The 42,480-nt window shown below is 53.2% G+C and carries 35 protein-coding genes and 1 pseudogene; 24 read left to right on the top strand and 12 right to left on the bottom strand.

Features of this window, described 5'->3' with window-relative positions:
• Positions 1-408: 408 nt before the first annotated feature.
• Both HMPREF3201_RS04530 and HMPREF3201_RS04525 read right to left on the bottom strand, forming a co-directional pair.
• Positions 409-678, bottom strand: a complete 270-nt coding sequence (locus tag HMPREF3201_RS04530) for a hypothetical protein (RefSeq protein WP_154254612.1) — start codon at positions 676-678, stop codon at positions 409-411.
• 182 nt (positions 679-860) lie between these two features.
• Positions 861-1,742: a DMT family transporter gene (locus HMPREF3201_RS04525; protein ID WP_062411957.1), complete on the bottom strand. Its 882-nt coding sequence runs from the start codon at positions 1,740-1,742 to the stop codon at positions 861-863.
• 108 nt (positions 1,743-1,850) lie between these two features.
• Between HMPREF3201_RS04525 and HMPREF3201_RS04520 the strand changes: the two genes are divergently transcribed.
• Positions 1,851-2,741, top strand: coding sequence for a LysR family transcriptional regulator (locus tag HMPREF3201_RS04520; RefSeq protein WP_062411956.1), 891 nt, complete (start codon positions 1,851-1,853; stop codon positions 2,739-2,741).
• Here the strand turns inward: HMPREF3201_RS04520 and HMPREF3201_RS04515 are convergent.
• The 6 genes from HMPREF3201_RS04515 to HMPREF3201_RS04490 all read right to left on the bottom strand — a co-directional run bounded on the left by HMPREF3201_RS04515 (position 2,707) and on the right by HMPREF3201_RS04490 (position 9,737).
• Positions 2,707-4,077: a uracil-xanthine permease family protein gene (locus HMPREF3201_RS04515; protein WP_197408258.1), complete on the bottom strand. Its 1,371-nt coding sequence runs from the start codon at positions 4,075-4,077 to the stop codon at positions 2,707-2,709. The two genes, HMPREF3201_RS04520 and HMPREF3201_RS04515, sit on opposite strands and share 35 nt — an antisense overlap.
• Positions 4,078-4,092: 15 nt before the next feature.
• On the bottom strand, positions 4,093-5,043 hold the full coding sequence (gene arcC, locus HMPREF3201_RS04510) for a carbamate kinase (protein ID WP_062411955.1): 951 nt from the start codon (positions 5,041-5,043) through the stop codon (positions 4,093-4,095).
• Positions 5,044-5,108: 65 nt separating this feature from the next.
• Positions 5,109-6,302: a knotted carbamoyltransferase YgeW gene (ygeW, locus tag HMPREF3201_RS04505; RefSeq protein ID WP_062411954.1), complete on the bottom strand. Its 1,194-nt coding sequence runs from the start codon at positions 6,300-6,302 to the stop codon at positions 5,109-5,111.
• A 30-nt stretch (positions 6,303-6,332) separates the two neighbouring features.
• A complete protein-coding gene (locus tag HMPREF3201_RS04500; protein WP_062411953.1) occupies positions 6,333-7,652 on the bottom strand; it encodes a YgeY family selenium metabolism-linked hydrolase in 1,320 nt (439 codons plus the stop codon).
• A gap of 39 nt (positions 7,653-7,691) precedes the next feature.
• Entirely contained in the window at positions 7,692-8,900 is a 1,209-nt protein-coding gene (gene dpaL / locus HMPREF3201_RS04495; RefSeq protein ID WP_062411952.1) for a diaminopropionate ammonia-lyase, read from the bottom strand.
• Between the two features lie 198 nt (positions 8,901-9,098).
• Positions 9,099-9,737, bottom strand: coding sequence for a helix-turn-helix transcriptional regulator (locus tag HMPREF3201_RS04490; RefSeq protein WP_062411951.1), 639 nt, complete (start codon positions 9,735-9,737; stop codon positions 9,099-9,101).
• A 312-nt stretch (positions 9,738-10,049) separates the two neighbouring features.
• Here HMPREF3201_RS04490 and ssnA point away from each other — a divergent pair, with 312 nt between their 5' ends.
• From ssnA to HMPREF3201_RS04460, 6 genes are all read left to right on the top strand, one after another.
• Complete coding sequence (gene ssnA / locus HMPREF3201_RS04485) at positions 10,050-11,387, top strand: putative aminohydrolase SsnA (protein ID WP_062411950.1); 1,338 nt, start codon at positions 10,050-10,052, stop codon at positions 11,385-11,387.
• A 13-nt stretch (positions 11,388-11,400) separates the two neighbouring features.
• Positions 11,401-13,911, top strand: coding sequence for a putative selenate reductase subunit YgfK (gene ygfK, locus HMPREF3201_RS04480; protein WP_062411949.1), 2,511 nt, complete (start codon positions 11,401-11,403; stop codon positions 13,909-13,911).
• A 16-nt stretch (positions 13,912-13,927) separates the two neighbouring features.
• Positions 13,928-15,328 carry a dihydropyrimidinase gene (gene hydA / locus HMPREF3201_RS04475; protein WP_062411948.1) on the top strand — a complete coding sequence of 467 codons (1,401 nt, stop codon included), beginning with the start codon at positions 13,928-13,930 and terminating at the stop codon, positions 15,326-15,328.
• A gap of 120 nt (positions 15,329-15,448) precedes the next feature.
• Positions 15,449-18,136 carry a selenium-dependent xanthine dehydrogenase gene (xdh, locus tag HMPREF3201_RS04470; protein ID WP_062411947.1) on the top strand — a complete coding sequence of 896 codons (2,688 nt, stop codon included), beginning with the start codon at positions 15,449-15,451 and terminating at the stop codon, positions 18,134-18,136.
• A 115-nt stretch (positions 18,137-18,251) separates the two neighbouring features.
• Positions 18,252-19,100, top strand: a complete 849-nt coding sequence (gene yqeB, locus HMPREF3201_RS04465) for a selenium-dependent molybdenum cofactor biosynthesis protein YqeB (protein ID WP_062411946.1) — start codon at positions 18,252-18,254, stop codon at positions 19,098-19,100.
• A 21-nt stretch (positions 19,101-19,121) separates the two neighbouring features.
• Positions 19,122-19,838, top strand: coding sequence for a formate dehydrogenase accessory sulfurtransferase FdhD (locus tag HMPREF3201_RS04460; protein WP_062411945.1), 717 nt, complete (start codon positions 19,122-19,124; stop codon positions 19,836-19,838).
• A 3-nt stretch (positions 19,839-19,841) separates the two neighbouring features.
• On the opposite strand, the gene HMPREF3201_RS04455 is transcribed toward HMPREF3201_RS04460, so the two are convergent.
• From HMPREF3201_RS04455 to HMPREF3201_RS04440, 4 genes and pseudogenes are all read right to left on the bottom strand, one after another.
• Positions 19,842-21,059 carry a molybdopterin molybdotransferase MoeA gene (locus HMPREF3201_RS04455; protein WP_062411944.1) on the bottom strand — a complete coding sequence of 406 codons (1,218 nt, stop codon included), beginning with the start codon at positions 21,057-21,059 and terminating at the stop codon, positions 19,842-19,844.
• 15 nt (positions 21,060-21,074) lie between these two features.
• Positions 21,075-21,599, bottom strand: coding sequence for a 4Fe-4S dicluster domain-containing protein (locus HMPREF3201_RS04450; RefSeq protein ID WP_062411943.1), 525 nt, complete (start codon positions 21,597-21,599; stop codon positions 21,075-21,077).
• Positions 21,592-23,796 (bottom strand): annotated as a pseudogene (fdhF, locus tag HMPREF3201_RS04445) (formate dehydrogenase subunit alpha). The gene HMPREF3201_RS04450 and the pseudogene fdhF overlap by 8 nt, the downstream one beginning before the upstream one ends.
• Before the next feature lie 118 nt (positions 23,797-23,914).
• The gene (locus HMPREF3201_RS04440) at positions 23,915-24,940 is read right to left on the bottom strand and encodes a molybdopterin-guanine dinucleotide biosynthesis protein MobB (protein WP_062411942.1); all 1,026 of its coding nucleotides are present in this window, start codon (positions 24,938-24,940) and stop codon (positions 23,915-23,917) included.
• 217 nt (positions 24,941-25,157) lie between these two features.
• Here HMPREF3201_RS04440 and HMPREF3201_RS04435 point away from each other — a divergent pair, with 217 nt between their 5' ends.
• The 17 genes from HMPREF3201_RS04435 (at position 25,158) to HMPREF3201_RS04355 (ending at position 42,477) form a co-directional block, all read left to right on the top strand.
• Complete coding sequence (locus tag HMPREF3201_RS04435) at positions 25,158-25,535, top strand: winged helix-turn-helix domain-containing protein (protein ID WP_062411941.1); 378 nt, start codon at positions 25,158-25,160, stop codon at positions 25,533-25,535.
• 5 nt (positions 25,536-25,540) lie between these two features.
• Entirely contained in the window at positions 25,541-26,560 is a 1,020-nt protein-coding gene (locus tag HMPREF3201_RS04430; protein ID WP_062411940.1) for a molybdopterin-binding protein, read from the top strand.
• A gap of 8 nt (positions 26,561-26,568) precedes the next feature.
• Complete coding sequence (moaC, locus tag HMPREF3201_RS04425; RefSeq protein WP_062411939.1) at positions 26,569-27,066, top strand: cyclic pyranopterin monophosphate synthase MoaC; 498 nt, start codon at positions 26,569-26,571, stop codon at positions 27,064-27,066.
• Positions 27,056-28,033 carry a GTP 3',8-cyclase MoaA gene (moaA, locus tag HMPREF3201_RS04420; RefSeq protein WP_062411938.1) on the top strand — a complete coding sequence of 326 codons (978 nt, stop codon included), beginning with the start codon at positions 27,056-27,058 and terminating at the stop codon, positions 28,031-28,033. The genes moaC and moaA overlap by 11 nt, the downstream gene beginning before the upstream one ends.
• A gap of 3 nt (positions 28,034-28,036) precedes the next feature.
• Entirely contained in the window at positions 28,037-28,972 is a 936-nt protein-coding gene (locus HMPREF3201_RS04415) for an MOSC domain-containing protein (protein WP_062411937.1), read from the top strand.
• A 39-nt stretch (positions 28,973-29,011) separates the two neighbouring features.
• Positions 29,012-29,857 (top strand): molybdate ABC transporter substrate-binding protein, encoded by an 846-nt coding sequence (gene modA / locus HMPREF3201_RS04410; protein WP_062411936.1) that lies wholly within the window; start codon positions 29,012-29,014, stop codon positions 29,855-29,857.
• A gap of 12 nt (positions 29,858-29,869) precedes the next feature.
• Positions 29,870-30,541, top strand: a complete 672-nt coding sequence (gene modB / locus HMPREF3201_RS04405; protein WP_062411935.1) for a molybdate ABC transporter permease subunit — start codon at positions 29,870-29,872, stop codon at positions 30,539-30,541.
• Complete coding sequence (locus tag HMPREF3201_RS04400; protein WP_062411934.1) at positions 30,538-31,581, top strand: sulfate/molybdate ABC transporter ATP-binding protein; 1,044 nt, start codon at positions 30,538-30,540, stop codon at positions 31,579-31,581. Before modB ends, HMPREF3201_RS04400 begins: the two co-directional genes overlap by 4 nt.
• A 6-nt stretch (positions 31,582-31,587) precedes the next feature.
• Complete coding sequence (locus HMPREF3201_RS04395; protein WP_062411933.1) at positions 31,588-32,640, top strand: XdhC family protein; 1,053 nt, start codon at positions 31,588-31,590, stop codon at positions 32,638-32,640.
• A complete protein-coding gene (yqeC, locus tag HMPREF3201_RS04390; RefSeq protein WP_062411932.1) occupies positions 32,637-33,296 on the top strand; it encodes a selenium cofactor biosynthesis protein YqeC in 660 nt (219 codons plus the stop codon). The genes HMPREF3201_RS04395 and yqeC overlap by 4 nt, the downstream gene beginning before the upstream one ends.
• Positions 33,293-33,898: a nucleotidyltransferase family protein gene (locus tag HMPREF3201_RS04385; protein WP_062411931.1), complete on the top strand. Its 606-nt coding sequence runs from the start codon at positions 33,293-33,295 to the stop codon at positions 33,896-33,898. Before yqeC ends, HMPREF3201_RS04385 begins: the two co-directional genes overlap by 4 nt.
• 113 nt (positions 33,899-34,011) lie before the next feature.
• Complete coding sequence (locus HMPREF3201_RS04380; protein ID WP_062411930.1) at positions 34,012-34,893, top strand: DMT family transporter; 882 nt, start codon at positions 34,012-34,014, stop codon at positions 34,891-34,893.
• 29 nt (positions 34,894-34,922) lie between these two features.
• Positions 34,923-35,606, top strand: a complete 684-nt coding sequence (gene queC / locus HMPREF3201_RS04375; protein ID WP_062411929.1) for a 7-cyano-7-deazaguanine synthase QueC — start codon at positions 34,923-34,925, stop codon at positions 35,604-35,606.
• A 63-nt stretch (positions 35,607-35,669) separates the two neighbouring features.
• A complete protein-coding gene (locus tag HMPREF3201_RS04370) occupies positions 35,670-37,652 on the top strand; it encodes a M13 family metallopeptidase (protein WP_062411928.1) in 1,983 nt (660 codons plus the stop codon).
• Between the two features lie 194 nt (positions 37,653-37,846).
• Positions 37,847-39,595, top strand: coding sequence for a pyruvate kinase (pyk, locus tag HMPREF3201_RS04365; protein ID WP_062411927.1), 1,749 nt, complete (start codon positions 37,847-37,849; stop codon positions 39,593-39,595).
• A 287-nt stretch (positions 39,596-39,882) separates the two neighbouring features.
• Positions 39,883-41,262, top strand: a complete 1,380-nt coding sequence (locus HMPREF3201_RS04360) for a hypothetical protein (RefSeq protein WP_062411926.1) — start codon at positions 39,883-39,885, stop codon at positions 41,260-41,262.
• 411 nt (positions 41,263-41,673) lie between these two features.
• Positions 41,674-42,477 carry a hypothetical protein gene (locus HMPREF3201_RS04355; RefSeq protein WP_062411925.1) on the top strand — a complete coding sequence of 268 codons (804 nt, stop codon included), beginning with the start codon at positions 41,674-41,676 and terminating at the stop codon, positions 42,475-42,477.
• The last annotated feature ends 3 nt before the right edge of the window (positions 42,478-42,480 follow it).

Genomic DNA, 42,480 nt, shown 5'->3' with positions numbered 1-42,480 from the left:
GCACTTCGATAATGAAGTGCTTCTTTTTTTAAGTAGAGAAGCTGTTTTAAAGGAGCGAACGCGACGCATAAAACAGACTGAATCACTTACTCCGAAGCTTGACTTCGGAGTGGGAGGGGGAATCTGGTAGGAAGCCATAGAGCCACTATTCAGAAGCTCTCAGACATATCGAGCATTATCAGACAAATGTCGAAGACGACGCGACTGACGTTCCCAAATTAATGGATGCTTTTCTGATACGATAGCAACATTTCCATTACAGGATAAAAAAGAAGCACCGACTGATGTCGATGCTTCTTTCATATATATGCCCTGTTAGGCGAATGACCGAGCAGAGCGAATAAAAGGAGATAAAATATGGGAGACAAATTTAGATTATCGTTGATAGGTCCATCCAGAGCGTAAAGTCTAGGCATTCAACCCATCGGTCATGATGTGGACTTTTTTATTTTCCTGATAGACGATCATCGACACGCGGTCCTGGTCGTCAAAGGAGACCGTCAGATAGTAATCGGGATAGACGACATCGCTCAATAAATAGGCCGGACCAATGGCTTTTAATTCGTACATTAGCGTAAAGGCTGGTCGCAAGGTCCTGAGGACATCGCTTTTTTTGTCGCCGATTTTTAAGCCGTAAAAGGAATGAGCGACGGCATCGTCGGGACTGATTATGATCATTTCTTGCGTTCGACGCTGTCCGTATAAATCGGAAAAGATGGAAGTTTCCTGCATATTGAATGCTGAGGCTGCTGAAGCAGGGGCAGGTGTCAGCAATGGAAGAATCAGTATCATTAAGAGGAGACAATATTTTTTCATATAGCCGGACTCCTTTTCGATAGGAGAATTTTTTCGCGAGATGATTAATTCTGGTAAGAATGGAGTTTGCAGAGCACCTTGTCCGGTAACTGGACGATGATGATGCCCGTGATGATGAAGATTGCTCCGATTAATTGAGTCGTTGTAAACATTTCATTGAGGAAAAATGCACCGAGGACGGATGCAATCAAAGGGTTCAGGGCTGTAAACAGGCCGGCTTTTTCGGCACTGGTATATTTTTGAGCTACGGGCTGGAAGGTAAATCCAAAGACTGAGCAGATAAGGACTAAGGTGATGATGGCCGACCAGGTCGTCGTATCGGTGGGAATGACGGGCACTTCAAACAGAAGGCTTGCCATGGTACTGTAAATGGCGAGAAATCCCATCTGCAGGATTCCCAATAATAAGGGGTCATGCTCGCGTGCTAACCGGGCGGTCAGGCAAATCCATACGGTATAAAAGAGGGCTCCTGTCAGGCAGATTATTTCACCGGGAGCCAGGCTGAAAGAGGCTCCTTGGAGGGTAAGGCAAGCGATGCCGATAAAGAGCAGCGTCGTTGCCAATAGTACCTGTTTTCCCGGCCATTGGCGGTTGAGCACAGCCATGAGCAGCAGGACCCAAACGACAGACGTGTTTTCTAGGAAAGCGACTGTGGAAGACGCTACCGTTGTCAGGCTGATCAATTCACAGGCCATACAGCCAAAGAGGAGCGTCCCCAAAAGCCCGGCTGATTTGAAGAGGGCCGGTGTAATCTGAGGCAGGCGTTTATGGAACAGGATAAGTAAAATAACGGTGGTCAGGAAAAAGCGAATGGACAAGAGTTCTAACGGAGGCATTCCGTTCAGGCCGATTTTGGATAAGACATAGGAAATACTTCGGGATACGATGACGGTAAGCAGCAATAATTCAGCAGTTCCCTGTTTCATACAAATACCTCCTTACTTTTTTCTTACTTTTATGATACGCTATAAACAGCATAGAGAGAATAGCAAAAAAATATATGATGGATTGATAAAAAAGCAAAGGTGATTTTTATGAATACGGAGAAATGCAGACTTCTCTTGCAGGTCGTCAGGGCCGGCAGTTTTTCGGCTGCAGCGGAGCGACTCGGCTATACACCGTCGGGCGTCATGCGTGCCGTTACGTCTCTTGAAAAGGAAATTGGTTTTCCTCTCTTAGGAAGAACGGCTCAGGGCGTCCATCTGACCCGTGAAGGGACAGCTGTACTGCCTTATTTGCGCCAGCTCATCCGCGATGAAGAAACGATTCTTCAGTACAGCGCCCAGCTTCGCGGGTTGACGGCCGGTGATATCTATATCGGATCTTATTTCAGCGTCGCCGCCAATTGGCTGCCCCAGATTATTCAGGCCTTTCAGCAGACCTATCCTTCTGTTCACGTCCATATTGAAGAATGTGCCAATAAGTCCATGTATGAAGGGCTCGAAGAAGGGCGCTTCGACTGTTGTATCACGACGAAGCGCCCTTTTTCAGGAGATTGGATTCCCTTATGTGAAGATGAGATGGTCATGTGGCTGCCGGAAAATCATCCCTTAGCCAAGGCTAAGGCCTATCCGCTCAAGGAATTGGCCAACGAATCTTTTATTGAATCGCTGCCCCAGCAGGATACGGATTCGGCCCTCTTGCTGAAGGCTGAAAATATTTCCTGCAAGGTTCGCTATACGGCCATCGATAATTATACGACCTACCGGATGGTAGAAGCCGGTTTGGGAGTCAGTATGAACAACCGTCTCATGACGGCACAGTGGCAGGGAAAGGTTGCCATCTTACCAATGGATCCGGTTCATACGATCACCATTGGCATCGCTATTCCCAGTCGGGACATGGCGGCCCCGGCCGTAAAAAAATTCATAAAGTACGTAAAGGACGGTATCAGTCAGATGCAGCTTCCGATGACGACTCACTAGGGGAACCGTGTCTTTTTGGCAGGATGAGGTTGAGGCTGATGGCGATGATGGAAGCTAGGACGACCGGGGCCTTGCCGAAAATGGTCGTGACCCAGGCCGGGAAAAGGTGAAGTGATTCCGGCGCCGCCGACAAGCCCATACCCATGGCAACGGCAAGACCTACGATGGCCATGTTGCGCGGCGTAGCTCCGTCAGAGAGAGCCAGTTTGATGCCGGTCATGGCAATGGATGCGAAGACAGGAATCGTTGCCCCGCCGAGGACGGCATAGGGAATCGTCGTCAACAAGCCGGAAAACTTGGGAACGATACCGGCGATGAGGATGATGATGGCTGCCAGGGCCAAGGTCGCCCGGTTGATGACTTTTGTCGTCGTGACGATGCCGACGTTTTGACTGAAGGATGCTGTCGGCAAAAATCCAAGGACCGAGCCTACGATGCTGGTGGCACCTAAGCCGAGGATGGCTCCGTGGAGTTCATCCGATGTTGGTTGGCGGTTCATGGCTCCCGATGTGGTTGCCGAAAAATCGCCGATGGCCTGGATGGAGTTGATGACGAACAGGATCGAAATGGCAATGCAGGCGGCGGGATCAAATTCTAGTCCGAAGTGGAGTACCCGCGGCATTTCAAAATATCCTGCATTTACGACGTTGTCGAATTGGACCATGCCCATGGCCAGGGCCAGTATGTATCCGGCTACGATGCCGACCAGAATCGATGCCAGGCGCAGGAGTCCACTGGTAAAATGTGTGAAAAATATCACAACGATTAGAGTGAATAAGGCGACAACCCAGTTCTGCCAACTGCCGTACGTCGGGGTTCCCAGTCCGCCGGCCATATAGTTGATGGCAATGGGGTAGAGGGAAAGGCCGATGGTGAAGACGACGGTCCCGGCCACGAGGGGCGGAAAGAATTTCCGGATGCGATGGATGCTGAGCCCGACCAGGATGGCACAGATTCCGCCGAAAATTTCAGCGCCTAAGATGGCGGCGATGCCGTAGTCGCCAGCGAGGGACTGCATGGTCGGCACGTAGGCGAAACTGACGCCGAAGATGACCGGAAGGCCGGCTCCGAAGTGAATGCCCGTGCGCTTTCCCAGGGGATAGAGCTGGAGGATGGTCCCGATAGCAGCTGCGATGAGGGAGGCCTGAATCAAGATGATCCGGTCAGGTTGAGAGAGGCCGGCAGCGCCGGCAACGATGATGGCCGGTGTGACGCAGCCGACAATCATGGCGACGACGTGCTGCAGGGCTAAGGGCAGGGCTTCAAAGAAGTGAGGAATGCCGTCCATGGCAAAGAGGGAGGCGCTGCGTGTGTTTGAAATAGGTAGCTTTTCCACAATGGGGCACCTCCTTTAAGGCTGATGAATGCGGGTACCCGTTTTTCCAAGGATGCCTTCTTTTGCCTTTTGAAGCAGCGTAATTAAAGCGGTGCGGCCCGGTCGCGATTCGGCGAATTTGACGGCCGCCTGTACTTTCGGCAGCATCGAGCCGGGGGCAAAGTGCCCTTGTTCCATATAGGTCCGAGCTTCTTCGGGGGTGATATCGGTGAGGGACTGTTCTTCCGGTGTGGAAAAATTGATGGCGACGTTTTCGACGGCCGTCAAGATGATCAAGTAGTCGGCGTGGAGGTCTTCGGCCAAGAGTTCGCTGACAAAGTCTTTGTCGATGACGGCACTGGCGCCCTTCAGATGATTGCCCTGGTGGGTGACCGGGATGCCGCCGCCGCCACAGGCGATGACCAGTTGGCCTGAGTCGACCAGGGTTTTTATGGCTCCGATTTCAATGATTTCTCGCGGCTGCGGAGAGGCGACGACGCGGCGCCAGCCGCGGCCGGCATCTTCTTTGACGATATAGCCGTATTCTTTGGCTGCGTGTTCGGCCTGCTCTTTGGTCATGAAGTGGCCGATGGGTTTGGTCGGCCTTTTAAAGGCCGGGTCTTCGGGATCGACGCGGACCTGGGTGACCATGGTGGCGACAGGGATGTCAAAAATGTCACGATTGTGCATTTCTTCACGTAAAGCATTCTGCAAATCGTAGCCGATGTAGGCCTGGCTCATAGCGACACAGACCGACAGAGGCGTATTGGGTTGATTGACATCTTCTCGGCTCAAGGCGGCCATGGCGTGATTGATCATGCCGACTTGCGGGCCGTTTCCGTGGGAAACGATGACTTCACAGCCTTCTTGGATGAGGTCGACGATGGCTTTGGCCGTCGTTTTGACGGCCTGCATCTGTTCAGGGAGGGTGTTTCCCAAGGCGTTGCCTCCGAGAGCGATGACGATGCGCTTCTTTTTTTGAGTCATAATGATTCTCCTTCTATGACAAGAGGGGCCGGTCCAGAGGACCGGCCCCTTTCACGGTTGCAGGTTTATTTCAGTTTACGGACAGTGCCTTTTTCTTCCAAGGCTTTTAAGGTAGCTGCCGGATTCTGGCATTTGGCCAACATGATCATGGCTGCGATGACATAGGGTTTATAGCTGGCTTCCTTATAGAGGGAATCGCGGTAACGGTCGAAGACGGAGGCTTCGACTTCGCCGTCTTCACAGCTGACGCCATTGATATCGGCGGGCAGGCAGTGGAGGTACATGGCTTTGCCGTCTTTGGTCGTCTTCATCATGTCTTCTGTACAGCACCAGTCTTTGTGTTGTGCATTTTGCGCCAGCAGTTCTTGTTCTAAGGCATCGATGCCGGCCTGATCTCCGGCGGCATAGAGGTTGGTGCGTTTTTCCATGGCCGCAAAGGGAGCCCAGCTCTTGGGATAGACGACGTCGGCGTCTTTGAAGGCGTCAGCCATATCGTTGGTTATGCGGAAGGAACCGCCGGACTGCTGGGCATTCTTTTTGGCGACGTCGACGACATCAGGCATGACTTCATAGCCTTCGGGATGGGCCAAGACGACATCCATGCCGAGGCGGGTCATGAGGCCGATGACGCCTTGGGGAACGGACAGGGGTTTGCCATAGGACGGGGAGTAGGCCCAGGTCATGGCGATTTTTTTGCCTTTCAGGTTTTTGAGGCCGCCCATTTCGTGAATGATATGCGCTGCGTCAGCCATACACTGGGTCGGATGGTCGATATCGCACTGGAGGTTGACCAAGGTCGGTTTCTGTTCAAGAATTCCGTCTTTATAACCTTGGGTAACGGCATCGACGACTTCTTTCTGGTAGGCATGACCCTTGCCGATATACATGTCGTCGCGGATCCCGATGACGTCGGCCATAAAGGAAATCATGTTGGCCGTTTCGCGAACCGTTTCACCATGGGCAATCTGGCTCTTCTTTTCGTCGAGGTCCTGAACTTGGAGGCCTAAGAGATTGCAGGCCGAAGCGAAGGAGAAGCGGGTACGCGTCGAGTTGTCGCGGAAGATGGAAATGCCGAGACCGCTTTCAAAGAGTTTCGTGGAAATATTGTTTTCCCGCATGAAACGGAGAGCATCGGCTAACACCCAGATGGCTTCCAATTCGTCGTCGGTCTTGTCCCAGGTGAGGAAGAAGTCATTTTCGTACATGTCTTTGAAGTTGAGGGCTTTTAATTTATCGATATAGTCCTGTAAAGTTTTCATCAGAGTAGCTCCTTTTATGGTCAATTGAATTTATTTGCTGGTGTAAACGGATGGCAAGGCGGCGTAAACGGCGGCGCAGGTGACTAAGTCCTGTTTCCATGTCTTTTCGTTTGGTGCATGGGCCTGTGCTTCGGCTCCGGGGCCAAAGCCGATGACCGGGATGCCATTGCGGCCCATGATGGAAACGCCGTTGGTCGAGAAGGTCCATTTATCCGTAAGGGGCAGGGCTTTTCGCATGGCTTCCGTTTCGGCAGAACCGATGCGGCTGGTGCCGAAGAGACCTGTATAGGCTTCTTCTAACGCCGTCGTCACTTTATGGTCCTTGGGAATGACCCAGGTCGGGAAGTAGCATTCGATGGGATAGGTAAGACCGGTATAACTGGGGCGAGCATAGTCATATAAGCTTACTGTGACGTCGTTGCCATACTTTTTAACACTTGGCAGGGCGCGGATTTCGTCGAGGCAGCTTTCCCACGTTTCGCCGGCTGTCATGCGGCGGTCGAGGGAAATGGAGCAGGAGTCAGCCACGGCGCAGCGACTGGGTGAGGTGTAGAAGATCTGGGAGCAGGTAACGGTACCGCGGCCGAGGAAATTGGCTTCTTCCCATTCCGGGTTGTATTTCTTATCGAGCATTTTTACCAAACCCTTGATTTCCGTCGTGTCGGCGGCGTCATTTTCATTGAGGGCCCGGATGTCCTGGATGATGTCGGCCATCTTGTAAATGGCGTTGTCACCGCGTTCCGGTGCCGAACCGTGGCAGGAAACGCCTTGGACGTCGACGCGGATTTCCATGCGGCCGCGCTGACCGCGGTAGATGCCGCCGTCGGTCGGTTCCGTCGAGACGACGAAGTCCGGGCGGACCTTATCTTCGTTGATGATGTACTGCCAGCAGAGGCCGTCACAGTCTTCTTCCTGGATGGTGCCGGTGACGAGGACCGTATAGGCGTCGGACAGTAAGCCTAAATCCTTCATGATGCGGGCACCGTAAACGGCCGATACGATGCCGCCGAGCTGGTCCGATGTGCCGCGGCCGCCGATTTCCGTATCCGATTCGAAGCCTTCGTAGGGATCGAAGGCCCAGTTGCCCTTATTGCCGATGCCGACGGTGTCGATGTGAGCGTCGAAGCCGATGAGGGTCTTTCCCGTTCCCATATAGCCGAGGACGTTTCCCATGGGATCGATTTCTACCTTATCAAATTCGAGTTTTCTCATTTCTTCGGCGATACGGTCGATGTGGGCTTTTTCATCGCAGCTTTCACCGGGGTATTTTACGATGTCTCGCAGGAAACGGGTCATATCCTGTTCGTAGTTTTGGGCTGCTTCTTTAATTTTGGCGTAATTTACAGTCATGGTACTCTCTCCTTTTATATGTTTGCTTTTTGAGCTGTTTTATTTTTCGAATCCCCGCCAGACGATATTTTTGTAGCGGTCTGGATCGGTATCGCCTTCGGTTGAAAATGCGAGGACTTGAGAATTTTCATTGAGGTCTAATTGGTCACGAAGTTCCTTACATTCATCGGACAGCATGATGGTTGCCAGGGTACCGAAGGGGACGGCACCCGATTCGCCCGATACGATGGGGGCATCGCCTTTTAAGGGAGCGGCCAGCATGCGCATGCCGCGGACGGTAATCGGGTCATCGGCGGAAACGAAGGTCGTGACGTGATTCTTAAGGATATCCCAGGAAATCGTATTCGGTTCCCCGCAGGCAAGACCGGCCATGATGGTGTTGAGGTCGCCGCCTACGATGCGGGGCTTGCCGTCACCGGCAGCAGCTCCCTTATACAGGCAGTCAGCCGCCGAGGCTTCGACGACGATGAATTTCGGAGGATTGTCTTGATAGAGGTTGGCAAAATATCCGACGATGGCTCCGGCCAGAGATCCGACCCCGGCTTGAACGAAGATGTGTGTCGGCCGTTCAACACCGGCTTTTTTCAACTGTTCGCCGGCTTCCATGGCCATCGTTCCGTAGCCCTGCATGATCCACGACGGGATTTCTTCGTAGCCGTCCCAAGCCGTATCCTGAACCATGACGCCGTGCGGCGTTTCCGAGGCTTCTTTGGCAGCCTGGCGGACACAGTCATCGTAGTTGAGTTCTAAGATGTCGACATCAGCGCCCAGTTTTTTGATATTTTCCAATCGGGTTTGGGTCGTCCCCTTGGGCATGTGTACGATCGCCTTCTGGCCTAGTTTTTGTGCGGCCCAGGCGACGCCGCGGCCGTGATTGCCGTCGGTGGCCGTAAAGAAAGTGGCTTGGCCAAAATCTTTGCGGAGTTCGTCAGAAGTCAGCACCTGGTAGGGCATGTCAGAAATTTTACGGTTCGTTTCTTTGGCGATGTATTTAGCCATGGCATAGGAGCCGCCGAGGACTTTGAAGGCGTTGAGGCCGAAGCGATACGATTCGTCTTTGATAAAAATCGATTTCAGGCCTAAGTACTGCGCCATCTGATCTAGGCGCGTCAGCGGCGTTTCACTATATTGGGGAAAACTTTGATGAAAGGTCCTGGCCTTTTCAATTTCGCTGAGGCTCATGATGGGGAGATTTTTATCGTCTGATTTGGGCAAGTGATTCATGGCCCATTTCATATCTTTCTTCATAATCCGTACCTCCTAAAATAAACTGAAAAAAATATTTTAGATAATCTAAAAGTTTTTGTATATCTAGAGTATAACATGACTATGCGTATTTGCAATAGGATGAACCTAAAAATCTATTTGGTTGCTACACTTTTTTTGCAAGAGGAGAAAGAGATCTATCGGATTTGGGCATAATAAAAAGAGACCTTGCGGTCTCTTTTACGGTTCGTTGCTGCTGTCTATATAACTATATAAGGTGTATTTCGAAATCCCGAAGTGCTTGGAGATTTTATCGCCGGCCTTGGTAATGAGTAGGGCGCCGCGGTCATTTAAAAACTTGATGGCCTTGATCTTATCTTCGCGGGTCATGAGCGGTACCGGTTTTCCGACTTGCCGCGTCGATTCTTCGATGAGGTCGTTGAGGCAGTCGGTGACGTTTTGTGGAATCGGGCTGGCCTTTTCTTCGGACTCGACCGATACCAGCGGTTTTATGGCATTTTCAATCATGATCAATTCGGTAATATCGTAATTGATGGAAAAGACGCCGATGATTTTCTGTTCGTCATTTCGAATGTAGATGGTCGTCGATTTTAAGATGCGGCCGTCTTTGGTTTTGGTCAGGTAGCTGGCGTGGTCTTCCAATTTTTGGGGATCGCTTTTCAGGGCGTCGAGAACGGCAAGGGAAGGTCCATCGCCGACTTTGCGGTTGGAAACGTGGCCGTTTTCGATGGCTACAATAGAATTTTCTTTATAATTGTCACTCAAATCATGGATGACGATTTCACAGTTGGGTCCGAACTGGTCGGCCAGGCCCTTGGCTAAATGGCGTAAAAAGTTAAGGACGGCATCGTCTAACATAAAAGACACCTCTCTCTATGACAGAAAACAGATTATTAGCTGTTCTGCTAAAAATTTTTTAGGTAATGTTACTATACCACATTTTTAAGAGAATGTAACGGCTCTCATCGAAAAATCTATATGTCAAAAAATCATCCTTATCGTCGAACTATAATAAAATTAACAACAAAATTTTTTAGGCTCAAAAAAGTTTGACAGAAAACTTACAAAACGGTAGTATTAAGATAGATTCATGAATGACAATGACGATATGATAAAAATACAATAGATGGAAACATCGTCAGTATGTTAGATGACGGAGGAGGGAGTTATATGATTATTGTAGGAAATGGACACGTCGTGACACGGGATTCTCGGAATCCATATGTTCCCGATGGTGCCGTTGCCATAGACGGTACGAAAATTTGCGGTATCGGCCGGACTGCCGACTTGCGCAAGCGTTTTCCAGAAGCGTCCTTTATCGACGCGAAAGACGGCGTCATCATGCCGGCCTTTATTAATACGCACGAACATATCTACAGCGCTATGGCCCGGGGACTTCACATCGAAGGCTATGCCCCGAAGGGCTTTTTAGATATTCTCGACGGACTGTGGTGGAATATGGACCGCCATTTGACCAATGACCTGACCTACTTGAGTGCCATGGCGACGTATGTCGAATGCATCAAAAGCGGCGTGACGACGATTTTCGATCATCATGCCAGCTTTGGCGAAATCAAGGACAGCCTGTTTGCCATCGGTCAGGCTGCTCAAGAAATGGGCGTCCGCTCCTGTCTGTGTTACGAAGTGTCTGACCGGGACGGCGCCGATAAAGCGCGGCAGGCGGTCTTAGAAAATGAGGCCTGGATCCGCCATGCGCAGCAGGATACGACGGATATGCTGGCCGGTATGATGGGCATGCACGCTCAGTTTACCCTCAGCGATGAGACGATGAACTTGGCGGCAGAACACAAGCCCGACGGCGTGGGTTATCACATCCACGTGGCCGAAGGGATTGAAGATCTGCACGACTGCTTGAAAAAACACGGCAAACGCATCGTCGACCGCCTGTATGATTGGAAGATTCTCGGGCCAAAGACCCTGCTCGGTCACTGTATCTACGTCAATGCTCATGAGATGGACCTCATCAAGGAAACGGATACGATGGTCGTTCACAACCCTGAGTCGAATATGGGCAATGCCTGCGGCTGTCCGCCGACGATGGAAATGGTTCACCGCGGTATCTTGACCGGTTTGGGCACCGATGGCTACACCCACGATATGATCGAGTCTTATAAGGTAGCCAATATTCTGCACAAACATCATCTTTGCGATGCTACGGCCGCTTGGGCTGAAGTACCGCAGATGTTATTTGAAAATAATGCCGTCATCGCCAACCGGTACTTCAAGGCTCCTTTAGGAGTCTTAAAAGAAGGGGCGGCAGCTGACGTCATCGTCCTTGACTATACGGCACCGACGCCGATGAATGAAGAAAATATCGACGGTCACATCCTGTTTGGCATGACGGGACGCAACGTCGTCACGACCATTGCCAACGGCAAGGTCCTGATGAAAGATCGGGAACTGACTACTGTCGATGAAAATGCTTTGATGGCTAAAATTCGCGAAGGCGCCGCTGTCCTGGCCGGGCGCATTAACGGCTATTTGTAAGGAGGCAGGTATCATGAGTGATCGCATGACATCGATTCCCTTCGGGGATTTAATGAATTGGATATTACGGGAAGCACCGAGTGGTACGATTTTTGGGGTTCACCACCAATATAAAGCCGGTAATCAAACACCATATGACATTTTTGACCGCCCGTTAGAATTGCCCTTCGGGCCGGCGGCCGGCCCCCATACGCAGTTGGCCCAGAACATTGCCGCTGCCTATGCTGCCGGGGCCCGATTCTTTGAATTGAAGACCGTGCAGCAGCTTGACGGTGAAGATTTGCCCGTCCCCAAACCCTGTATCAAGGCCGATGACGAGGGCTATAACGTTGAATGGTCGACGGAGCTTACGGTTCTCAAGGCCTTTGAAGAGTACGTAAAAGCCTGGTTCTTGGTTCATGTCATGGCTGTCGAATACGGCCTGGGGCGGTCCGACGGGATGCAGTTTAATATGTCCGTCGGCTATGATTTGGCCGGTATACAGACACCTAAAATCGACACCTTTATAGAAAATTTGAAGGATGCGTCCCAGACGGATATCTTCAAAGACTGTAAGTCCTGGCTGCTCGCCCACTTGGATCGATTCCAGAAACTTCGCCGGGAAGACGTCGAAGCCATTCCAGCCGACATCTGTAATTCGATTACGGTTTCGACGATGCACGGCTGTCCGCCAGATGAAATCGAACGGATTGCCAGTTATTTATTGAAGGAAAAGAAAGTTCATACCTTTGTAAAATGCAATCCGACCCTCCTCGGCTATGAGTTCGTGCGAAACTGCATGGATACCTTAGGCTATGGCCACATGGTCTTCGATGACAGTCACTTTAAGGCCGATTTACAGTATGACGATGCCATTGCCTTGTTGAAGCGGCTCCAAGACGTCGGTACCGCTGAAGGCCGGATTTTTGGCGTAAAACTGACCAACACCTTCCCCGTCGCCATTACGCGGCATGAACTTCCAGGAACGGAAATGTATATGTCTGGCAAGCCTCTGTTCTTCTTGTCCATGAATGTAGCCAAGAAACTGAGTGAAGCCTTCGACGGGAAGCTGCAAATTTCCTACAGCGGCGGCGCCGATGCTCATAATATCGCCGATATTGTGTCAGCCGGCATTTGGCCGGTTACGGTGGCGACGACCTTATTGAAGCCCGGCGGTTACGAGAGACTGGTGCAGATGGCCAATCTTTTGACAGGCCAGGCGGGCCAAGCATTTACGGGTGTAAACGTCGGTAAACTGAACGCTTTATTGGAATCTGCCTCCGGAGACCGCCACTATGCCCGTCTGGATCCGAAGGCTCAGCATCGAAAGAACAAACGGGAACTGCCCTTGATGGACTGTTTCACGGCGCCCTGTATCGATACCTGTCCCATCCATCAGGATATTACGGCCTACATGGATTTAGTGGCCGATAAAAAGTATGTCGAAGCCCTTCAGATCATCTTGGAAAAGAACCCCCTGCCTTTCATCACCGGGACCGTCTGTTATCATACCTGTATGAATAGCTGTACGAGGAACTTCTATGAAGCTGCCGTAGAAATCCGGCAGAACAAGCTCATGGCGGCTGAAAAGGGTTGGGATGGCGTCATGGCCTCTCTTACCGTTCCGGAGCCGATGGGAAAAACGGCAGCTGTTATCGGCGGCGGCCCGGCAGGTCTTGCGGCGGCGTACTTCTTAGCCCGCGGCGGCGTAACGGTTACCGTATTCGATAAAAATCCGGCGCCGGGCGGTTTGGTCCGTACCTTCCTCTGTGACAAGAAGGGCGAGATTTCGACTGACGCCATCGATAAAGACGTGGCCTTGATTCAAAAACTCGGCGTACGCATCGTTTCCGATAAGGTCATTTCATCCTTCGATGAGTTAGATTCTTTCGACTATGTTCTGGCCGGCTGCGGCGTGAAGGGGAAAATCGGGGCATCGAATGCCGGCGATATCGACGGACTGACGCTCATCGGCGATGGCCGTCAGGGCAAGACGACGTCCGTCGTAGAATGTATTGCCGATGGGAAAAGAGCGGCAGAGGAAATCTTAGGGCAATGTACCAGTGTCGATACGACCCTGATGCCCGATGTAAACGATGTTTACGACCAACGCGGCTTTTTAACAGCGCCGCCGGCTGAGGGCTGTGACGGACGCTGTCTCCACTGCGACAGCATCTGTGAAGTCTGTACGGAAGTCTGTCCCAACCGGGCCAACGTTGCCATCGAAGTGCCGGGCCATCTGCAGCGGCAGATTCTCCACCTCGATGCCCTGTGCAACGAATGCGGCAACTGCCGGACCTTCTGCCCCTGGGGCGGTGCGCCGTACCTGGATAAATTGACTCTGTTTGCGAATGAAGCGGACTTTATGAATAGCGACAATCAAGGCTTTGTCGTGATCGATAAAGAGAGCGGACGCTGTAAGGTGCGGCTCGACGGACAGGTTTGGACGACGACCCTCGAATCGGGCGACGACACCATTTCCGAAGAACTGTGCGGCTTTATGACGGCCGTCATGAAAGACTATGACTATCTGTTCGTGAAATAAGGAAGAAGGAACCATCATGGATTACATCATCAAAGGCGGAACGGTTTGCCTGGAGGGGGAGCATTTCCAGGCAGATATCACCCTTCGTGACGGGAAAATTTGGTCCCTGGGCTGCATCGGCCATAAGGGCAGTGAAGAAGTCATCCATGCCGATGGGATGTATGTCTGCCCCGGTGGTATCGACCCGCACACCCATATGGACTTGCAGCAGTCGCCGAAGTATCGCTCGTGTGACGATTTTTACAGCGGCGGTGTGGCAGCTGCCTGCGGCGGGACGACGACCATCATCGACCACATGGCCTTTGGTCCGGAAGGCTGCTCTCTGCGATATCCCTTTGAGCAATACAAGAAATTGGCTGAAACCTGTCCCGTTGATTATAGTTTCCATGGTGTCTTCCAGCACGTCGATGAGTCTATCTTACAAGAACTGGCGGAGCTGATTGAAGAAGGATTTCCGAGTTTCAAGGCTTATACGACTTATGGCTACCCCATGGGGGAAACTGAGATGATGAAACTCTTTCCCGTCCTGAAAGCTCATGGCGGACTGCTGACGGTCCATGCTGAAAGCGACGGCATTACCAATAGCCTCCGCCAATCTTTGACGAAGGATGAATTGGCTCCCATCGGTCAGGCACGAACGCGGCCGAATGCGGCCGAAGCATCGGCTGTCGGTCAAGTATTAGCCACGGCCCGGGCTTGTGGAGATGCCCCAGTTTACATCGTTCACACGTCGGCGCATGAAAGTGTAGCACAGCTTCGTCTGGCGCGGCAGGAAGGGCAGCGGAACGTATATAGTGAAACGTGCCCCCAATACTTACTGCTGCGCGAAGATAAATTTATCGATGGCGGTCCTTTAGAAGGTATTAAATACATGATGGCCCCGCCGTTACGCCAGAAGGAAGATAATGAGGCCTTGTGGAGCGCTTTGCAGGATGGAACGGTTCAAGTCGTGGCGACCGATCACTGCCCCTTTACCATCGAAGAAAAACAGGCTCACGTCGCAGATTTTCGCGGCTGCCCCGGCGGCGTATCCGGCGTAGAAGAACGAATGCCATTACTCTTTAGTAAAGGCGTCGTCAAAGGGCGGCTTTCGTTGAGTCAATTCGTTCGCCTGACCAGTACCAATGCCGCCAAGATTTTTGGACTCTATCCGAAAAAGGGGACCCTCCTTCCGGGAAGTGATGCCGACATCGTCATCATCGACCCGTCACAGCAGCGGACCATCGGCAAGGACAATTTGCACACGACCTGCGGCTACTCGCCGTATGAGGGCATGACGACGGACTGCACCATTTCTCATGTATTTTTAAGGGGACAGCTCATTGCTAAGAACAACGTCTTCCTTGGGCAAAAAGGCGATGGCCAGTTGCTGCGCCGAAAGCGCACCGTGCCCTATGAGGACATCATTAGATTATAAATTCATAAGTATCATTTCCTGTCTGGTATTTTCCCTCGCTGGAAGCAGCTGGCTCTAGCGAAATGGCAGCCATGACAGACGTATCACTGAAAGTCCGGATGGGCGGAAAGAGGAACTGTTATGGATAGGACATGTAAGTTATGGATCAATGGTCGGGAAGTGGCCGTTGATCCGGACCGTAAATTAATCGATATTTTGCGCCGTGACCTGCGGCTGAAATCCGTAAAGGATGGCTGTAGTGAAGGCGCCTGCGGGACCTGTACGGTCATCATTGACGGCAAGGCGACCAAGGCTTGTGTACAGAAAGCGGGCCGTCTCGAAGGCAAGCACATTGTGACTGTAGAAGGACTGTCACAGCGGGAAAAAGACGTCTTCGTCTATGCTTTTGGTGAAGCTGGCGCCGTTCAATGCGGCTTCTGCATTCCCGGGATGGTCATGTGCGGCAAGGCTCTTATCGATACCAATCCGAAGCCGACCCGACTGGAAATCACAGCGGCTATCCGCAACAATATTTGCCGCTGTACGGGGTATAAGAAGATCATCGATGCCATTGCCCTGGCGGCGGAACTGCTGCAGGATGATGCACCGATTCCTGTCGTCGGGGGCTATCGCGGTGTCGGCGATCCCTGCCAGCGCGTCAACGTCAAGACCAAGGTATTGGGAACGGGAAAATATACCGACGATCTGGATGACGTCGATTTGCCGGACATGTGCTATGGCAGCGCCATTCGCAGTGCGTACCCGAGAGCTGTTGTAAAGGCCATTCACACGGAAAGGGCCAAGGCCCTGCCGGGCGTCGTCTGCGTGTTGACGGCCGATGATATTCCCGGTTCGGTAAAGGTCGGCCATTTAAAGGTCGATTGGGATACCCTCATTCCCGTCGGGACGGCGACCCATTATTTAGGCGATGCCATCGTCATGGTAGCGGCTGAAACGCCGGAGATATTGGCCGAAGCCAAGAAACTCGTTGAGATAGAATACGAAGAACTACCGCCATTGACCTGTGCCGAAGAGGCCCTGGCCGAAGATGCGCCCTTGGTTCACCCGTCGGCAGGGACCAATATTCTGGCTCATGAACATCTCGTACGCGGCGATGCCGATGCCGTCATTGCCGCGTCGAAATACAAGGTGACTCACCATTTTGAAACGCCATGGACGGAACACGCCTTCTTAGAACCGGAATGTGCCGTTGCCATGCCTTTCGATGACGGCGTTTTCGTCTATTCGTCCGATCAGGGCATTTACGATACGCGGCGGGAAACGGCCCTCATGCTGGGTCTTCCGGAAGAAAAGATCATCGTCGAAAACTGCTTCGTCGGCGGCGGATTCGGCGGAAAAGAAGACGTGACGGTCCAGCATCTGGCCGCTCTCGTAGCCTATGTCTGTAAACGGATCTGTAAAGTGAAGCTGACCCGTCAGGAGAGCATCCTGATTCATCCGAAGCGCCATCAGTTCAGCATGGATTTAACGACGGCTTGTGATGAAAATGGCAAGTTGACGGCCATGAAACTGATTGCCGTCACCGACAACGGAGCCTATGCCTCCCTGGGCGGGCCGGTCCTTCAAAGAGCCTGCACCCATGCGGCGGGGCCTTATAATTATCAGACCATCGATATTGAAGGCACAGCCGTTTACACCAATAATCCTCCCGCCGGGGCCTTTCGCGGCTTTGGCGTAACCCAGACGATTTTTGCAACGGAATTAAACTTAAATAAACTGGCTGAATTAGCCGGCATCGATCCTTGGGAAATTCGCTATCGAAACGCTATCCGGCCGGGAGAAGTCCTGCCTAACGGTCAGATTGCCGACCCGTCAACGGGCCTTGTCGAAACGCTGGAAGCCGTAAAAGACGCGTACTATCACAGCGGTCCCTATGTGGGCATTGCCTGTGCCTTGAAGAACTCCGGCGTCGGTGTCGGACTTCCAGACTATGGCCGCTGCCGCCTCGTCGTCCGCGACGGCAGGGTTCATATCTATTCATCGGCCTCCTGCATCGGCCAGGGCGTCGGCACGGTCTTGGTACAGATCGTATCCCAGGCAGCCGGCCTTCCCATTGAAGCCATTAAATGGCATATGCCCAATACGGCTACGTCGCCCGATGCCGGTACGACGTCCGGATCCCGTCAGACGACGCTGACCGGCGAAGCGGCGCGGCGGGCGGCTAAAGACCTGCGGCGGGACCTGTTTCATGCTAAGGGCCTGGTTTACGAAGAAACGAGCCGCCCCAGTGACTACTTAGAAGGTGTCACGGTTGAACAAGAATCGTCGGCGACGGCGAGGGTCCGCTTTACCGGCAGCGATTTAGATACGCTAAGCGGTCGGGAATATATCGGCGAATATCTCGGTAAAACCGATAAGATGGGAGCCGATGTAGAAAACCCTGTGTCGCACGTTGCCTATGGCTATGCGACCCATGTCTGTATCCTCAAGGAAGACGGGACGATTCAAAAGATGGTCGCCGCTCACGACGTCGGCCGCGTCGTCAACCGCAAGAGCCTGGAAGGACAGATTGAAGGCGGGACGATCATGGGCTGCGGCTACGCTCTGAGTGAACAGTATCCCCTCGACCACTGTAAGCCGACGGCAAAATACGGCACTTTAGGCCTGATGCGGGCCGATAAGGCACCGGATGTCGAAGCCATTGCCATTGAAAAGGAAGGCGTCGATGTTGCCTATGGGGCTATCGGCGTCGGTGAAATCACGTCGATTCCGACGGCACCGGCCGTCGCCGGGGCGTACTATAAGTGGAACGGCCAGTTCCAAACGGAAATCCCCTTAGTAGGGACGCCGTACAGTCGAAAAAAATGAGGCCTTTTGAAAGAGGCCTGACGGCTGTTAAAAAATGCAGTATAATAATAAAAAATACCATAAAACCCCTCAACTTGCCCGGCAGGTTGAGGGGGCTTTTATAGAAAGGAAGGCTATGAAGGATCGATTAATTATTGTCCGCGGCGGCGGTGATCTGGCAACGGGTGTCGTCCAATCTTTATTTCAGGTGGGCTTTCGCGTCCTCATCTTGGAAGTGGACCGGCCGTCGGCCATCCGCCGACAGGTGGCTCTCTGTGAAGCCGTCTATGACGGCACGGCTATCGTCGAAAATATGACCTGCCGGCGCTGTGATTCCATCGACGCTTTATCGAGCGTGTGGGCTCGTCAGGAAATTCCCCTTCTCGTCGATCCCGAGGGAAGGGCGATTCAGGCGCTTCAGCCCTGGGCCGTCGTCGATGCCATTTTAGCGAAGAAAAACTTGGGGACCAACCGCAGCATGGCGCGTCATACCGTGGCCTTAGGGCCGGGATTTACGGCCGGGCGTGACGTCGATGCCGTCATTGAAACGAAGAGAGGTCATCGGTTGGGACGCATCATCCGTGACGGTGCGGCTGCGCCCAATACTGGCATACCGGGGATCATTGCCGGTTATGGTAAGGAACGGATTATCCACAGTGAAGCCGCCGGGTTTGTCTATGGCTTGGTCCGCATTGGCGACAGCGTAAAAAAAGGACAGCCTATGGCTGTCCTGACAAAAACGCTCCTTCCGGATGGAATGGCGGCGACGGCTGCCATGGGGTTACCGGTGCCGGCGTCCTTGACGGGGCTGGTAAGAGGCCTGATTCGCGACGGCTATTATGCGCCTAAGGGATTCAAGATTGCCGATATTGATCCGCGGGAGAGTGAATATCACAACTGCTTTACCATTTCCGATAAGGCGCGCAGCCTGGGCGGTGCCGTGTTGACGGCCCTCCTTTGGCTGGGGCGTGATGATTTAGTTTAAATAAGAATCGAGGGGCTTTACATGGAAAAGGAAGAAGACGCACTGCATTTTGCTTCGTGCCGAGAATTATCGTATATTGATTATCATCAAGGTGCCGTTCAGAAACAGCAGTCCATCGCCATTGAGGTCATGACTCCGCTCTATCTCGATGGCGCGCGGGTCAGTACGCTCATATCTTCCCCGGAAGATGTCGATATCCTGGCAGCCGGCTACTGTTTGGCTGAGGGGAAAGTTGCCAGCGGCAGGGGTTTATCGGGAGTCAGTCTGCACGATGATGCCGCCTGGGTGACGACTGAGGAAGGGCAGCGTGCGGTACGGAAAGACGAACCGTTTCACCCCATATCGGCACAGCGGCTCTGCTCGTATGGCGGCCTGTTGGACAGCTTGTCAACGGCCCATCATTCGTCTCACGGAGTCCATGAAGGCGCTTTGGTGTCCGGCGATAACATCCTCGTTTATACGGAAGATATTGGTCGCCACAACGTTCTCGACCGACTGCGTGGGTTTGTTGAACTGGGCCATATCGACGTCAGCCAGGCCGTTTTGGTATTCAGCGGCCGCGTTCCTCAATCGGTTATCGAAAAGGTCCACGGTCTGGGCGTCCGCTTCTTGGCCTCGCGGGCACTGCCGACCAGCTTAGGCGTCGCCCTGGCTGAGAAATACGGTATCACTGTCGTCTGCGGGCTGCGTCCCGATTCATTTAAGGTTTTTGCCCATGGAGAACGAATCTCTTGGTAAGGGTTAGGGTAATACAATAGCTTCGATAGGAGCGCCTTCTGGTAACGGAGGCGTTCCTTTTTTGATGCAGCCCAAAGCATTGACCTGAGCCAGTCCTAAGAGGGCACTCGACGTGAGGGTCGTATTCGGCGTAAAGACGGCCTGACCACCTTCAAAGGTGATGTGCCCCTGTACGAAGCGGTCGACAGGATTTTCTTTTTGAATGGCGTGGCTCAAGCGGCAGGTGACGATGGAAAAGTCCTGCTTTTTTTCACCGTTTACCTGGCGGAGAATGGGGATGGCCAGGAGCTGGAAGGCATTGAAGGCTGCCGAGGGATTGCCGGACAGGCCGAGGACTATCGTACGTGTTACGCCGTCTCTTTGGATGACGCCGCCGTATGACGCCGAGCCGGGACGCATGGTGATGCGGTTGTAGAGTTGGACGGAACCGAGGCGTTCGTAGATTTGAGGCATCGTGTCGTAGAGGCCGACCGATACGCCACCGGTGCTGATGATGAGGTCGGCGTCACGGCTTAACTGCCGGATCTTTTCTGTTTCCGCATCGAGGCGTTCCGGAGCATCGGAAACGTGATAAAAGGTGACTTCTGCGCCCTGGGCTTCCAGTAAAGGGCGGAAGAGATAGGCGTTGGAGTTGTAAATTTGGCCGTCGCGCCGTTTCTGGCCGGGGAGGACTAATTCTCTTCCCGACGTCAGGAACAAGACTTTTGTTTTAGTGAAGACCGGGATGGTGATGTTTCCCATGCCGACGGCAGCTGAGACGGCGCCGGCTGTCAATTTCGTTCCCTCGGTGATGATGACGGAGCCTTCTTGGCATTCTTCGCCGACGGGAATGATATTGCTTCCAGGCTGGATGCTCTCTGTCACTTCTATTCGGTCCCCTTGGCGGAGCGTGTATTCTTGAGGAATGACCGTGTCGCAGTCATCGGGAACGGCACAACCCGTCATCAGACGAACGGCTTGACCGGGCAGTACCGGGTCTTTGTAAACGATGCCGGCGCCGATCGTGGCGATGACGTCATAGCCTTTTTTTTCATGACTGCAAAGGGCATAGCCGTCGAAAGGGGATTTACGGTACGGCGGATAGGGATGGGCGGCCGTAATGTCTCTGGCGGTGATGCGGCCGACGGCGGCTTCCGGTGTGACTTCTTCCGTTTCTTTTTGATAGGAAGACAAGGCGCCGTGGAGACGGCGCCTTGCTTCGGTAATCGTTACGATTTCCATGATTTGATATCCTTTTTAATGGTGTGATGCCATACTTTGTCCGACAGCCTTCTGGGAAGCGGCTTTGACGGGTGTTTTGGGCTTGAAGAGACTCAGGGCCTCTGTCGGACAGGCGGGAATACAGGCAGGCTGGCCCGTTTCCGTATCGCTGCAGAGGTCGCATTTATAAGCGATAATACGGACGGGGCGGCCCTTGGTATCGCCGTGGTAAATGCGGGTCATGGTGATGGCATCAAAGGGGCAGGCGCGGGAGCATTTGCCGCAGCCCCGGCAGGCATCTTCGTCAATGACGACCTTATCGTCACCGAGGGAGATGCAGTGAAAGGGACAGGCGTCGAGGCAGCGCGGTTTTGGACACTGCTGGCACTGGACGGCTTTGGTGATTTTTGACGTGTAAACGACGTGAACGCGCGGCGTAAAGTCGAAGCTGTCTGGTTTCAAGGCGAACAGGGCCTTGCCGGTGTGACTTGCCACGCAGGCGGCCATGCAGGTCTTACAACCGATACAGAGTTCAGGATCTGTCTTAATGTGATTAAACATGGCCAAGGCCTCCTTCGGGTTGGATACCCATGCGGCTGCGAATAGCGGCGTACTGGGCTTTTACGTTCATTTCGGCCTGTTTTTGATCGTCAATTTTTTCGACGCGGCAGGCGCAGTACTTATATTCCGGCGTACTGCTCTTGGGGTCTAAGGCTGAAATGGTCAATTCATTGCAGGCGCCAATCCACCATTGATAGGTCATGTAGGTGGATCCTTGGGAGACCCGGTCGGAAACCTGGCAGCGGGTAACGGTCTGGCCGCGGCGGGAGATGACGCGGACTAAGTCGCCGTCGGCAATGTTGAGATTTTGACAGTCATCGGGATTCATTTGGATGAAGCCCGGTTCATCGGCCAAGTCGACGAGGAGGCGGCAGTTGCCGGTCATGGTCCGAACGGAATAGTGACCGACTTCGCGTACTGTCGATAAGGACAGGGGATAATCGGGGCTTTCGACTTCTTTTACCGGTATCCACGGGAAGTAATAGAAACGGCCTTTGCCGTCGGCTGTGGCAAACTGAGCTCCGTCATGAAGGTACTGCGTGCCCTTGTCGTCGGAATCTTCTGTGTAACAGGGCCATTGGATGCCGTGATTGGCGTCCATTTTTTCATAGGTCGCGCCCGTAAATTTGGGGCAGAGGGAACGCATTTCGTCCCAAATTTCTTAGGTATTGTCGTAGTGCATGGGATAGCCCATGGCATTGGCCAGGAGACAGAGGATTTCCCAGTCCGGCTTGCAGTCCGGCTGCGGTTCAATCAGTTTGCGGACGCGTTGGAAGCGGCGGTCACAAGAGGAGTAGACGGCATCGTGTTCGCCCCAGGCTGTGGCCGGGAAGATGACGTCGGCGTGTTCGCAGGTCTTATTGAAGAAAATGTCCTGTACGGCGACGAAGGCGATGGCGTTGAGGGTCCGTCTGATTTCCGGAAGGTCCGGATCCGATTGGGCCGGGTCTTCGCCGATGATGTAGTAGGCGTGAATCTGTTTTTTCGGGTCTGGTTCACGGAGAACCTTGGCCGGGACGCGGGTGAGGGGCAGGCCGACTTTATCCGGAAGGGCACAGCCCCAGGCTTTTTCGAACTTCCGGCGAACGGTTTCGTCGGTTACGCTTTGATACCCCGGATACTGATTGGGCAGGACGCCCATGTCGCAGGTCCCCTGAACGTTGTTCTGGCCGCGGACCGGGCCGACGCCGGTCGCGTAATGGCCGTAGTTGCCGGTCATGAGGCTGAGATTAGAGCAGGCGATGACGCATTCGACGCCCTGAGAAAACTGGGTGATGCCCATGCCCCACAGGGTTACGGTATGCTTGGAGGAAGCAAAGAGACGAGCGGCTTTTCGGATATCATCGGGATCTAAATGGGTTGCGGCAGCAACTGCTTCCGGCGCGTACTTGTCCTGCGCGATTTCTTCGGCATAGGCTTCAAAGCCGGTCGTATGCTTTTCGATAAAATCGCGGTCGACTAAGTCTTCGGTTACCATGACATGGGCCATGGCATTGAGCAGCAGCATGTTGGTGCCGCCTTTTAACGGGAGATAAATGTCGGCCAGGCGGCCCATTTCTGTCAGGCGGGGGTCGACACAGATGATTTTACAGCCCTTCTTTTTGGCTTTGACGACGCGGCGGGCGACGATGGGGTGTGAGACCGGCGCATTGTAACCGATGTTGAAGATGACTTCGGCATCTTCGATTTCAGGAATGCTGACCGACATGGCCCCTTCACCGACGGATTGGCTCAGGCCGGCGACGGAGGCACCGTGACAGATGCGGGCACAGTGGTCGACGTTATTGGTGCCGATGACGGCACGCATGAATTTCTGTGTGATATAGGCGGTTTCGTTGCCCGGACCGCGGGCCGAACCGGCTCCCATGACGGCATCGGGACCATATTCCTTGATGATGGCCTTGAGGCGGGATGCCGTGTATTCGATGGCTTCCTGCCAGGATACTTCGACCAAGGGGCTGCCTTTGCCGCCTTTTCGCATCATGGGATGGCGGATACGCTTGGTAAGAATTTGGGGATCATTCAGATAATCCCAGCCATAAAGACCTTTTAAACAAAGGCGGCCTTCGTTGTTGACGCCCTCTGGGGAGCCTTTGGCTTCGATGACACGATTGGTTGCTGTATTTACCGTACAAGTAATGACACAGCCTGAACCGCAGTAGGGACAGACTGTGTCAATGTTTTTATAAGTATCCATGGTAACACCTCGCTTTTTGAGTTCAATTGATTTTTTGTCCACCCCGGGCAGGATGTAGAGCTATGCTACCATAGTAGAACTTCTGTCTGCGAGATGCAAGTAAACAATCACTAACGGTTTATATTTCCGACGAACGGTATCCCGTGAGGAATAAGATATGATTGACTATATTCGCGGAATCAGCTTGCTGGATATCGATCTGTGGAAATGGTCCGTGACTGTGACTTTCGACAAGAACTAAATCGGCTAGCTGTTGTTGTGTCAAATTAAAGATGACATCTTCTTTTTGCGCTTCTGGTCCGATCATATCGGGACTGCAGAGACAGGCCGAAACGGCACCGGCGCTTCGGGCCCGGTCCGTGTCTGATCCGGCTTTAGGACGACAGTCGGTGTGGTGCGTGCTCTTAATGTAGGCGACGTGGTATCCGCGGCGGGTCAGTTCGGCAATGGCCGTTTCGGCGGCCGTCGTTTTTCCGTCTCCTGAATGCGGGGCTGTCAAGGTGACGACCGGTACTTTACGCCGGCTGTTGGCGGCACGGCCTTTGGCGGCTTCGTAGTCGGACATAGTATTGACGTTGAGGTACAGGGCCGGGCGACACGACTTCAGGGTCGCTGTAGGAATCTTCTGTAGGAATTCCTGCAGGCAGTAGTTGCCTGTCCGGAGCTGCTGGGCAATGGCCGGCACTAATTCCCGGCTGTAAAGGGCGGCTAAAGGCTGGTCACGACCATCTTTGGTCCGCGGGATGACGGCCATCAGCTCGGGATCGCGGCGAACGGGTCTTAAGATGTCTGAAATCGGCGAGAAATCGTAAAAGGGAAGGTCGACAGACAAGACCAGATAGTAGTCGCATTCGCCGTCTCTCATAGCTGCTTCCAGTCCGCCCAGGGGACCGCAGTGCTGGACGTTGTCGGCGATGGTCCGGACCGAACGGGCGAGTTTGGCCGGCAGGTTCTTGGGTGAGTAATCCCGGTTGATGGAGACGATGCGTTCTGCAAAAGGCGCGCGCTGGCTGCGAAGCAATAAGTCCGTCAGCAAGTCCGTTCCGTTCCAAGGCAGGGTTGCCTTATCGTGGCCCATGCGAGAACTTTCGCCCCCGGCCAGGATGATCAGGCCCAGGGAGAAACGATGTGAATATTTTATCATTCTCTATCACGTCCTTTATTATAATATAATTATATTATACCATGATTTTATGTGATAAGGTGAGGAAGTTGACAGCAAGTTTCCACAAAAAAAGTATGGAAAGCTAACAGATTTTAATGTATAATGAGCTTAGTCGAAACTGGAAGTCCGTCGGTCGACGGATTTACTTTTTTTATCCGTTATTTGCACTTGCGAATAACGGTGCAGGGAGGCGCTCATGGAAGGGCAAAAGCTTCACTATAAGGTCATGATGTGTCTGCTGGGCGACAAGCGGGCTTTTGGCCCCGGCGTGGCGGAACTCTTGGACGGCGTTCGTCGCCACGGATCGCTGCAGGGCGCTGCCCGGGACATGAATATGTCTTATTCAAAGGCCTGGACGATCATGCGCGACGCCGAATCCATTTGGGGATTTCCCCTCATCCGCCGTTACGTCGGCGGTAAAGACGGAGGCCGGTCGGTGCTGACCGGACAGGCCGAAGAAATCCTCAAGCGTTACGAGCAGATGGACGAAGCCATCCGGTCTGTCGCTGCCCAGCAGTTCGGTGCCTTGTTTAATGATGAAGAATTACAAAAATTAAGGGAAATGAGAGGCTAGAAGTTATGAAAATGATGAAAACGGAAGACGCTGTCGGTCATATTCTCTGCCACGATATTACGCAGATTATCCGAGGCGTTACCAAAGACCCGGTTTTTCGTAAGGGCCATATCATAACCAAGGAAGATATTCCCGTCTTGTTGTCGGTCGGTAAAGACCATGTCTACATCTGGGAAAATGATGATACCGTTTTCCATGAAAACGAAGGGGCCGCTATTTTGCGGGACATCTGTATGGGAGCCCATATGCATGGGAGTGAGCCGAAAGAAGGGAAAATCGAACTCATCGCCGATTGTGACGGTGTCTTGACCGTTCGCCGCCAAGCGCTGCAAGCGGTAAACTCCGTGGGTGAAATGATGATTGCGACCCGTCACGGCGGCTTTACCGTTCGCAAGGGCGATAAACTGGCCGGAACCCGGGTCATCCCTTTGATCATAAAGAAAGAGAAAATGGCCCGAGCTAAAGAAGCGGCCGGTCCTTTGCCGCTGCTCGATGTCCATCCCTTTAAAAAGAAGCGGGCCGGCGTCGTCACGACGGGCAATGAAGTCTTTCACGGCCGCATTGAAGATACGTTTACGCCGGTCATTGAATGTAAACTGGCCGAATTTGATGCAGAAATGGCCATGCATAAGGTCTTGGCCGACGATCCGGCAGCGATTACGGCTGCCATTCAGGAGATGCTCGACGCCGGAATGGATATGGTCTTTTGTACGGGCGGCATGAGTGTCGATCCCGATGATCAGACGCCGCTGGCGATTAAAAATACGGGCGCCCGCATCGTATCCTACGGAGCCCCGGTTTTGCCGGGGGCCATGTTTTTACTGGCCTATACGGAAGACAACCGCCCCATCGTCGGCCTTCCGGGCTGCGTCATGTATTCCAAGCGGACGATTTTTGATCTCGTCCTGCCGTCGCTCATGGCCGATGTTCCGGTCACGGCCTCCGATTTGTCCCGTCTCGGCGAAGGCGGACTGTGTCTCAACTGTCCTGTCTGCACCTTCCCGAACTGTGGTTTTGGAAAGTAGGTGTTCTTGTGAACCCATTTACACATATTGACAAGAATGGCGATGCCGTCATGGTCGACGTCAGCGGAAAGACCGTAACGTCGCGGACGGCCGTGGCCTGTGGTCGTATTTCCATGAGCCGCGACTGTTATGACGCTGTAAAAGCCGGGGCTATGAAAAAAGGCGACGTCCTCGGCGTAGCCCGGGTTGCCGGCATTATGGGCGCCAAGCGGACGAGCGACCTCATCCCCCTCTGTCATATTTTGAACCTGACAAAATGTGGTATTGAATTTATCTTTCACGATGACCTTTGTGAAATCGAAGGGCGATGTACCGTCAAGTGCGACGGCAAGACCGGCGTTGAAATGGAGGCCTTGACCGGTGTTTCGACGGCCCTGCTCACGGTATACGATATGTGTAAGGCCGTCGACAAGCGGATGTGCCTGAAAGACATCCATCTCGTCGAAAAAATTGGTGGAAAAAGCGGCCATTTCCAATACGATGGAGGCCTTGACCATGAAGGATAGATGGGGGCGGACTATCGACTATCTCCGCCTGTCGCTGACCGACCGCTGCAATCTTCGCTGCCGGTACTGCATGCCCGATGATGTCGAAAGTGTCGGCCATGATGCCGTTCTTCGCTATGAAGAGATGATGGTTGTTTGTCAGGCCTCCCTTACGCTCGGTATCGACCGCTTTAAGATTACCGGCGGCGAGCCCTTCGTTCGGCGCGGTGCTGTCGATTTTATGAGGGCTTTGAAAGGCCTTGACGGCGTCCGCTCGGTAACGGTGACGACGAATGGCATGCTGCTTGAAAAAGCCTTGCCGGACCTGGTTGATCTTGGCATTGACGGCATCAATATCAGTTTGGATACCCTCGATGCGGAACAGTACCACCGGCTGACCGGCGGCGGAGATCTGTCCGTCGTGGTGTCGGCCCTGCAGGCCGCCGTAAAGGCTGGCGTAAACGTCAAAGTAAACGCCGTGCTGCTGGCGGCAACGAGAAATCAGATCTTGAACTTAGCTAAATTTGCGCAAAACATGGCCGTTGACGTCCGCTTTATCGAACTCATGCCGATTGGCTTTGGTACGACATTGGCAGGACTTACCCGTCAAGAATGTCTGGATATCCTGTACCGTGCCTATCCGGACCTTGCGGCAACGGATGAAGTGCGCGGCAACGGACCGGCAGACTACTATAAAAGCCGGAAGCTTTGTGGCCGTATCGGCTTTATTGCTGCCAATACGCATGCTTTTTGCGCCGCTTGCAATCGCTTGCGCCTGACCAGTACGGGCTTTTTGAAACCCTGTCTCTGCTACGATGAGGGCGTCGATTTACGAGCCATCATCCGCAGCGGACGACCTGCTGATGAGATGCATCAGGCACTGGTAGCTGCCATTCGGCAGGCTGTTTACGAGAAACCGGCTAAACATTGCTTTGGCGATCAGCCGGACATTAGCGAGCATAAGACGATGAATCAGATCGGAGGATAATAAATGGGAAAAATACAGGCTGTTTGTATCAGTGACGTCCGGGGCATTGCCAAAAGAGTCGTGCCCGAAGGGCTGTTTAAGGTCGATTGGGGCATCGAAGGCGACGCTCACGCCGGCCACTGGCACCGCCAAGTCAGTCTGTTAGGCCTTGAAAGCATTGAAGATTTCCGCCGCCGCGGCGGGAATGTGGAATTTGGGGCTTTTGGCGAAAACCTCGTCGTCGACGGTTTTATCTTTTCGACACTCCCCGTAGGGACCCTCCTTCGCTGCGGAGATGTCTTGTTGGAAATCACCCAGATCGGGAAAGCTTGTCACAGTCACTGTGCGGTCTATGAGGCCGTTGGCGACTGTATCATGCCGCGGGAAGGCGTCTTTGCCAAGGTCCTTGAAGGCGGCGTCATCCGCATCGGAGATGAGATGGAAGTCGTAGAACGCGTCGGAAAGCGTCCCTATCAGGCAGCGGTCATTACCTTGTCAGATAAAGGCTCTCAGGGCCTGCGCCAGGATGAAAGCGGTCCGGTCATCGCCGAGCGATTGAAAGCGGAAGGCTATGACGTCGTCGAAGAAATCCTTCTGCCCGATGGTCGTGAAGCATTGGAACAAAATCTGCGGCGCCTGGCCGATCAGCGGCAAGTCGATCTCATTTTGACGACGGGAGGCACCGGCTTTGGACAGCGCGATGTCACGCCGGAAGCGACGATGGCCGTTGCCGACCGGCAAGCACCTGGCATTGCTGAGGCGATTCGCGCGGCGTCGATGAAAGTCACCAAGCGCGCCATGCTGTCCCGTGCTGTCAGTGTGATTCGTAAGAAAACCTTGATTATAAACATGCCCGGCAGTCCCAAGGCCTGCCAGGAATGCATGGATGTCTTTTTAGAAACAGTTCCTCACGGTTTCGATTTACTTCGCGGCGGCGTCTATGACTGCGCCCGTAAGTAAACCCAAATAAATAATATTTAATGAAGGAGATGCATGGTAATGACATGGAAAAAAGTAGCAGCAGCAATTTTAGCAGGGACGATGGCCTTTGCCCTGGCAGGCTGCGGATCCGAACAAAAAACAGATAAGGCAGCTAATAGCGGCGACAAGGTTCATTTGACGGTATTTGCTGCGGCCAGCATGACCGAAACGATGACCAAGATTGCCGAACAGTATCAGAAAGAACATCCGAACGTCGAAATTTCTTTCAATTTTGATTCGTCGGGCACGTTGAAAAAACAGATTCAAAATGGAGCCGACGTTGATTTGTTCATTTCGGCCGCTCAGAAACAGATGAATCAGCTCGATGCTGCCAAAGACGGCAAGGATAATCCCGATAAGTTGGATTTCGTCAAGAGTGACAGCCGCGTCGACCTTTTGGAAAATAAGGTCGTCTTAGTAACGCCGGAAGGGAATCCCAAGGATATTAAGAATTTCAATGATTTGGCTGCCAAATTGAGAGACGGCTCGATCCGCCTGGTCATGGGCAACAGCGACGTTCCCGTCGGCCAGTACACACAGCGGATCTTGAAATTCTACAACCTCGATGAACAGGCGATTGCTCAGGCCGGTCACATTACCTATGGTTCCAACGTTAAGGAAGTCACGACTCAGGTCAGCGAAGGCAGCGCCGACGCCGGGATCATTTATGCAACGGACGCCTTTAGTGCTAAATTGAAACCGGTCGATGAAGCGACGAAAGAGATGTGCGGCCAAGTTATTTATCCGGCAGCGGTCATGAAGAACAGCAAGCACCAGCAGGAAGCTCAGGATTTCTTGAACTATCTTAAAGGCGAAGAAGCCATGAAGATCTTCCAGAGCGTCGGATTCAGCCCGGTCGCTTAAGGACGGCTGGTTATGGATTGGTATCCCCTTTGGAACAGCCTGCGCATTGCGGCCATCGCCTGCGTCCTGGTCTTTTTCAGCGGCATCGCACTGGCTTATTACGTAGCCCGATTGCCGCGAATCTTAAAAGGGATTCTCGACGTCTTCCTGACCCTGCCCCTGGTACTGCCGCCGACGGTCTGCGGCTGGCTGCTGCTCCTGGTCTTTGGCCTCCAGCATCCGGTCGGTATCTTTCTCAATGACGCCGGCATCCGCTTCGTCATGACCTGGTACGGCGGCGTCCTGGCCTCGGCTGTCGTCGCTTTCCCCCTCATGTACCGTACCGCCCGGGGGGCCTTTGAAGGCTTTGATGAAACCCTGGCCTGGAGTGGGAAGACCCTGGGATTGTCGGACACGTTCATCTTCTGGCATATCCGCATGCCTTACTGCAAGCAGGGCATCATCGCCGGCACGGTCCTGGCTTTTGCCCGGGCCCTTGGTGAATACGGGGCGACGAGCATGCTTATCGGCTACATTCCCAAGCATACGGCGACGATTTCTACGACGGTCTACCAATTGTGGCGGACCAATGACGAGTACAGCGCCTTTATTTGGGTCCTGGTCAATATCGCCATCAGCGCCGTCGTCTTGATGACGGTCAACCTCTTTGAAAAGCGGAGCCGTGAAAGGAGGCGCCCGGCATGATTGACATTTCTGCCTATAAAGATTGGGGCTCTTTCACCCTCGATGTGAAGCTTCATCATCGCGGCGGAGTCCTCGGCATCCTCGGGGCTTCCGGCTGTGGGAAGAGTAAGACCCTGCAGTGTGTGGCCGGCATTGAAAAGCCTGATGACGGGCATATCTCCGTCGGGACGAGGACCCTCTTTGATCGAAAACAAGGCATCGACGTTCCCGTCGCTCAGCGGCGCGTGGGATATCTGTTTCAGCATTATGCCTTATTTCCCAATATGACTGTTGAAGAGAATATTCGCTGCGGTGTCCGAAAGGTCTCGACTAAGGATGAAGCCCGGAAGCAAGTCAGATCCATGATGGAGCGCATGCGCCTTACAGGGCTTGAAAAACAGAAACCGGCAGAATTGTCCGGCGGCCAGCAGCAGCGCGTGGCCCTGGCGCGAATCTTGGTGAACGAACCGGATATCCTTCTCTTGGATGAACCCTTTAGCGCCTTAGACAGCTACCTTAAGGAACAAGTCATTACGGAGTTGAAGGCCCTCTTGGCGGAATTTCCTAAGGACGTCATCTTGGTTACTCATAGCCGCGATGAAGCTTATCAGCTCTGCGACTCCGTTGCCGTCCTTGACGCCGGCCGGGTATCGGCTGTCGGTCCGACAAAGGAACTCTTTGCCAACCCACAATCTAAGGCAGCCGCTATTTTGACCGGCTGCAAGAATATCGTAGGGGCCAGAAAAAACGGGCCCGAATCGGTATTCATCCCCGATTGGCAGGTTACCCTGCATACGGAGGGGCGGCTTGTCGGCGATGATCTCTGTGCTATCGGCATAAGGGCTCACGCTTTTCACAGCTGCGAAGGGGCGAATTTCCTGCCCGTCATCATTACGGAAGAAATCGAACAACCTTTTGAATGGATCGTAAAATTCCGTTACAGCAGTCAGGAAGCGGCCTCTCCCGATATTTGGTGGCGCTTTGCCAAGCCTGACCGGCCAGCGGTGCTGCCGGACCGCCTGAGCCTTGGCGGTGACGATATTTTACTGCTTTACAGGTGATGTTATATGGAACGGTTATATACAGCTTTATATGAAACCTTGAAAGCCGGACAACCGGCTGTCCTCTTGACGGTCGTCGCGCGAAAAGGTTCGACGCCGCGCGGAATCGGCAGCCACCAGGTTGTTTTTAGCGACGGAACGACGGTGGGGACCGTCGGCGGCGGCTATCAGGAACACTTGGCCATTGAGTGCGGCAAAAAATGTCTGGCTGAAAGAAAGTCTGAGTTTCGCCGCCTTATCCTCTATCCCAATGACATCGAAGACATCGATGCGGCCTGCGGCGGAGAACTGACGGTTTTTTGCCAGTATCTCGACCCGGCCTTGCCGAACGTCCTTGCCGTGTTGGAGGCGATGATCGCGGCCTTACAGCATAAAAAGGCATCCTGGCTGGTCTTCGGTGTCAGCGATGCCGCTCACTGGGGCATGGCCCTTGTCACCGATTCGGTTATCGGCTGCGGTCATACGGCATCCTTACCAGCTATCGATGCCGACTGGTGTCGCCGCCATCCGGTTGGAATGACGAAAGAAGGGGACGAGATCCTGTATCATGAACGCCTGGCATCGCCAGGACGGGTCTTTATCTTTGGCGGCGGCCATGTGTCTCAGGCCTTGGTGCCCGTCCTGGCGGGGATTGATTTTTCCTGCGTCGTCGTCGACGACCGGCCGGAATTTGCTAGAACCGATCTCTTTCCCCAGGCCGTGGCGGTGCGTGAGGTCAATTATCAAAAATTGCCGGAAGACCTTGGCATCACCGCCGATGATTACGTCTGCGTCATGACTCGCGGCCATCACGGCGATTACGACGTGCAGCGGCAGATATTGCCCATTAAGCCCCACTATCTCGGCGTCATCGGCAGTCGCCGCAAATTAGCCTTTGTCAAAGGAAAGCTGATGGACGATGGTTTTTCCGCAGCCGACATCGATGCCTGCTATGGCCCTATCGGCCTTGCTATTTCGGCGGAGACGCCGGCTGAAATCGCCATTAGCATTGCCGCCGAACTGATTGCTGTCCGGGCCCGGCGGGAAGGGCGGGAAAAGCACCGCCCGGCGGCCAAATGACAGCCCGCGTCGAGACCTATGTCGGCGCCGGCGGCAAGACGACGTCGATTTTTTCCCGGGCCCTGATGGTACGGAAATCGGGAAAAAAGGTGGCCATCGTTACGACGACACATATGATGCGGCCCGCATCGTGGTTTATTTCCAGCGACCTTCCCGACGGCTGGCGGGACGTGTGGCAGCGTGACGGCATCATCGTCGTCGGTACCTTGCTGGATAACGGTAAGATTACCTATCCCGGCGACGCCGTTTATGAGTCCCTTTGCAACTTGGCTGACCTGGTCCTGGTTGAAGGGGACGGCTCGCGGCGCTTGCCCCTGAAGGTCATGGGCGCCCATGAACCGGTCATTCCGAAACATAGTGATGTCGTTTACTGTTTGGCCGGCCTTTCGGCTTTGGGTAAGACTGTAGGGCAAGCCTGTTTTCGCTATGAATTACTGGGGCTTGCCGATGACACGGTCATTACCGAGGCCATCATGGCCCGGATCGTGGAAGAGGGCTGTTTGCGTCGCCTGGGTACTTTTAAACCGTTGACGACGGTCGTCCTCAATCAAGCTGACGATGCGATACTTCATCAGTGTGGAGAGCGCATCCTGCAGAAACTGTCTCGGCCGGGACTCATCACGGCCTATGATCGGGAAGCGAGGAATACGAAGTGAAGATCCGGTTAATCTTTATGGCGTCAGGCTTTGGTCGGCGCTTTGGAGCCAATAAATTGGCGGCACCCGTTGCCGGGCGGCCTTTATATGCTTACGGTCTTAAAAGCCTGTGTCAGGGAGCACAGGCTTTTTTCCCGTTGTCCGGCATTGACTGTGCCGTCACGGTCGTTACGGCTCATGATGAAATCGCTGCCGCTTGTCGCCAAAGGCACATCGATGTCGTTTGGAACGAGCAGGCCCTGGAAGGGATGGCGGCCTCGATTCGAGCCGGTGTCCGTGCTTATCCGGCGTGTGATGCATGGGGCTTTTTTCCGGCGGATCAGCCCTTATTAACGGGGCCGACGATTTCCCGCTTTTTACAACAGTTTATTGCCTCTGGGGGCGACGTCGGCTGTATGCATAACGGCCAGCGACGGTGCAGTCCGGCTTTATTTCGTTCGTCCTGCCGGGACGAACTTTTAGGCCTTTTCGGCGACCAGGGCGGCCGACGACTGATCCAATCACCCCATACCTGGGTTTACTATCCTGTGAACCCTGTCGAACTCTTCGATGTCGATCGGCGAGAAGATGCAGCGGCTGTACTGCCTTTTCTATCCTTATAATGATTTAAATTATCTACATCAATCCACGAATGAGATACTCAGCATATCTTAACCGCGACAAATCGGATACGAACCGTTATAATGGAAGTATATATGCGTAGGGAGGGATTGCGGTGATTAAGCTCTTGTTTGCCATTTATCTGGTTTGGGGCTTCAACTGGGTCGTCATGAAGGAAGCCAACCTATTTTTTCCGCCGGTTACCTTTTCCTGTTACCGCTTCATTATCGGGGCCATGGTCCTGCTGGCCGTCTGTTTCTGGTTGAAACTGCCGATTCCGCCGCGGCGTTATTGGCCGTGGATTGCCATTACGGGATTTTTGCAGATCGCCGTCAATACGGCAGCCATTCAAATCGGTATGGTAACACTGGGGGCCGGGCTGGTTGCCGTCCTCAATTACAGTATGCCCGTATGGATGGCCCTGATGGCCCATTTCTTCTTGGGCGAGCACCTGACGCGGCGAAAAGTCATCGGCATCATCGTCAGTATGGCCGGCATGTGGCTTCTCATGAACGTCGACAGCGGCGGCGACTTATCGATTGTCGTCCTGACACTGGTCGGGGCAGCTGCCTGGGCGGCAGCGGGGATTATCGTCAAAATTCAAGATCGGCGCATGAAGGCTAATGACTGTAATCTCATTCAATACACGACGTGGCAGATGGTCGTCGGCGCCCTGGCCTTGGGCGTTCAGGCGGCGGTTATGGAGAGCGGGACGATTCAGTGGACGCCACTGGCTGTGGGCTGTCTGCTTTATAACGGAATCATGGCTTCGTCCCTGGCCTTTTTCATGTGGAACTATCTCCTGACTCAGATTGAGGCGGCCAAGGCAGCCATTGCCATCCTTGGCGTCCCCGTCGTCGGCGTCATCAGCGGCGTCCTGGTCCTGGATGAACCGATGACGGCCATGACCCTTCTTGGCATGGCCATGATTTTAATCGGCATCGTCTGCATCGTTCGTCCAGGTCAAAGGACGGGCGCGACGGCCGGCAAGGTTTGAACACTTGATTATCCATTAGGAGGCTTTTTATGAAATGTGTGGTACTGCTCAGCGGCGGCGTCGACTCTACGACGTGTCTGGCCATCGCCCTGGCAAAATATAAGAAGGAAGACGTCCTGGCCTTGACGTCCTATTACGGACAGAAACACGCCAAGGAATTAGAGTCGGCCCGCAAGGTTGCCGCTTACTACGGCGTAGCCCATCGGGAAGTCGACTTATCGCAGGCTTTTTCTTTAAGCGACAGTTCACTTTTACAAGGCAGTCATAAGAAAATCGCGGCTGAATCCTATGCCGACCAACTGGCAGAAAAGGGCGGAGAAGGGACGGTTGATACGTACGTCCCCTTTAGAAACGGATTGTTTTTGTCCTTTGCAGCTGCTATTGCTGTCAGCGTTGGGGCTGAAGTCATCTACTACGGGGCTCATGCCGACGATGCAGCCGGCCGGGCCTATCCCGACTGCACGCCGGAATTTGAGACGGCCATGAATACGGCCATCTACGAAGGCTCGGGCAGGACCTGCCATTTAGAAGCGCCGCTCCTGTCTTGGAACAAGGCCGGCGTCGTGAAAGAAGGGCTGCGTCTGGGCGCTCCGTATGAACTGACTTGGAGCTGCTATGAAGGCGGCGATAAACCGTGCGGTGTCTGCGGAACCTGTCGTGATCGGGCTGCGGCCTTTGCGGCTAACGGCGTTGCCGACCCGGCCTTACGATAGGGGGCTGCGTCGGTCATAGCCTCTTTCCATAGAGAGTTTAGTTTTGAGAGGATGGTAGAGTATATGAAGGGTAGTGTGAAAAAACAACTTACGGCTGTTGTATTGATGAGTCTCATCGGCTTCGGTTCGGTCTGTGCCAGTGATGTCTCGGAGAAAGATAATTTCTATCAAGCTGTCAATCAGGGCGTTCTGCAGGAAAAGAAAATCGCGCCGACAGAAGCTTCATGGTCCTGGTTTTCGGAACTTTCTTTAGAAAATAAAAAGGCCTTAGGGAAAGAGTTGGAAGCCATTGCAAAAAAACAGGGATCTTATCCGAAAGGCTCTCCGGAACAGAAAATAGCCGACCTCTATGTCAGCGCCTTAGATAACGAAAAACGAAATGAAACGGCGCCGGGACAATTGAAGGCCTTGACGGAACCGATTGAACAGGCGACGAACTTGACGGAACTGACCAAGGCCCTTCAGACGGTGAGTGAAAAGACGGGAACCGACGTCTTCGTCGGTTATACGGCCGATCGTATGCCGACGGGGCTGCGCTATATTCCGCGAATCCTTGTGACCGCGCCGTCTTTTACGAGAGACGAATTGGAAAAAGAACCACAGCCAGGTGCCTGGAAAGCCTATCGTAACTACGTGGCCCATGTCTTGGAAGAAGCCGGGGAAACGCCGGATAAGGCGTCTGCTCACAGCGAAGCTATTTTTGCCATGGAACAAAAGTTGGGACCCAGCCTCTTGACCAGTGAACAGCGCAACGACGTAACCATTCAGAATCGTCTCGTATCGCAAGGCGAACTCAAGAAACTCATGCCTAATATGGGGGCGCAAACCATATTAGCCGGCCTCGATTTGACGAAGGAAAAGCAGTTTTTCTTGTCTAATCCCGACTATTTACAGCAGTTCGATGCCCTCTATACGGCCGATAACTTAGACCTCTTAAAGAGTTATGCCGTTTTCCAGGTATATAACGGGTTTGCCCCCAGTGCGTATATCAAACTGCGGGACCTCCAGCGCGACTATTTGCGCCAGCGCTTCGGCATCGCCAAAGCCCGGGACGACAAGGAAACGGCCAGCCGCATGGTCCAGTCTATGCTGTCCTATGAGGTCGGGCAGATTTATATGCAGAATCACAGTACAGCAGCCGTCGTCGATGACGTCAAGGACATGATCCGGGAAATCCGGGACGTCTACAAACTGCGTCTCGAAGCCAACGACTGGCTCAGCCCCAAGACGAGGGCCAAGGCCATTGAAAAACTGAACAGCTTGCGCGTCTTCGTCGGCGGGCCGGCTGCCGATGACAAACCGATCATCGAAAGCATGCCCGACGTCATTGCTCCGGAAGATGGCGGTGATTTACTGACCAACATCATGCACAACGGCGTCTTAGAACGGCAGCAGGTCCATGCCCTGCTAGGGACGAATTTTAATCCCAACAAGTGGTACGCCTTTGATCCCCAGGATGTCAATGCGGCCTATATTCCGGAAAATAACAGCATCACCATTCCAGCCGGAATCCTTCAGCCTCCCTTCTATGATGCCAAGGCGTCACGCGGTGCCAATCTCGGCGGTATCGGCGTCGTCATCGGCCATGAAATCTCTCATGCCTTTGACCCCAACGGCAGTAAGTATGATAGTGAAGGGCGGTTGAAGAACTGGTGGACGAAGAAAGATTCCGAGGCTTTTCAGAAGCTGTCTGCCGCCTTCGGCCCTTATTATGACAACTATACCGTCGGCCAAGGCCTCCATGAAAATGGAAAGCTGGTCAGCAATGAAGCCATTGCCGACTGCGGCGGCCTGTCGGTTGTAACCGAGATTGCCAAGGGCGATGAAGCCATGCTGCGCGATATCTATCATTCCTTTGCCGCCATCTTTGCGACCAAGATGACCGATCAGATACTGTTGTACCTGATCCAGAACGATCCCCATCCCCTTGGCGAAGCCCGTGTCAACGGCGCCCTGTCAGCGACGGACGGCTTTTATACCGCCTATGGGATTCAAAGTGGCGATGGGATGTACGTAGCGCCCCAGAAACGCGTTCACCTGTGGTAATTATAACAAAAGTATAAAATCTTTGAGGGGAGTTTATAAAGTCTCCCCTCTTTTTATCTTGCAATATTCGAGGGAATACGGTACAATCGCAAGTGAGCAATAGCCGTATATTGCACTAGTGGGACAAAAATCGTACCACTGGGAACAGAAACGTAAATCGATACGTCTATGTGAGTAGAAAAGGAGAAATCTGTATGCTAAAAAAAACCAAGATCGTCTGCACTTTAGGCCCCAGTTCTAATACTCCGGAAATTATTGAAAAGATGATTAAAGCCGGCATGAACGTTGCCCGTTTTAATTTCTCCCATGGGTCTCATGAAGAACATAAACAGCGCATCGACATGGTTCGCGCTGCTTCGAAAAAATTAGGTATCCCCGTAGCTCTGCTCCTCGACACGAAAGGACCGGAAATTCGGTTGGGCAAATTCAAAAACGGCTCGATCATGATGGAAGCCGGCAATGATTTTACGTTGACCGCTCGTGACGTAGTAGGCGACGAAACCATCGCTTCTATGAACTATAAACAGTTGCCGCAGGACGTTAAAGCCGGTGACCATATCCTCTTGTCCGACGGCTTGGTAAACCTTGAAGTCGTCAGCGTAGAAGGCGAAGATATCCACACGAAAATCATCAACAGCGGCAAGATGAGCGACCGCAAGCGCGTTGCTGTACCGGGCATCGCCATCAACCTGCCGGCTGTCTCTGAAACGGATGCTGCCGATATCGAATTTGGCTGCCGTATGAACATGGACCTCATTGCTGCTTCCTTCATTCAGCGCGGCAAAGACGTTCTGACCATCCGCAAACTGCTTGAAAAACACAACAGCGAAATGAAGATCATCTCTAAGATCGAATGTCAGGCCGCTGTCAACAATATTGACGAAATCATTAAGATGAGCGACGGCATCATGGTAGCCCGTGGTGACCTCGGCGTCGAAGTACCGGCTGAAGAAGTCCCGATGCTTCAGAAAGTCCTCATCCGTAAATGCCACGAAGCCGGCGAACCGGTCATTACGGCAACACAGATGTTGGAATCGATGTGCAACAACCCGCGTCCGACCCGTGCTGAAACGAGTGACGTTGCCAACGCTATCATCGACGGCACCGACGCTATCATGCTTAGCGGTGAAACGGCTGGCGGCCTCTATCCGGTAGAAGCCGTTGAAACCATGGCTCGCGTTGCTACCTTCACGGAAAGTAACTTTACATCGAGACCTTTTGAAGATGACGATTCCGAATCGGCAACGACGACCGAATCCATCGGTAAAGCCGTCGTTAAGATTGCCAAAGACCTCCACGCTTCGGCCATCATCGCTTCGACCGAACGCGGCGGCACAGCCCAGATGATTTCTAAATTCCGTCCGGATTGCCCGATCGTCGCTGTTTCTCCGCACGAAGCCATCGTTCGCCGTTTACAGCTCAACTGGGGCGTTCAGGCCATTAACGGTAAAGAAGCCGTTGATTCTGACGCTGTTGTCGACAATGCTATCTTTGCAGCCCTCGACAATGACCTCATTAAAGCCGGTGACCTTGTCGTCCTGACGGCCGGTGTTCCCGTTGCTAAAGCTGGTTCGACCAACATGATCCGCGTTCAGGTCGTCGGTGACGTCCTCCTCCGCGGTACCGGTATCGGCCGTAAATCGGCTGTCGGCAAAGTTTGCGTTGCCGAATCGCTGGAAGATTTGCAGAAAAACTTTACGGACGGCTGCATCTTGGTCCTCCGCGCAGCTCGTGCTGACTTTGTCGAATACATGAAACGCGCCAGCGCTATCGTTTCCGAAGAAGCCGGCCTTACCAGTGAATCGGCTATCGTGGCCATCACCCTCGGTATCCCGACCGTCGTCGGCTCTGAACATGCTGCCGACGTCTTGAATAACGGCGAAGTCGTTACCGTTGATGCCAGCCGCGGCACGATCTTCCGAGGCGCAGCAAACGCTCGATAAGATAAGAAAATAATTAAGGCATAACGAATTACTCCCCTATGAGTTAGACTGTCAAAGGTCTGCTTATGGGGGAGTTTTACGTTAGGGGCAACTTTTCTTGTTTCATTCATCAATATCATGTCACGTTTGGACGAAATTATCTGCCGGATATTACCCTTCCGGCAGATAAAAAATTGCCATATCTTCGGCCAGTCTGAGGCCATATTGTGACTGTATCGTGCAGCCGCTATTACGCCCGTGTTATCGAGGTGGTGTATAATCGGGAAAAACAAGAAAGGATGAGGGATATGAAAATGACGATGAATATGACAAAACTAGCAGCTGCTGTCTGCCTTTCTATGTCGATGGGACTGGGTATCGTATCGGCTCAGGATATGTCGATGCCGGCCGGGCCGATGATGTCTCAGGGGATGCCGCCCCAAGGCATGCCGCCTCAAGGGATGCCTCCGCAGGGACAGCAGGGCAAATCCATCTCTGAATTTACAGCCGCTCAGCGGATTACGGGCAAACAGGCACTCCTGGTTAATCAGGATATTACGGCTACCGAAGCCGATGAAAATGCTGTCCTGGCAGAACAAGGGGCTAACGTAACCTTGCAGAAGGTCCGCCTTTCAAAGACGGGCGATACGACCAGTGATGACGGCAGTAATTTCAACGGTCAGAATGCCGTCCTCCTCGTTTCCAATAGTACGGCTGCTGTTACCGATGCGTCCATAAGTTCTGCTGCCGAAGGGGCCAATGCCGTTTTTGCAACGGGTGAAAAAGCCGACGTCACCGTCAAAAATCTCACGATTAACACCAAGGGGAACTCCTCTCGCGGCCTCGACGCGACGTACGGCGGGACGATTCACGGTGAAAATGTGAACATTACGACGGCGGGAGCTCATTCCGCGTCCCTGGCGACCGACCGGGGCGAAGGGAATGTCTACGCTACGGGCAGTACCCTTTCGACGAGCGGTGAAGGCAGTCCGGTCATCTATTCTACGGGCAATATCGTCGTCACCAAGAGCAGCGGCATCGCCAAGGGCAGTGAAATCGCCTGCGTCGAAGGAAAAAATTCGATTTTTGTAGAAGACTCGACGCTGGCCGGGTTCAAACGGCACGGCGTCATGCTCTACCAGAGCTTCTCCGGCGATGCCGGGACGGGGACGGCTTCCTTTACGGCTAAAAATTCGACGCTCCACAACTATTCCGACGGAGCCATGTTCTACGTTACCAATACGAAGGCCGTTGCCAGCCTGACCAATACCGTCATTGAATCGCCGAATAATAAGAACCTTATTGAAGTTACCAGCGACCGCTGGGGGACGGAAGGCTCAAACGGCGGTGACTTTGAATTCACGGCAGCCAAACAATCGCTGAAAGGCGACGTCGTTGCCAATAACATCAGTACCGTTTCCGTCAGCCTGACGAACGGTTCGAATTGGAGCGGTGCCATGAATCCCAAACACACGGCCAAGGTTGCCGCACTGTCCCTCGATGCTTCGTCGGTCTGGAATGTGACCGGGGACTCCTATGTCTCGGCTTTGACCGATGAAGATTCGACGCTCGGCAATATTCGCAGCAATGGACATACGATTTATTACGATAAGAGCAACAAGGCCAACGCTTGGCTTAAGGGGCAGACGGTAAAACTGACTGACGGCGGCAAGGTAAAGCCCTTATAAACCCATAAAAGTCAACCTCTGCAGCATGCCTGTCACGAAGGCATCGAGAGAGCGGTACTCTTTAAGGTCTGTTCGCGGTAGCTACGGTAGACGTAAAAAAATAGTTGAAAAATTTCATAGATTTTGAAATATAGTGTCGATAAGAACGGTATAAAGGGAACTCTTTATACCGTTTTTCTTTGGCCGGAAACGAATCAAGGCATGAAGTTATTAGACGGTTACAAGGATTACTTTTCTTTGGTTATAGGCAGAGACAGGCCGTCATGGGCCCTTCTCTTGGAGCCATTATATAACTTTTCATGTGAAAATAATAACAAAATTGCGTAAATGGTATTGATATACAATATCGATTGTTATATATTAAGCAAGGAATTTTAAAAATACACTATCATTTATGGGAGATGTGGCAGTATGAAGACAGTAAAAGCAGTGAGTGCCGCTATGGTTATTGCAGCTATGGCAGGGAGTATGGTTTTGGCAGCTGATTATGTGGGAGACGGTTCTTTCCTTAACGTCGGTGATTCGACGCAGACTCATGAAGGGGCGACGGCAGATACAGCCCGCGTCGATGCCCGTGCCGGGGCTTCTGTCCTGGTTACGTCGAAGACGGCAGCTGAAGACAATCCTTATGGAATCGATGAAACGACCGGCAAGGGAAATCATCCGGAAAACCTGAGTGGTACCCATGACGTAGCCCGCGTCGTCGTCCATAATTCTCGCAGCGACTTCGGGTTAGATACGTATGCGTCCAAGACGGGTACGGCCATCGGTGCCTATGCCAAGTCTAACGGCGTCCAGTCGGCAGCGCTTGGGTATAAAGCAGAAGTTACCAGAGCGGCTGAAAACGGATTGGCATTGGGCTACGCCAGCCAGGCGTCGGCCAAGAACAGCGTGGCTCTCGGGGCTAACAGCGTCGCCGATGAAGAAAATACAATTTCTGTTGGCTCCGATAGTTTGACCCGGCGCATTACGCATGTTGCCGATGGGACAGCCGTCACTGACGCTGCGACCGTAGGTCAGCTCCAATCTGCTTCCATCTCCCTCCATCAGGATCTTCGCTCTTTAGGAACGGAAATCGACCAAGTCGGCGCCGTCTCGGCGGCATTAGCCGGACTGCACCCGCTCCAAACCGATAAAGGCTTTGAAATCTCGGCTGCCGGCGGTGCTTACGACGTCAAACAGGCCATGGCCTTTGATGTGACCCCAAAAAGTTAGACC

Source organism: Megasphaera sp. MJR8396C (genome assembly GCF_001546855.1).
In the GTDB taxonomy this organism is placed as follows: Bacteria; Bacillota; Negativicutes; order Veillonellales; family Megasphaeraceae; genus Megasphaera.
This window is presented reverse-complemented; position numbering and strand designations above follow the sequence as displayed.

Bases quoted from the DNA above. Each gene is read 5' to 3' on its own strand.
- HMPREF3201_RS04530 (WP_154254612.1), bottom strand. From the start codon at position 678: ATGATCATAATCAGTCCCGACGATGCCGTCGCTCATTCCTTTTACGGC.
- HMPREF3201_RS04525 (WP_062411957.1), bottom strand. From the start codon at position 1,742: ATGAAACAGGGAACTGCTGAATTATTGCTGCTTACCGTCATCGTATCC.
- HMPREF3201_RS04520 (WP_062411956.1), top strand. From the start codon at position 1,851: ATGAATACGGAGAAATGCAGACTTCTCTTGCAGGTCGTCAGGGCCGGC.
- arcC (WP_062411955.1), bottom strand. From the start codon at position 5,043: ATGACTCAAAAAAAGAAGCGCATCGTCATCGCTCTCGGAGGCAACGCC.
- ygeW (WP_062411954.1), bottom strand. From the start codon at position 6,302: ATGAAAACTTTACAGGACTATATCGATAAATTAAAAGCCCTCAACTTC.
- HMPREF3201_RS04500 (WP_062411953.1), bottom strand. From the start codon at position 7,652: ATGACTGTAAATTACGCCAAAATTAAAGAAGCAGCCCAAAACTACGAA.
- dpaL (WP_062411952.1), bottom strand. From the start codon at position 8,900: ATGAAGAAAGATATGAAATGGGCCATGAATCACTTGCCCAAATCAGAC.
- HMPREF3201_RS04490 (WP_062411951.1), bottom strand. From the start codon at position 9,737: ATGTTAGACGATGCCGTCCTTAACTTTTTACGCCATTTAGCCAAGGGC.
- ssnA (WP_062411950.1), top strand. From the start codon at position 10,050: ATGATTATTGTAGGAAATGGACACGTCGTGACACGGGATTCTCGGAAT.
- ygfK (WP_062411949.1), top strand. From the start codon at position 11,401: ATGAGTGATCGCATGACATCGATTCCCTTCGGGGATTTAATGAATTGG.
- hydA (WP_062411948.1), top strand. From the start codon at position 13,928: ATGGATTACATCATCAAAGGCGGAACGGTTTGCCTGGAGGGGGAGCAT.
- xdh (WP_062411947.1), top strand. From the start codon at position 15,449: ATGGATAGGACATGTAAGTTATGGATCAATGGTCGGGAAGTGGCCGTT.
- yqeB (WP_062411946.1), top strand. From the start codon at position 18,252: ATGAAGGATCGATTAATTATTGTCCGCGGCGGCGGTGATCTGGCAACG.
- HMPREF3201_RS04460 (WP_062411945.1), top strand. From the start codon at position 19,122: ATGGAAAAGGAAGAAGACGCACTGCATTTTGCTTCGTGCCGAGAATTA.
- HMPREF3201_RS04455 (WP_062411944.1), bottom strand. From the start codon at position 21,059: ATGGAAATCGTAACGATTACCGAAGCAAGGCGCCGTCTCCACGGCGCC.
- HMPREF3201_RS04450 (WP_062411943.1), bottom strand. From the start codon at position 21,599: ATGTTTAATCACATTAAGACAGATCCTGAACTCTGTATCGGTTGTAAG.
- HMPREF3201_RS04440 (WP_062411942.1), bottom strand. From the start codon at position 24,940: ATGATAAAATATTCACATCGTTTCTCCCTGGGCCTGATCATCCTGGCC.
- HMPREF3201_RS04435 (WP_062411941.1), top strand. From the start codon at position 25,158: ATGGAAGGGCAAAAGCTTCACTATAAGGTCATGATGTGTCTGCTGGGC.
- HMPREF3201_RS04430 (WP_062411940.1), top strand. From the start codon at position 25,541: ATGAAAATGATGAAAACGGAAGACGCTGTCGGTCATATTCTCTGCCAC.
- moaA (WP_062411938.1), top strand. From the start codon at position 27,056: ATGAAGGATAGATGGGGGCGGACTATCGACTATCTCCGCCTGTCGCTG.
- HMPREF3201_RS04415 (WP_062411937.1), top strand. From the start codon at position 28,037: ATGGGAAAAATACAGGCTGTTTGTATCAGTGACGTCCGGGGCATTGCC.
- modA (WP_062411936.1), top strand. From the start codon at position 29,012: ATGACATGGAAAAAAGTAGCAGCAGCAATTTTAGCAGGGACGATGGCC.
- modB (WP_062411935.1), top strand. From the start codon at position 29,870: ATGGATTGGTATCCCCTTTGGAACAGCCTGCGCATTGCGGCCATCGCC.
- HMPREF3201_RS04400 (WP_062411934.1), top strand. From the start codon at position 30,538: ATGATTGACATTTCTGCCTATAAAGATTGGGGCTCTTTCACCCTCGAT.
- HMPREF3201_RS04395 (WP_062411933.1), top strand. From the start codon at position 31,588: ATGGAACGGTTATATACAGCTTTATATGAAACCTTGAAAGCCGGACAA.
- yqeC (WP_062411932.1), top strand. From the start codon at position 32,637: ATGACAGCCCGCGTCGAGACCTATGTCGGCGCCGGCGGCAAGACGACG.
- queC (WP_062411929.1), top strand. From the start codon at position 34,923: ATGAAATGTGTGGTACTGCTCAGCGGCGGCGTCGACTCTACGACGTGT.
- HMPREF3201_RS04370 (WP_062411928.1), top strand. From the start codon at position 35,670: ATGAAGGGTAGTGTGAAAAAACAACTTACGGCTGTTGTATTGATGAGT.
- pyk (WP_062411927.1), top strand. From the start codon at position 37,847: ATGCTAAAAAAAACCAAGATCGTCTGCACTTTAGGCCCCAGTTCTAAT.
- HMPREF3201_RS04360 (WP_062411926.1), top strand. From the start codon at position 39,883: ATGAAAATGACGATGAATATGACAAAACTAGCAGCTGCTGTCTGCCTT.
- HMPREF3201_RS04355 (WP_062411925.1), top strand. From the start codon at position 41,674: ATGAAGACAGTAAAAGCAGTGAGTGCCGCTATGGTTATTGCAGCTATG.